Annotated in this window: 42 protein-coding genes and 5 pseudogenes (1 of these 47 running past the window's edge); 22 read left to right on the top strand and 25 right to left on the bottom strand. The window is 57.9% G+C overall.

Going from position 1 to position 57,671, the window contains the following annotated elements:
* The 3 genes from repA (at position 1) to repC (ending at position 3,667) form a co-directional block, all read left to right on the top strand.
* Entirely contained in the window at positions 1-1,197 is a 1,197-nt protein-coding gene (gene repA, locus N2601_RS33515; protein ID WP_260306191.1) for a plasmid partitioning protein RepA, read from the top strand.
* Positions 1,198-1,320: 123 nt separating this feature from the next.
* The gene (repB, locus tag N2601_RS33520) at positions 1,321-2,277 is read left to right on the top strand and encodes a plasmid partitioning protein RepB (protein WP_260306192.1); all 957 of its coding nucleotides are present in this window, start codon (positions 1,321-1,323) and stop codon (positions 2,275-2,277) included.
* Between the two features lie 172 nt (positions 2,278-2,449).
* Complete coding sequence (repC, locus tag N2601_RS33525; RefSeq protein WP_260306193.1) at positions 2,450-3,667, top strand: plasmid replication protein RepC; 1,218 nt, start codon at positions 2,450-2,452, stop codon at positions 3,665-3,667.
* A 144-nt stretch (positions 3,668-3,811) separates the two neighbouring features.
* Here repC and N2601_RS33530 read toward each other — a convergent pair whose 3' ends face one another.
* From N2601_RS33530 to N2601_RS33545, 4 genes are all read right to left on the bottom strand, one after another.
* A complete protein-coding gene (locus N2601_RS33530) occupies positions 3,812-4,846 on the bottom strand; it encodes an RES family NAD+ phosphorylase (protein WP_260306194.1) in 1,035 nt (344 codons plus the stop codon).
* Between the two features lie 216 nt (positions 4,847-5,062).
* Positions 5,063-6,601, bottom strand: a complete 1,539-nt coding sequence (locus tag N2601_RS33535) for a dsDNA nuclease domain-containing protein (protein WP_260306195.1) — start codon at positions 6,599-6,601, stop codon at positions 5,063-5,065.
* 329 nt (positions 6,602-6,930) lie between these two features.
* Positions 6,931-8,085 (bottom strand): site-specific integrase, encoded by a 1,155-nt coding sequence (locus tag N2601_RS33540; RefSeq protein WP_260306196.1) that lies wholly within the window; start codon positions 8,083-8,085, stop codon positions 6,931-6,933.
* On the bottom strand, positions 8,085-8,372 hold the full coding sequence (locus N2601_RS33545) for a DUF7673 family protein (protein WP_260306197.1): 288 nt from the start codon (positions 8,370-8,372) through the stop codon (positions 8,085-8,087). Before N2601_RS33545 ends, N2601_RS33540 begins: the two co-directional genes overlap by 1 nt.
* Positions 8,373-8,541: 169 nt before the next feature.
* On the opposite strand from N2601_RS33545, the gene N2601_RS33550 reads away from it, so the two are divergent.
* The gene (locus N2601_RS33550) at positions 8,542-9,687 is read left to right on the top strand and encodes an RHE_PE00001 family protein (protein WP_260306198.1); all 1,146 of its coding nucleotides are present in this window, start codon (positions 8,542-8,544) and stop codon (positions 9,685-9,687) included.
* 64 nt (positions 9,688-9,751) lie between these two features.
* Positions 9,752-10,246, top strand: a complete 495-nt coding sequence (locus N2601_RS33555) for a hypothetical protein (RefSeq protein WP_260306200.1) — start codon at positions 9,752-9,754, stop codon at positions 10,244-10,246.
* Between the two features lie 49 nt (positions 10,247-10,295).
* On the opposite strand, the pseudogene N2601_RS34365 reads toward N2601_RS33555, so the two are convergent.
* The 8 genes and pseudogenes from N2601_RS34365 to N2601_RS33590 all read right to left on the bottom strand — a co-directional run.
* Positions 10,296-10,388, bottom strand: a pseudogene (locus tag N2601_RS34365) (recombinase family protein); the annotation flags it as partial.
* Between the two features lie 62 nt (positions 10,389-10,450).
* Positions 10,451-14,065, bottom strand: a complete 3,615-nt coding sequence (locus N2601_RS33560) for a DEAD/DEAH box helicase (RefSeq protein ID WP_260306201.1) — start codon at positions 14,063-14,065, stop codon at positions 10,451-10,453.
* Positions 14,058-15,026, bottom strand: a complete 969-nt coding sequence (locus N2601_RS33565) for an aminotransferase (protein ID WP_260306202.1) — start codon at positions 15,024-15,026, stop codon at positions 14,058-14,060. Before N2601_RS33565 ends, N2601_RS33560 begins: the two co-directional genes overlap by 8 nt.
* 146 nt (positions 15,027-15,172) lie before the next feature.
* Positions 15,173-16,381, bottom strand: a complete 1,209-nt coding sequence (locus N2601_RS33570) for a helix-turn-helix domain-containing protein (RefSeq protein ID WP_260306203.1) — start codon at positions 16,379-16,381, stop codon at positions 15,173-15,175.
* 78 nt (positions 16,382-16,459) lie between these two features.
* Positions 16,460-17,302 (bottom strand): hypothetical protein, encoded by an 843-nt coding sequence (locus N2601_RS33575; protein WP_260306204.1) that lies wholly within the window; start codon positions 17,300-17,302, stop codon positions 16,460-16,462.
* Between the two features lie 21 nt (positions 17,303-17,323).
* The gene (locus N2601_RS33580) at positions 17,324-18,736 is read right to left on the bottom strand and encodes a hypothetical protein (RefSeq protein WP_260306205.1); all 1,413 of its coding nucleotides are present in this window, start codon (positions 18,734-18,736) and stop codon (positions 17,324-17,326) included.
* Between the two features lie 27 nt (positions 18,737-18,763).
* Positions 18,764-20,317 carry an amidohydrolase family protein gene (locus N2601_RS33585; protein WP_260306206.1) on the bottom strand — a complete coding sequence of 518 codons (1,554 nt, stop codon included), beginning with the start codon at positions 20,315-20,317 and terminating at the stop codon, positions 18,764-18,766.
* A 33-nt stretch (positions 20,318-20,350) separates the two neighbouring features.
* Entirely contained in the window at positions 20,351-21,133 is a 783-nt protein-coding gene (locus N2601_RS33590; protein WP_260306208.1) for a DUF5677 domain-containing protein, read from the bottom strand.
* Positions 21,134-21,329: 196 nt separating this feature from the next.
* Between N2601_RS33590 and N2601_RS33595 the strand changes: the two genes are divergently transcribed.
* The 6 genes and pseudogenes from N2601_RS33595 to N2601_RS33620 form a co-directional block, all read left to right on the top strand.
* Positions 21,330-21,830, top strand: coding sequence for a hypothetical protein (locus N2601_RS33595; protein WP_260306209.1), 501 nt, complete (start codon positions 21,330-21,332; stop codon positions 21,828-21,830).
* Positions 21,827-22,516: a hypothetical protein gene (locus tag N2601_RS33600; protein WP_260306210.1), complete on the top strand. Its 690-nt coding sequence runs from the start codon at positions 21,827-21,829 to the stop codon at positions 22,514-22,516. Before N2601_RS33595 ends, N2601_RS33600 begins: the two co-directional genes overlap by 4 nt.
* Positions 22,517-22,572: 56 nt before the next feature.
* Positions 22,573-23,472 (top strand): bacteriophage abortive infection AbiH family protein, encoded by a 900-nt coding sequence (locus tag N2601_RS33605; protein ID WP_260306211.1) that lies wholly within the window; start codon positions 22,573-22,575, stop codon positions 23,470-23,472.
* A complete protein-coding gene (locus N2601_RS33610) occupies positions 23,462-24,340 on the top strand; it encodes a helix-turn-helix domain-containing protein (protein ID WP_260306212.1) in 879 nt (292 codons plus the stop codon). Before N2601_RS33605 ends, N2601_RS33610 begins: the two co-directional genes overlap by 11 nt.
* 198 nt (positions 24,341-24,538) lie before the next feature.
* Positions 24,539-27,838 (top strand): DEAD/DEAH box helicase, encoded by a 3,300-nt coding sequence (locus N2601_RS33615; protein ID WP_260306213.1) that lies wholly within the window; start codon positions 24,539-24,541, stop codon positions 27,836-27,838.
* Between the two features lie 124 nt (positions 27,839-27,962).
* Positions 27,963-28,172, top strand: a pseudogene (locus N2601_RS33620) (5-dehydro-4-deoxyglucarate dehydratase); the annotation flags it as partial.
* 252 nt (positions 28,173-28,424) lie between these two features.
* Here the strand turns inward: N2601_RS33620 and N2601_RS33625 are convergent.
* From N2601_RS33625 to N2601_RS33670, 10 genes and pseudogenes are all read right to left on the bottom strand, one after another.
* Positions 28,425-29,420, bottom strand: coding sequence for an AraC family transcriptional regulator (locus tag N2601_RS33625; RefSeq protein ID WP_311319482.1), 996 nt, complete (start codon positions 29,418-29,420; stop codon positions 28,425-28,427).
* 359 nt (positions 29,421-29,779) lie between these two features.
* Positions 29,780-30,892 (bottom strand): NADH:flavin oxidoreductase/NADH oxidase, encoded by a 1,113-nt coding sequence (locus N2601_RS33630; RefSeq protein ID WP_260306214.1) that lies wholly within the window; start codon positions 30,890-30,892, stop codon positions 29,780-29,782.
* An 83-nt stretch (positions 30,893-30,975) separates the two neighbouring features.
* Positions 30,976-31,890: a formylglycine-generating enzyme family protein gene (locus N2601_RS33635; protein WP_260306216.1), complete on the bottom strand. Its 915-nt coding sequence runs from the start codon at positions 31,888-31,890 to the stop codon at positions 30,976-30,978.
* Between the two features lie 128 nt (positions 31,891-32,018).
* Positions 32,019-32,567, bottom strand: a complete 549-nt coding sequence (locus N2601_RS33640) for an ester cyclase (RefSeq protein ID WP_260306217.1) — start codon at positions 32,565-32,567, stop codon at positions 32,019-32,021.
* Between the two features lie 130 nt (positions 32,568-32,697).
* Positions 32,698-33,387, bottom strand: a complete 690-nt coding sequence (locus N2601_RS33645) for a substrate binding domain-containing protein (protein WP_260306252.1) — start codon at positions 33,385-33,387, stop codon at positions 32,698-32,700.
* A gap of 39 nt (positions 33,388-33,426) precedes the next feature.
* Positions 33,427-33,579 (bottom strand): annotated as a pseudogene (locus N2601_RS33650) (helix-turn-helix domain-containing protein); the annotation flags it as partial.
* A gap of 349 nt (positions 33,580-33,928) precedes the next feature.
* The gene (locus N2601_RS33655; RefSeq protein ID WP_260306218.1) at positions 33,929-35,248 is read right to left on the bottom strand and encodes a cytochrome b/b6 domain-containing protein; all 1,320 of its coding nucleotides are present in this window, start codon (positions 35,246-35,248) and stop codon (positions 33,929-33,931) included.
* 141 nt (positions 35,249-35,389) lie between these two features.
* Complete coding sequence (locus N2601_RS33660) at positions 35,390-36,034, bottom strand: YceI family protein (protein ID WP_260306219.1); 645 nt, start codon at positions 36,032-36,034, stop codon at positions 35,390-35,392.
* 484 nt (positions 36,035-36,518) lie between these two features.
* Positions 36,519-36,650 (bottom strand): annotated as a pseudogene (locus N2601_RS33665) (transposase domain-containing protein); the annotation flags it as partial.
* Between the two features lie 142 nt (positions 36,651-36,792).
* Positions 36,793-37,596: a helix-turn-helix domain-containing protein gene (locus tag N2601_RS33670; protein ID WP_260306220.1), complete on the bottom strand. Its 804-nt coding sequence runs from the start codon at positions 37,594-37,596 to the stop codon at positions 36,793-36,795.
* A 217-nt stretch (positions 37,597-37,813) separates the two neighbouring features.
* Here N2601_RS33670 and fhuE point away from each other — a divergent pair, with 217 nt between their 5' ends.
* The 5 genes from fhuE (at position 37,814) to N2601_RS33695 (ending at position 44,006) form a co-directional block, all read left to right on the top strand.
* Positions 37,814-39,958 (top strand): ferric-rhodotorulic acid/ferric-coprogen receptor FhuE, encoded by a 2,145-nt coding sequence (gene fhuE / locus N2601_RS33675; protein ID WP_260306221.1) that lies wholly within the window; start codon positions 37,814-37,816, stop codon positions 39,956-39,958.
* 214 nt (positions 39,959-40,172) lie between these two features.
* The gene (locus N2601_RS33680) at positions 40,173-41,156 is read left to right on the top strand and encodes an ABC transporter substrate-binding protein (protein WP_260306222.1); all 984 of its coding nucleotides are present in this window, start codon (positions 40,173-40,175) and stop codon (positions 41,154-41,156) included.
* Between the two features lie 2 nt (positions 41,157-41,158).
* Positions 41,159-42,172 (top strand): FecCD family ABC transporter permease, encoded by a 1,014-nt coding sequence (locus N2601_RS33685; RefSeq protein ID WP_260306223.1) that lies wholly within the window; start codon positions 41,159-41,161, stop codon positions 42,170-42,172.
* Complete coding sequence (locus tag N2601_RS33690) at positions 42,169-43,218, top strand: FecCD family ABC transporter permease (protein WP_445945085.1); 1,050 nt, start codon at positions 42,169-42,171, stop codon at positions 43,216-43,218. The genes N2601_RS33685 and N2601_RS33690 overlap by 4 nt, the downstream gene beginning before the upstream one ends.
* Positions 43,215-44,006, top strand: a complete 792-nt coding sequence (locus tag N2601_RS33695; RefSeq protein ID WP_260306225.1) for an ABC transporter ATP-binding protein — start codon at positions 43,215-43,217, stop codon at positions 44,004-44,006. Before N2601_RS33690 ends, N2601_RS33695 begins: the two co-directional genes overlap by 4 nt.
* Positions 44,007-44,049: 43 nt before the next feature.
* On the opposite strand, the pseudogene N2601_RS33700 reads toward N2601_RS33695, so the two are convergent.
* A pseudogene (locus N2601_RS33700) lies at positions 44,050-45,231 on the bottom strand (biotin/lipoyl-containing protein); the annotation flags it as partial.
* Between the two features lie 67 nt (positions 45,232-45,298).
* A complete protein-coding gene (locus N2601_RS33705) occupies positions 45,299-46,096 on the bottom strand; it encodes a DUF3800 domain-containing protein (RefSeq protein WP_260306226.1) in 798 nt (265 codons plus the stop codon).
* Between the two features lie 769 nt (positions 46,097-46,865).
* Here N2601_RS33705 and N2601_RS33710 point away from each other — a divergent pair.
* From N2601_RS33710 to N2601_RS33730, 5 genes are all read left to right on the top strand, one after another.
* Positions 46,866-47,048: a hypothetical protein gene (locus tag N2601_RS33710; protein WP_174067037.1), complete on the top strand. Its 183-nt coding sequence runs from the start codon at positions 46,866-46,868 to the stop codon at positions 47,046-47,048.
* A gap of 217 nt (positions 47,049-47,265) precedes the next feature.
* Positions 47,266-48,231, top strand: coding sequence for a DUF3991 and toprim domain-containing protein (locus tag N2601_RS33715; protein ID WP_260306228.1), 966 nt, complete (start codon positions 47,266-47,268; stop codon positions 48,229-48,231).
* Between the two features lie 142 nt (positions 48,232-48,373).
* Complete coding sequence (locus tag N2601_RS33720) at positions 48,374-48,973, top strand: DUF1419 domain-containing protein (RefSeq protein WP_260306230.1); 600 nt, start codon at positions 48,374-48,376, stop codon at positions 48,971-48,973.
* Positions 48,974-49,113: 140 nt separating this feature from the next.
* The gene (locus N2601_RS33725; protein ID WP_445945086.1) at positions 49,114-49,380 is read left to right on the top strand and encodes a DUF3085 domain-containing protein; all 267 of its coding nucleotides are present in this window, start codon (positions 49,114-49,116) and stop codon (positions 49,378-49,380) included.
* Between the two features lie 98 nt (positions 49,381-49,478).
* The gene (locus N2601_RS33730; RefSeq protein WP_260306232.1) at positions 49,479-54,590 is read left to right on the top strand and encodes an Eco57I restriction-modification methylase domain-containing protein; all 5,112 of its coding nucleotides are present in this window, start codon (positions 49,479-49,481) and stop codon (positions 54,588-54,590) included.
* 115 nt (positions 54,591-54,705) lie between these two features.
* Here N2601_RS33730 and N2601_RS33735 read toward each other — a convergent pair whose 3' ends face one another.
* A complete protein-coding gene (locus N2601_RS33735) occupies positions 54,706-55,566 on the bottom strand; it encodes a hypothetical protein (RefSeq protein ID WP_260306233.1) in 861 nt (286 codons plus the stop codon).
* 337 nt (positions 55,567-55,903) lie between these two features.
* Between N2601_RS33735 and N2601_RS33740 the strand changes: the two genes are divergently transcribed.
* Positions 55,904-57,671 carry the 5' portion of a ParB N-terminal domain-containing protein gene (locus N2601_RS33740; protein ID WP_260306234.1) on the top strand. Its footprint extends 35 nt past the window's final position, so 1,768 of the gene's 1,803 nt are visible here — the first part of the coding sequence; the start codon lies at positions 55,904-55,906; the stop codon falls past the right edge of the window.

Raw genomic sequence — 57,671 nt, forward strand, 5'->3', positions numbered from 1 at the left:
GTGGAAAATCCCGCCCAGCTTCAGAAGGCTATCCATAAACTGATAGCGGCACACGCGCGAGATCTCTCCGGCGCATTACACGAACATCGCGTTAAGCTCTATCCACCTGAGGCACGCAAAACGCTTCGCTCATTCTCATCGATCGAGGCTGCCAAGCTTATCGGTGTCAACGACGGTTATCTCCGCCATCTGTCACTTGAAGGGAAAGGACCGCAGCCCGAAGTGGGTGCGAATGGCCGTCGCTCGTACTCCGTGGAGACTATCCAGGCTCTTCGCGAGTATCTCGACGAAAACGGCAAAGGTGACCGCCGCTATTCGCCACGGCGCACGGGACGTGAGCACCTGCAGGTCATCACTGCGGTCAATTTCAAAGGCGGATCCGGCAAGACAACGACGGCAGCTCATCTTGCTCAGTACCTCGCGCTTAACGGTTATCGGGTGCTCGCGATTGATCTTGATCCCCAGGCCAGTATGTCGGCGCTACATGGCTTCCAGCCCGAGTTCGATGTGAAAGACAATGAGACCCTTTATGGGGCAGTCCGGTACGACAGCGAACGGCGGCCGTTGAAGGAGGTCATCAAGAACACCTACTTCACCAACCTCGACCTCGTCCCTGGAAATCTCGAGCTCATGGAGTTCGAACACGACACCGCGAAGGTGCTTGGCTCGAGTGATCGTAAGAACATCTTCTTCACGCGGATGGACGATGCGATTGCATCGGTGGCGGACGACTATGATGTAGTCGTCGTGGACTGCCCTCCTCAACTCGGATTTTTGACGATCTCGGCACTTTGTGCCGCCACCGCCGTTCTCGTGACGGTCCATCCCCAGATGCTTGACGTTATGTCCATGTGTCAGTTCCTACTGATGACTTCGGAGCTTCTGAGCGTCGTAGCCGATGCCGGCGGCAGCATGAACTACGACTGGATGCGTTATCTCGTGACTCGCTACGAGCCCGGCGATGGCCCGCAGAATCAGATGGTTTCGTTCATGCGGACCATGTTCGGGGATCATGTCCTGAACCATCCCATGCTTAAGAGCACGGCAATCTCAGACGCCGGCATCACCAAGCAGACACTCTACGAGGTCAGCCGCGACCAGTTCACAAGGGCGACCTACGATCGGGCGATGGAGTCGCTCGACAACGTGAACAACGAAATTGAGCAGCTGATTCAGTCATCGTGGGGTCGGAAATGATGTCGATGACAACCACTATGAGCTGCTGCATGGCTAAGAAGTTGCCAGCCGGAAACTTTGCGCCTAACGGCCTGGAAATGCTGGCCGGTTTCGCTCTTTCAGATACGAAAATAGGAGCAGAAAATGGCTAGAAAACACCTTCTCTCCGACCTCGCCGGCCCGAAGTCCCAGGCCGACGGCGCTGATGCCTCGGCCCAGGAAGGCATCACGCCGCAATATGCTCCACGTGGAGCGATTGGGGCTGTTTCGCGTTCCATCGAGCTGTTGAAATCCCAATCGCTGATCGACCTGGATCCAGACCTCATCGACGCGCCATCCGTTACGGATCGCCTCGATGAGGATGGAGAGCAGTTCGAGGAGTTTGCCCGAAACATTCGGGAGAACGGTCAGCAGGTTCCTATCCTTGTTCGGCCGCACCCGTCGATCGAAGGCCGCTATCAGATCGCTTATGGGCGCCGTCGTCTACGCGCGGTCAAAGCCGCAGGGCTCCAGATCAAGGCAGCCGTCCGGACGCTGAGCGATGACGAACTCGTCCTGGCCCAAGGGCAGGAAAACAGCGCGCGACAGGATCTCTCGTTCATCGAACGTGCGCTTTACGCAGCCGAGCTTGAGGCGAACGGCGTCCAGCGATCCGTCATCATGGCCGCCCTTGCCGTCGACAAGAGCAATCTGTCCCGCCTGATCCAGGCGGCGACGCAGCTACCGACGGATATCATTCGCGGGATCGGCGCGGCCCCTAAAACGGGCCGGGACCGCTGGGGCGAGTTGGCCGCACGGTTGAGCAAGGATGGTGCAATTATTAACGCGCGAGAGGTTTTGTCTGATGGCGAGGTGAAAGCTCTCCCCTCGGACGAGCGCTTTGTTCGTGTCTTCGAAGCGGCGGCGCCAAAGAAAGTGAAGAAAGAGAAGGTTCAGGCAGTGGTTTGGCAGGCCGACGACGGCGTCAAAGCCGCGAGTTTTCGCCAGGACAAGCGCACACTGACGTTGACGATCGACAAAAAGGCAGCCCCAGAGTTCGGGGATTACCTGATGTCGGTTCTCCCAGAAATCTACGCCTCGTTTAAGAAGACGAAGGAGTAGGTGAAATGAGACGAGGAAAGGATCGATAGCGCAAAGAAAAAGCCCTCCGAAACGGTGTTCCAGAAGGCCTCTCTCAGTTTGGTCGCTTAGAGAATCGCACTTCCCGGAATCACAGTCAAGAGTCAACGCCATGTCGGCGTGGCCTTTTCTTTGCCTTGTGAAAGGTGAAGACATGGAAAAGGGATATATAACGACGCCTTTCGGGCGGCGGCCGATGACCCTTGCCTTGGTAAAACGCCAGGTGAGGACCGAGCAGTCCGCAGGAGGTCGTTCGGTAGACAAGTGGAGCGTGTTTCGTGACGTTGGCGATGCTCGCACACGCCTCAGTCTGCAGGACCGCGCCTTAACTGTTTTGAACGCCCTACTGTCATTCTGCCCGGGTTCGGAGCTCAATGGAGAGATGAACCTTATCGTCTTTCCGTCAAACGCTCAGCTGTCCGCGCGTGCGAATGGCATTGCCGATACGACCTTACGCAAGTGCCTTGGCGCCCTCGTTGAGGCTGGCATTATCATCCGCAAGGATAGTCCGAACGGTAAGCGCTACGCCCGCAAGGGTGACGACGGCGGTATCGAGGATGCGTACGGCTTCAGTCTCGCACCGCTTCTTGCGCGCGCGGCGGAGTTTGCTTCTCTGGCGCAAGAGGTCGCAGCCGAAAAGCGCCGGTTCCGTGTCATGAAGGACCGGCTGACGATCGTGCGCCGAGATGTCAGGAAGCTGATTACCGTGGGCATGGAGGAGAACCTGGCCGGCGACTGGGCAGCCGCGGAAGCATATTTTGTCGAGATCGTTGGAAGGTTTGCGCGGCGACCGACTTTGCAGGACGTAATGACAAGCCTGGATGAAATGAGCCTCCTGCATGAAGAGGTCTCTAGGATGTTGGAAACACAGGAAGAAGTCGTAAAATGCGATGGCAATGCCATCGCGGACGGACGGCACATACAGAATTCAAATACCGAATCTTGCAATGAACTTGAACCTAGCTTCGAAAAGAAGCAGGGCGAAAAGTCAGAGCAAAATAGGCAGAGAGAGCGGAAAGGCGAACCGGAAGTCTTTCCATTGTCGCTGGTGTTGAGAGCTTGCCCTGAAATTGCACCGTTCGGGCCGGGCGGATCAATCGGAAGCTGGCGGGAGTTGATGTCGGCGGCGGTTACGGTCCGCTCGACGCTTGGTGTCAGCCCGTCGGCCTATGAGGATGCCTGCGAAATCCTGGGGCAAGCCGGCGCTGCAATCGCAATTGCTTGCATCTATGAGAGGGCGGGGCATATCAATTCGGCTGGTGGGTATCTGCGGGATCTGACCGCAAAGGCGCGGCGAGGGGAGTTTTCGCTCGGGCCGATGCTGTTCGCGCAGCTCAGGGCAAACGCCGTTCCGATGAAATCATCGGCTTGATGCACGGTGAAAGTCGCGAATATTATGGCTAAGGTACTGATTATAAATACGAAAAGTGAAAAGTTGCCAGCCGGAAACTTTCGTGTCTGATTGATGATTGTCCTGGCGCGGTGACACTGAAATGAAGGAGTAGGCGGAATGGCTTCAGCGCCTGTGAACGTGGATGAGAGAGAGGAGATCCTGTGGTGCTGACAGAAGCACGTAGTTCTCCCCGCCTCCGGATTTCGTCGAGGCATACCGTATTGCGTCGAACCCGGCGTTCTTTGCGCAGTCCGCCACGAAGCGTGAGAACACATACTCCGGCCGTAACCATCCGCGATCGGCGCGGGGTGCCGCGACTAATGCGCTGTTCGCCATCGCAAGGATCGGGGTTCGAGCTTCGGAGCTGTCGTTCAGCTCTATCAGGTCCAGGATCTTGAATTGCCCCTCGATGGAAAGTTCGGCTATGCAATATTCATCCTCGGTGGAGCCGATCTCAAGGAGAGCCGTCTCGACGGTTGTCGCGAGATAGACCATGGGTGAGCCGGCATGATTGAAGCGCCCTTCGCCAATCACGGACGAAGGCGCGGGACCAAACGTGGTCACGTCGGAAAGGCTTTGGCCGAGACGCAGAATATCAGCGGTCTTCCTGGCGCGGAAAAAAGCACCCTCTAGGGCGGAGGGTTGGGTTTCCAGGGACAGATCGCGCACTGCTTCCAGTATGCCTCGTGCGAACGGATGCTCCAGAAGTAGGAAGGGTGTGCGGCTTCCTATTTCTGCAAGCTCATCAATCCACTCCTCGATTTCCCTGACCCGATCAAACGGGTGTTCGAAAATATGAACTGATTTCTGCACATACGTATCGCAGCGAGGGCACTGAACGAAATGTTTGAGAGTTTTCAGTTCGGCCGGCGTGTAAAGCTGGACGAGGCGGCTCTGCTCGACACAATACTCGACGGTCATCGCATTGTTCATGAACGTGAGATCATGCATGGTGACGCCCGGCCAACGACGTGCAAATTCATCGTAACAGGCATCGCAGCAACAGATGCTTGAGGCAAAGTCTGAATCGATTTCGTCTGAAAGGATGTCATTAAAGGTGCCAATATCCCATTCCGAGACGGCCAGGTAACTCGCGTCCGCGCCATTGGGAACGATAGTCTGCCCGTCATTTCCTTCTGTAAGCTTTCGGTCGCTCAAGTCTGCTCCTGTATTCATGAGGCGGCACTGCGGGAACACGATTGTACTCTGTTTGGGATTTGCAACGTCCGTGACAGGTGAAAAGATGAAAATGTTACAAGCGGTTGCGAATACGGACGTAACGATGCCACTTCTTTTCTGCAACGTATCCTGGATGACACGCTATGCCGGAAGAGATCCTAGCGACCCCCCAAAGGGCGGTCGGCGGCTATCTATTCATCCAAATGGAAATTCTTGTCCCAGGTGTGCATCGTGTAATGGAAGGGAGCGCACATGCTCAAATCGAATGAGCCAGCCCGAAACGTCTAGATTTTGCGGTGCGCCGGCCGACCCAGATCGCCGTTCCTCGAGGTATAGAAACAATATGATGCGCGGCAATACTACCTCGGTGAGGAAAGGGCGAGGAAGATCGGATACATACAAATAGGGATTTTGATCGAGGAGAATCGCATTGATGTCGCGCTCCTCTGAACCTTGCACGAAAGGGTCTCGCATCATTTGGTCCTGATAGACGGAAACGATTGTCGCTTCGTCTACCGGAAGAGACATGAATTCGTGGGCAAATCGGTCGCTGGAAATTAGCAAGTCATACGGAGCTACGTCTCTCGACGTTGCATGAATATCAGATAGTGGGTTTAGGGATATAACAAACGCCCGCACAGCCGAGGCCAAATCCCAAACGGAATCGGTAGCAAGGATATTCCGCGTGACTTCTTCATCAAGCAGCATCCCGATGGCATAAACTACTTGTCGAGCAACTTCTCGATCACGAGCTAGGTCATCGAATTGCAGTTCCAGACCACCCTCTTGAGGCAACCGCACTATGTTACATTCTATCGATGCGGGTTCGCCATCGCGCTTCTTTTCACGCAAATGGTAGATCTTTGCACGAAGAGATTCGTCAGTTTCGTCAATTTCGAAATCCGGCGTGATCGCGATCTTCGTGACCATACCTTTCAAAGTAAGGCGATCATCATTCAGATGATTGGAGATCAGTTTTTCCAGACTGGCGCGGTCAACTCTTCTTGATAGGATCCGAGCGCTATCATGCGTTGTGTCAAAGTGTGCCTCAGGGTCTATGTCGCCTGGTAGAATGCGAAATTCGCCCAATGCCGCGCGGTTGAACATGTCGTTGATCAGGTCATCGGCAAGCGCTAACAAACCCCTCGGGTCAACCAGACCCGCGAGCGGGCTTTTCAAGAGGCCGGCGAGAACGAGCAAAACGATTGCATTGGGTTCGAAAAGCTCGGCTCGCAAGTCGACGCGCTTCATCGCCGCGCGAACTTGATCGATTGTAAACTCTCGCGCAGAGCCCTCTACGTCTCGCTTGCTCGCGATTTTCGCTATTTCCTCCGCCACAGAGCGGCAGGCATCGTTTTCATCGATCGGCCTTTTGCTCCAGCTCAGAAACTCATAGGGATTGACGGATCCCTTCCGCTTTTTTCGTTGAAAACCGATATTACTGATAAGTACGAATTGATCTATCAGATTGGGGAATTCCGAATCCTTTAGAACAAAGTTGGCAAGCGCAGTTTTGATGTCATGGTCTAGGGAGAACGCGGGGAGACCAAGCGATCGGGTTTTTACCTGAAAGAAGATATATCGATCCGTTTTGAGGCGGGCTAAGAAATCCTCGTGCAACTCCGTATAGAGTTCCTTGATCGGACTGCCATAGTTGAGCATCTTTATCGCGTACAAAGCCATCACAGCGGCTTGTGCGCGATTTCGTTGTGGGGACACAGTACCGCTGATCATTTTGTCTTCGCTAGTATGCGGTAGAGGCGAAAGTGTCACTGTGTTGGCCGATCTTATGGGTGCCTTCCTCCAAGTTCGTAACAAGTGAGTTGGTAATCCGCGGTTAATCACCGCCCAAATTCCACAGCATTAATCACGATGTTTTCAAGAATCGACACCGTACTTTCGGCGGAGCGGACCTGTCGGTGGGTGGATCACCACACAATTTTTGCTCTTCCCCGGAAGGTTTAGTTGGGCGTTGTCGAACTCTTTTCACGTCGGCCTGGAACGGCGAGTATTCCGAAACTGTCGCGCATATGCATGCCTAGCCGCTTAGCTCTCAGCTGTCTTCACAGCATGCGGGCAGCTCTGCCATTTCGTCGCGTTGCGCTATTATAGTAACTGGATGCTTGCTGGACTGAACGGTGGCGTGATTGCTCCATCGCCTCAGGAAGAGGAATTCCACGATTAGCAGCCTCAGTGAGATATCCCGATCGCAACCCATGCGCAGAAAACTCCCCAACCTCCAGCCCGGCCATCTCCGCCCGCCGCTTGACGATCGCGTTGACCGACTGCGCATCGAGCGCCCGCTTCGAAACGGACCCCCAGCGCCCGATCCCCCGAAACACGCTGCCGCTGTCGATCTTGGCGGCGGCCATCCAGGCATGCAGCGCCTCCACCGGCCGTCCGGTCAAGTAGACGACGTCGTCCTGCTCGCCGCTGCTTGTCTTGGTTCGGCCGAGATGGATGGCCAAAGAGGGGAAGGGGGCTCCGTTCTCGACCGGGATCGGCGGCTCGACCGTCAACTGCTCACAGCGTAGCCCGGCGATCTCGCTGCGTCGGCGGCCGCCCGAGGCGAAGGCGACCATCAGGATTGCGCGGTCCCGCACATCGCGCAGGCTGTCGGTCGCACAGGTCGCCAGCAGCTTTGCCAGCACGTCACCCGTGACGGCCTTGGCGCTTTTCCTTCGACGCGTCCGCGGGACGGCGCGCACGGCGAGGCGGATGGCCGACTTCAGGGCAGGGGAGGCGAAGGCGCCGTCGAGGCCGCGCCATTTGGTCAGCGTCGACCAGTTAGCGAGCCGCCGGCGCACGGTCGCCGGCGCGTGCGGGCCGACAGTTTTCAGAAAACCTTGGCCGCGAAGATTGTCGTCGACATCGGCCGGCATGCCGTGATCGGGATCGGCGACCCGCTTCTGCGGATCCCATAGGTGCTGCGCGACGAATTTCAACAGCAGCGCCTCAGGTGCCGGCCAGGGCAGCGATCGTTTTGTGACGGCCAATGCCCAGGCTTCAATATAGGCCAGGTCGGATGTGATAGCCCGCAGCGTGTTGGCGCCCATCCCCTCGTTGACGAGATGGCGCAGCGTTTCGATATCGCTGTCGGTCAGCAGCTCGGCGAGTTCGTCGCGTCGATCGATCGGCAGCACCGAGGCGATCGTATCAAGTTCAACGGCGCGCCGTTCCACGCCGGACAGGCCGGCCGATTTCCGCGGGGCCGCCATTAGTCGATCTCGACATGCGGCCGCCAGCGGCGGATGATCTGAATAATCTCCGGCTTGTAGGCATCGGGATAGGACAGCGTCTCCTCGCGGGCGATGAAGGTGAAGACGGTGATCATGTCCTCGCAGATTTCGGGATCGAGATCGGCCAGGTCGGTCAGATCGAAACCGCCATGCACCTCGGCGTTCCACCAGGCGAGCAAAAAATTGGCGACGCGACGGCTCTGGCCGGTGTCGCCGTGGGCGACGTTGAGCAGCTTTTCGAGGGCGAAGCGGACGCGATCTTGCATGGATGCTGGCCTTTCCGGCGGTTGATGGCGCGACGATAGGGTGATTTGCGGGCCTTGTCGATCTACCATCGATAAGCGATAGTTATCGATGGTAGAAAACCCGACCCGCAATCATGCGAAGTGAGGAACCCAAACTTTCGGATAGAGTTCGTTTAGCAAATCGTTTACCATGATTTCAATGGCTTACGATATCACGAAAATCAGCACGACAGCCCTGATGCAGCCGGCCTTTCGCGCCGGCATCGACCTGGCACGCCTCGACGAGCGCATCGCCCGCTCGCCGGTCGGCGGAGGCTGGCTTGAACGCATGCATTATGCCGATGCCTGCGCCTCGCTGTGGATCGACGGCGAACTCGTGCATCTCGAAGATCTCGTCCTCCACGACGCCACGCGCGACATCCGCACGCCAACCCACGAACTCACCATTGCCCGTGACGTTTTACGAACCCGCCGGCGCATTGCTGCGCAGTCGCGGAATTGGGCGTTATCGACAGAGGGTATCCGAACTTTGCGACAGACGTCGGACATCACTCCAGACGGCGCTGAGGCGGCGGAGCCTGCCCGCGTTATTCGGCCCGCGGTTGTGATCGATCCGGAAGGGGAAGGGGAGGGGGATGACGCGGACCAGAACGAAAATATTCCGGGCGTTGACTATGCCGCCATCGATGCGGTGCTTGCCCGATCGGAGGCCGCGATCGAGAGCGCGACGCGGCCCGGCCGTGCTGGCACGGCAGAAAAAGACCCGATGGTCTATGATCTCGACTGGGACGAAGACGAGCGGCTAGACGAGTGGCGGGCCGTACTGCGGCAGGCTGAAAACCTGCCGGCGGTGCTGCAGGCGATCGTCGCCCTCGATGCCTGGAACGAACTTTCCGTCCTTCAGCATGCGCCCTGGCTCGGCCAGTTGTTGGCGGCATCGATCCTACGTCAGGCCGGCGTTACCACCGCGGCGCATCTCGCGGCGATCAATCTCGGCCTGAAAACCATCCCCGTCGATCGGCGCCGGCATCGCGATCGCGGAACCCGGCTGCTGGCGATCGCGCAGGGTTTCCTGGCGGCCGCCGAGATCGGGCTGAAGGAACATGACCGGCTAGCGCTGGCACGCACCATGATGGAGCGGAAACTGGATGGGCGGCGGACCTCTTCAAAACTGCCGGAATTGATCGAACTGGTGATGGCAAAACCGCTAGTGTCGGCCACTATGGTGGCCGAGAGGCTCGAGGTCACGCCGCAGGCTGCGCGGCGGATCGTCGGCGAGCTGGGATTACGCGAGATGACGGGCAGGGGGAGGTTTCGGGCGTGGGGTGTGCTGTAGTGGTCCCTGCGCCATGGCCATGCGGCATCATAAGAGATCAAAACACATCGGAGGAAACAAGACCGTGCTCAAACGCGCTGAAGATCTGACAAAGGCTGACCCGTTTTTCGCAGGTACCGTGGGATTTGTCGGCAGCAGGCTCGACGAACTCCACTTGGATATGCTCGCCTGCGACATCCCGGAGACCGCGCCCGAAAGTGTGCGGCGAGCCCACGACGCGGTGCGGCACGCATATTCCTACTTCTCCTACGATCTACTGACAGTGGCAGCAGCACAAACGTTTCCTTGTTTGGAGCTCGCGTTGCGAGAAAGGATAGGCGCCCAGTTTGTGGGACGTGTTGATAAGCGTGGCAAGCCGCGGCCGGCGATGCTCGATGAGCTTCTCAGGACGGCAAAAGCACAAAGTCTGATTCAGTCAGAGATCGATTACCTTAGCCACATGCGCAACACGTTCATGCACGGCAGCGATATCGTGCTAAACCCACCCATGTTCCTGACGACGTTTCAGATCGTAACAGCAATTATACGGGAGCTATTTGCTCCTCTCCCGAGAGGGTAATTTGAACAGTTTGCAAGCTAACGCGCTTGACGCCGAGTTTATCCTATCAAGAACGTTCACGGACAAGATCACGGTATAACCCGGTTAACGTCGCGAAGACTCCAAAGACCATGCGGCCTGATGCAGTCTGCTGTCTAATTCTAAGCACGAGCACAAACGCCCGGTATGACCTTTACTATCGAAGCCGACTTTGGTCGTGGCATCTCATTGTCGTACGACAGAGACATTGCGGTCCTCGATAACGAGGTCGTAGTCGTCCGATTGACGGGTGGCTCGCGAAAAATCCCCCGGCGGCGGATCAGATACGGCAAGACGAAAACCGGACGCGTCAAGCCAGCGGATCCGTTCTCCGGATCGCACAGGAATTACCGCGTACCGTCCCGCTCTCCCGTCGGTTCCCGACAGAACGGCTGCAATAGGTGCGCGCCTAGGGACATCGGCCTGTTGCGGTATCAGCGTTTTAGACCAGGCGAGAAGGTTGCTAGGATCAATCTGATCCTCGCCGTCCCAGATGATCAACTCTTCGTCGAGCCACGCGATATACTGGGCGCGCATCGCATCAGCTTCCGGACGGGATTTTGCAACGCCGAGCGAAAGGGTAAACGCCACAAAAGGATCAAGCGTCCCCCAGCGCAGTAGTTCCTTTGCCCAGAAAGCAAACCAGGGCAGTCCGGTCGTCGCCTTCCAGGTCTCGATCGTTGGCGTGGCGAGCACGTCGCCGGCACCTTGTGACCATGCTCTGGCAACTACGGCCCCGATCGCAACGCCAAGTCGGAACTCAAAATTGTCCGTCGTGAATATCTGCCAGGCGCGAAGGTCGCGCGGTTCAGGCCCCACAGCTCCCGGAACGCCCATCCACCAGCGCAGAACTTCATGCCAGTTGCCATAGAGGGTTCGGCCCATTTCGGTATCGCGGACGGAAAAGCCGTAACCGCCGTCTTCGGCAACCATTTCTCCGAGGGCGACGAACACTCCGAGCCGGTTCTCTGGCTGCATCGTGCCATAGTCCACCGCCTCCTGAAGGATAAGAAGGATGCCCGCGGCGACATCTTCAAAACGTCGGCCGACATGCGGTGAATAGCCATAATCGTAAAGGCGCTTGCGCTCCTCAGGCTCGGGGTAAATTACTTCAACCATCCCCCGGCCGCGTTTCACGAAGGCCTGTTCCATCCAGTCTTCGGTTGCTCGCGCGACAGCTGTGAAGGTTCGCCGCCAGAGTTCCGCGAGCATCGCTTCGGCACCTGCGGGTGTGGTCTCTTTCCCTGCGATCGCTGCGGTTTCCTCGATCGCCGCCAGGATTAATGCGTCGAGTTCATCGAGGCGGTCGGCGAGACGCGCAGGTGCCGACGCGTCCGCTTGCCCGGCGACATCGGAGACATCCCCAGGGGCGGTTGCGGCAATCCAGTCCAGGAAATCGTCATCATCGTCGATCCCGGGCAGGCGCATGACCTGTTCCTTTATCGCATTCAACAGTACGGATAGGGCGCTTGTCGTCTCGCCATCACCGACTGCGCCTGCGCGCAGCCTGGCGATGAGATCATCATAGTCCTGACGGCGGTCTCGTACCTGTCCCTGCTGCGTTGCGATCTGCTTAGGAGCGGTCGTCGAATGCGTTACCGGCAGCGCGATCAGTGTCAGACCCTCCATCCCCTTCGCCGCGCCCGGTCGGCCGGCTCGGCCGGACAGATTTCGAAACTCCGCGGCTGAGATCGGGTATTCTTCCTGCCTCTGCGTTGCGAGGTTGAAAATCGTCCGCTTCAGGAGTGGAAGGAAAATCATGTCGAACGGAAGGTTGACCCCTTCAGTCAAAGTCGCTGTCGCGACTGTGATGGGGCAGATCGTTCGATCGATCAACGCGACCATCAGACGGCGAAGTCGCTGCGGCATCTGGCCATGGTTCGTTGCAATCCCGCGATCGAGAAGCCTGCGCTCATGGGAATTCTCGCCGCAATAGTCGATGCAGACCGATCTGGCTTCTGCAAACAATGCGGCATCCTCGCCATCGGCGGGCACTTCAAAGGCTGGCACATCGTCCCATCCCGGAAGCTCGAACGCATCAGCAAACCAGCCCATGGTTTGCTCAGGGCGTTGCGAGATCGAGATGAGAATACGGCGATCGTCGCCCACCAGATGCAGAGCCGTCCATAGTAGGCTGTTCTGTGTATAGTGATTGAGACTGTTGCGGATGGCCGACGACGGCGCGGGCATCGGGCTGATCCTCAGCGGAATATAAACGTCACCCCGTCCACGAACGCCGAGCGAGTGCTCGTTGACGCGATGCAGCTCGATCCTCGGAGCCCCGTTACTGATCTCCAGCACGCCGACGGCCTGGCGCGTACTGCGATAGTTCGACCCGACCGGTACTGCGTCAGGATTGGATTCTATCCAGCGAGCGACGGGCGGCGCCGCGCCGCCTGCTACTGCTGTCAAGGCAACGCGAACAATTTCGGGCTTGCGGAGCAAAAGACGCGAAATGAAACTTTCGAGTCGAATCGCCCGGTTCATGTGATCGGCAAGCGCGTTGCGCTCGCGTTCGTTGTTCTCGGTGACGACCTGATGTGCCTCGTCCACGATCAAGAGCTTCAGGCGTGCGAGCAGCATCGGCCCCAGATAACGCATCAATGCATCCGCTTTCTCGACCGTCGCAATGAGCACGGTTGGAGAATCGGAGGTCAGCCAAGCATCCGTGATACCCCAGTCGGAACCGCCATAAAGCCCCGTCACCACGAAGTCGCGGCCGAGTTCGCCCGTAAGCTTCGCTTCGACTTCACCCGCCAGTGCGCGCGAGGGAACGATGTAGAGCGCTAAGGGTGCAAGCAACGCATTCCCATCTTGCAGGATCAAAAGTTCCTTCAAGATCGCGAGATTGGCGACAAGTGTCTTGCCCGAACCCGTCGGTGTGCAGAGCGCAAACGATGAATTGTCGAGAAGCCGCTCGATTCCTTGTTGCTGGGACTGCCAAAGGATGCCGCGGCCTCTCGAATATTGGCGCCGGGCAAACTGGTTCACATGGGTGAGTCGAGCGGGGTTAATAGCTACGAGCCGCCTCAGGGGGTCGTAAATCGTTGATTTGCCAAACCGCTCGCACGCTGAGCGTAGGAAGAACGAAAGTAGGGCCACATCATCAGCCGACGTTCGCACGAGGAGTCTCTCAACGTCGCGTAGACGCTCAAGCGCAACAGAGAACCGAGCCGTGTCTCCTCGCCGCAAGGTCTGTGCAGCGAGGCCGATGCATCTCACCAGTTCGACCGTGCCAAACCACGTTACGGCGTCCTCGGTATCCTCGCCGAAGAACTGTTCTTCGACACCCCGTCGGGTCAGATCGCTATTGTCGCGCCAGAAGGAAGCTGCGCGACGAAGCACGGCATCGAAGTCAGCTTTGAGGAATTCCGCGAAAAGTCTCGATCCTCTATCATCCTGCGAGACTTGGCGAAGGAGGCCAGAGGCCATCGCCGGAAGTCCCCCGAGCTGATAGCAGCCGGCTGCTATCAGTGCTGTCGAAATCTCCGCGCCGACCTTGTCACGTGCTCTCGCAAGCCATTCAAGTAGCTCGCCGGCCCTACGAAAAGCAAGGGAGGCTTCCTGAGGATCTCCTCCGGCCACTGTCGACAAGATCCGACCGGCGCGGATCAGATGTCTGGCCTGCTGCAGGATCGCATCGGAGTCACGGTCGGCCCACTGGATTGTCTCGACATTCCAGTCTGTCTGCAGGCAACGCACAAATGAACGTGCCTGGATGGCGCTCAGCGTCTGTTCCTGAGCGAGATCGCGCTGTATAGCGCGCGCGAGATCGAGGCGTTGCTGGTCAAACTCAGGCAAGAGCGTCCTCCTTCGCCCAAAGGCGGGAGTAGATCTCGCCGATTAGATCGTCCCCATTGGAGAAAAGAAGCTCCACGATCTGCAGATCGCGACCAGCGGTGTATTCTTCCGGTAAGACGTCCCACGGTATAAGTGAATGTTTCGCCTTTCGCGTCGGAGGCGAACCTCCTGCCAGAAGGATCAAGTCCGTGCGTTCGACCGGATCGGGATTGCGGCGGGCGAGAATCCGATCGAGCGAAGCGATCACGCTTGAGTACTTGTCCGGCTCACATTCGTCCAGGATCGCATGCAGTTGCTCGAGACCGAGGGGAACCGAAAGGCCCCGATTAACCTCAAACCAGATACCCTTGCCGTTATGGATACGCTTTGTCTTGTCCTCCGGATCTTCGATCTTGGCGCCAAGCATCACGGTCGCCAGGGCAGACGGTGTCCACGATCCCCGCCATTTCGCCTCCCCGGCGATGAAGCGGGTGACCTTTCCTTCGTTATCAACCACGATTGCAATGAAATCATCGCCTTTCCGTCCAAGCACCTCGCGAGTTCGCGTGGGGTCTCGGCTGAGCGTGTAAATGTACTGCCCAGCGTCTTCGTGGTTGCGGAATAGAAAGACTGGGATTAGGTACTCATGTTTCCCGACGAACTCGAAATTCTCCGCCATCATGCCGCACATGACCTCGCCGAAAAGACCTTTCAACGCTGTCAATGGGAGTGAGTTTGGATATTGCGCATCGCACGCCTCATCGCCCGCGTCAGGATGGAGGCTGATCCGCGCCAGTTTGTGGAAGCACTTGCGCGCGTCGAGATGGGCGGACTCGAAATAATCGATAAGATCGTCTGCAAGGGCCGGGTCAGTTTCCGCCTTCTCCTCTAGAAGTAGGTGTCCGTAGCCCTCGACCTCCTCCGACGGATAATCGTTTAGCCATTTTGCAAGGGCATCTTTTGGCGGCGGGGCGGTATGCATTTCGTCCGTTTCACATGATCATCATACAACTCTAGCGAAAGCGCTGCCGTGATGCCAGTGCACTATCGCATCCATCGCTGTTGCCCGTAAGCTCACGCAAATCATGAACAAACCGTTCGTAGGGGGGCAAGCCGGAAAGCCGGGCCTTAGCGTTTTCCAAAAGGAAATGGTACGACTTCGCCGGTCCCGATTGAGGTTCGCGATGGATGATCACCGCCAGCCTTCAACGTGACCACCTCAGCCGCCTCTCTGTCGAACCAACCTCGAGGTAAACCGCAAAGCGCCTCGACGTCTGCCGATGAGACCGTAAACTCGGTGGCCAAGAGATCGGCTTTGCCTCGGATACCGTTGTCAACGATCAAGCTTAGACTGTCGCGCAATGCCTTTGGAGCTGTGATTGGCCAGTGCTGATCGAGGGGCTCGCCTTTTGCCCAACCCTTTGCGGAATAGAGCTTATACAATTGGCGAGAATAGTCCTCAGGTATGATTTCAAGATCGGAGAGCCTCTTGATCTGAGCCTTGATCGAGACTCTCCAACGTTCCTTGAGCGTCGTTAACATTGCAAGTGAAGGATGCTTCACTTCATGGGGGTAGGTCGTGGAGGGCAAGAGTAGAGCGCTTGCTAGCCGGAAAGCCTGTTTCTCGATGATGCGAATGTTCTCTTCGAACTCGGGTTCGGAAACATTCTTATGCAGTACGGCATGGGCCAATTCATGCGCAGCATCCATCTGTCGACGAGGGAACGACATCTTGTCTGTCGCGAGCAAAACATGCGGACGCTCGTCAACCGGCGACCAACTGCACAGGCCATCGAGCTTCGTTGTATTCATGGGTATGGTCGCAACGACGATGCCCACGCGTTCCATCAGAGCGACGACATCACCACAGGGACCTTCCCCCAGGTTCCAATGTCGCCGGAGTTGCAATGCGATACTCTCGATGTCGTCATCGCGTAATTCACTGTAACGGCTACCCGAGAGCACATCAGGAATATCGACCTCGGGTAGATCGACGTAATGGCTCAGGACAAAACTGATTTCCTGAAGCCAGTGCATCTGTGCTTTTTGGTAATTCAGGTCTCGAATGAGGGTACTTGCGAGCGAACGAAGGAAAGTCGGCCTCTCGCTGGCGAAACGTGGACGCAAGAAAAACTCAGGTCGAACCTGAAGCTCGTCTGCAAGGCGAATCAGCGTCGAGTAGTCTGGACTCTGATCTGCATTGTCGTCTTCCCAGCGCGATACAGAGGTAGGGCTTACGCCCAGACGCCTTGCTAGAGCCGACTTGGTTGTTATACGTCGCGCGTCGCGAGCTTCGGTCAAACGGGCGGGAATGAACCCTGGGGTGCCAATTCTCATTGCCTTGAATCCAACAAGCTCCGTACTTGATGGTACGGAGCATCAAACGTTTTGCAGGCTTTAACCTAACAGGCGACCTTATTCACCTGTGCCGTCTTCGGATTCTTTGTCTCTGCGTGTTTCTGGCGGTACAAACAGCTTGCGGGCTTCGCGAAGCTTGACCACGCTACCTCCGCCTTGCGGATCCTGCGGCTTGGCAGGAGGCGTCTGCGTTTCCGAGCCATATCCGCCCAGGAAGTTCTCAAGCGATTCATAAAAGACAAAATCTTTGTAATCGGAGCCAATCACACCGATCGCAATTTCCTCAATCATTCCACCCCGCTCACGATCTCGCGCGGTTAGAAACAACACGAAAATATCCGTGGGCTTCGGACTGCGTTCATCCGAGAAAAGACTCGACTGAAGACTAACGTTCAGCGTTACGCCGGCCGCGCGCGACATGTTTTTCGGAGGGATCTTTTTGCGTTCCGGCATGGAAGCGAAGCCGAGGATGACGCCGGTTTGAGGACCAACAAACCGCGCGAAAGGCTGAAAAACCTTGAGATTTGTTCCGACCACTACCCCGTCAGTAAGCAGATGCCCACCGTGAAGCTGCACAACCTCTTCATAACCCTGCTCTTGCAGACGAAACCGGATCTGCCCTTCGGCTTCTCGGCTTCGTTTCGGGTTCAATGCGAGTTCACGCTGCACGACGGAGTTCGCCTTCAGTGCTTCGGCACGAAGCCGATCCTCAAGATCCAACAGAAGATCTTTCGGCAAGGCATCAAGGATGGTTTGGCGAACGTCGAGCATACGAATCCCTTTCGTGATACGGGAAACGATATAGAAAATTTTGCGTTTTGCAATACTGCCCGGGTATTTCTTGCGGAAACCGGACCCTGTTTTTCCGGAGGCGGCGTGCGCGTGATGAGATGCTTTCAATAATGGCGGACGCTTGCCGCCTCATCCGGATGTAGAAGGGTCGGTGCTACGCTTCGCTTCAAGAACCTGCTGCAGTGTGGGTGCGGGCTTGTCAGCATCGGTGATCCATGTCTGCGACCACAAAATCGACGTTTCGTAAACGGAACTGCATTGCCACTCACCATCCGCCTCGAACCAATGTTGAGCTTCCGGGAGTAGTTCGAATGGCAAAGGATGGCGGGCAAAGGGGTTGTGAATGACTTCGATTTCGGCGGTCCAGGGTTCGTACCGATGCGGCCAAAGGTTACGATACTCGTCGCTCGTTATGTCGAGGCAAAAGGGGATGCCTTTCAGCGCACCGGGTTCCCGATCGAAGAACTCTCCCATCCTGGTGTAGCGGTAGCCCGTTGGCGCACCCGCAGCGGAGATCGGAACTCGGTTGAGTTTGGCGATTGAGCAGGTGTTGGAAAAGATGACAGCTGAAAGCTCTGCATGGCGGTCATTTGCGAACAGACCGGCCGGGAATTGGGCAGGGCCAAGAAGCGTTTCAGCTGGCATCGGCACTGCTTGCAGGCGGCCGTCGACCTCGGCTACGGTCGCGCCGGATCCTTGGAGATAGCCGATCAAGCCGTCACGGCTCCACATCATCGATCCAGACGCGTGGAAATCGGCGACCGCCAGTATGAAGGGTTTTCCAACGACCTGGGGGAGCTGATCGTACCGCCTCGCGAGCTTGTTGCCGATCGTCTTTGCAAAGCGTAGTGCGGCGCTGCCGAAGAAAATCTCCTCCTTGTCGGTCGGTATCTCCGCGAACGGCGCATTGACATGATTGTAGGGCAACGGCGCATTTGCCGTGACTGCCTCGACCCAAGCTTCGCCGCCAAGGCGGTTCGCGATGCGAAAATCGGGAGACTCGAACGGCTGCTCGACGAGCAGCCCTTGTTCTCGAAATGAGGCGAGGAGCTGAGCCTCCCAAATGCGGGTGTGAAAATTGGTGGTCTGACAGTCGCTGACCCAATTGCGGTCGGGCCTCGGCAGGGCGAGATAGAGTTGGTTCAGCGCCCATGCGGCGGGCTGGCGCGCAGCAGTTGCCAGCAGTCGAAATGAATCGCTCGGCTCACGATCCTTCAGATCAAAGAGTGGCGAGTGCGCGACGACGCCGGACGGGACAGGTTCCGGCGGTATCCCCTCTGCCAGGGAGGGCTCTAAAGCTTCGATTGCCGCATCCATTGAGCCGAAACCGCTCGCTCGCCCGGTGATCGTCCAGACGGAGTCCACGCGCCGGCGCATCACAATCGTGCCAAACGTCTTGGTGGCGGCGTTCCGGGTGATAACCCCGCAGGCGAGACCGTCCGACCCACCCCACGCTCCGACGGGAGGCTCGTCGCCGAAACCATGGCCGCGGGGGAGCGACAAGGCGTAGAAATCGAACTCCCACTGCGGGATTTTTCGCATCACGTCGCCTTCGGCTGTTCGGGCCGGCTAGAGGGCTTGCTTGACATAGGTCGGGAGATTGATGTTGGCTTTCAAAGCGGGGATGAAACCGGGATCGTCGACGGCCGTGATCGGCGACATGGGCAATGGTTTCAACACTGGCGCCGCTGCCTTCATGATGTCCTGCAATGTTGAAAATCGTTGATCATCTTCCAATTCGAAATCGATTGTGATGGCATCTCGCTCGATCGCCTGAAATCCCATAATCGTCGGCGCTGGAGCGCTTGCTGCAAGTTCCGGCAGGTGCGCCAGACCGAACGTCAATTTGGCGATTGCCGTACCAAGTGAAAGTCCAGCCAGCGGATCGTCACCGGCTTCGGTCAAATCAAGGACGTAGTCCTTTCCGCCGATGAGGATACGTTCCTGTTCCTTGGCGTCGAAATCGAGGAAGCCAAGGCGGCCGTGCCGGGGTCTTCCATTGATCAGCACAGCCAGTACGTCATTCTCTCGCGCGCGAATGAGCTGCGCGTAGGCATCACCTGTGTCACCATCGAGGATTAGGAGGTCCGCTTTCAGTCCGCGTTCAATGCTACCGACCTGGCCCTGCCAGCCGAGCATTTTCGCGGGCGTCGATGTCACCATCCGTGACAGTTCCTCTGGAGAGAACAGGCCTCCCAGATGGTCGCTGACGATGCGCGCAATCTTGAGCTCGCCCAGGAGGTTTTTGCTCCCGCTTGGCGACCAGTCGGATCCGAGTGCGATCGGGACGCCCGCGGCTTTTGCGGATGCGACGTCGGCGGTCTTTCCGTAGAGGAGAAGGTTGGAAAGCGGTGACCATACCATCCCGGCAGCACCGGCGATGCGTTGAAAGTCGGCCGCCTGCAGTCCGGTGCAGTGGATCGGGATCAGATCCGGATCGATGGCCCAAGTGTTGGGGGTGTATTGAAGATCGAGGAAGCGCTGGCGCGCGTCCTGATCGGTTCCTTCGCTGAGGTGATAGAAGAAGGGGCGATCCTTCTGAAGCGCCGGGACGAGGTCCGTTGCGATTTGGGCAGCCGCATAGTCCAGTGTTTGGCCTCCGGCGGCAGGAAAGGCAGAGTCGCGCGGTGCTTCGACGTTGCGGGTCAGACCCTGGTACCATTTCGAACCACCGCCCCGGCTAAGGCCTTGCGTTGTCGTCGTCCCGCCAAGGAGCGACCGGCATTCAACGAAGCGCGCGATACTGCGCGGGTAATCGACATCAACGTTGCCGCCGATGACATTGGAGGGGAGGGAGATCGAAATCTTGTAGTCGGGTTCGTGCTCGCGCCATTGATTTCGGTTGGTGTAGGTCTTCGGGACGTTCCAGAGCGGCAGGAAATTGTAGCTGAGATGGTTATGGAGTTCGATTAGGCCTGGGTAGATCGTCCCGTGGGTGTCGATCGGCGTGATGCCTGCGAATTCATTGGGAACATGACCAGGGTCGGCGACGACGGCGGCAATGCGGTCGGCTTCGATGCAGATCGCGCCATGGGGGTAGATCGTACCGTTCCCATCCATCGTGACGATGCGGCCGACGAGAACCTGTCGAACGCCGTGAACTGCTGCAATGAAATTTCCCATCTAAACTCCCCCTAGAGACTGAATTTGAAATTTTTAGGCGTTCTCATCCTGCGTTGACGGTTGGTCGGCATGGTGCCGTTCACTTGCCAAGGCCCGGTAGCGTCGGAGTAGCGTCTGAAATTCGTCCCAAACGTCAGTTTTTGCTTTGATCTTCATGATGAGCAGAGTTCCAATTGTCATTGAAATGCCGAGCTCTGTCATCGTACGCTGAAAATCGTCGTCATCGAGCTCCGGATGAAGGATCAGTGTTGCCGCACCGGTTTCGGGATGCTCGATATAGTGCCGGTTGAGGGCGGTGACACTCACGTGAGCCGCGTCTCCGGAAATATCGCGATAGCTGCGATAAAGCCGATCGAAGTCGCTGCCCTCCAGGAGCGTACCGAGTTGGATTGCCTTCGCGCCCTGGAGCCCTTGAGCGACAAATTCCTCAAGCTGTTGCCTGACGTCGTCGGTGCCGCTGAACGTCTTCGCGTCTAGATGAAGAGCAGCACGCGAATGCCGGCTCTTGAAGTCGTCGTCCTTCATTCGCGCGAGGAAAGCGGGATTTCGGTCCAGCGCGATGAGGTACATCGTAGCCTCAAGGACGCCGCGGGAATGGATGCGAAAATCAAGCTGTCGGTCGTTTTCGAGCAGGAGCAGGGCACCCTCAAACAGCGTCAGTGCTCGGGCGTACAGCGCCATTTTAAGCGCTATCAGCTCACGTTCCTCGTCTGAGGCAACGTCGATCGGGTCTTCTGAAATGAAGCGTCTGGCAGCGTCGACGTAGCCGTTCATCCAGGCAAGCCATTGCGATGAGCGCGATTGCTGTTCGGTCACGGAAAGCAGCTCCGGAAAATTTGGTATGGCTGGGGTTTCCCGGTGCAATCTCGCGGGAGCGCGATGCCATCGGTAGCCATATAGGAAAGGCAAAGAGTGTTGGGTTTCGTCTTCTTGCGGGCGAATTCGGTTTTCACTTCGCGGCCCCGATTTTCATTGAGGTATTTCATGGTAAATGAATGTCATGAGGGGTGATTTGCAAGAAATACTTTCAGTATTCGCTGCTGCGGTGCGTGCACTTCTGCAGGATAAGGATCTTGCCTATGCGGATCCTGCCGAGCGCGCGCTTGTCGCTCGGATTCGGGATCTCCTGCACGGGGAATTTGCCGGCTGGTCGATCGATTTGGAATGGAATCGCCGCGAAGATGTGATCAAGCGCCTTCGCTATGACCTGAGCGATGATGAGTTGATTGGGAAGGATGCGATCGTCCCTGACCTGATCGTACATCGGGTCGGGAAGCGTGAAAATTTGCTGGTCGTCGAGGTCAAGAAGTCGACCAACAAGGACTTCGATGGGGACATCTGGAAGCTCAAGGGGATGACGGAACAGGCCGGGGCTTACGGCTATTTGGTTGGGCTTCATCTGGTAGTCGACGTGAAGGCGGGGATCGCGCCCCGTTGCGACGTCTATGTCGACGCTGCGTTGGACGAAGAACTGACGGAGTGGATGCGCGCTGAGCTGGGGAAAGCAGGGTGACTGGAGATCCCGTCGAGATCGTCAAACTGCTCGGACGCTTTACCGGGCCGGATTTGACGCAGACGTTATCGCGCATCGAAGGCGCGGTGCGAGGCGTGTCGGCCGGCGATTGCACGGGCTTCCTCGCAAATGCTGGGGCTGGCCGTGAGGTGCTTGCGGCCGCCGCCGGCATGAAGGGGCTTGCCGGGCAGATCAATGTCACGATCCATGCGCTCGGCATCCTCATTTGCCTGCCACATATTCTCGAGCCGGACGAGCGCGTCGAATCTGTGTCTCTCGGCGCGGGAAATACGGGCCGCGATTTTGACCTGGAGACGAATGTCCGGGTTGCCGAGTTCAAATTAATTCAGTGGAGAGGCGGGGCCGAGACGATCCGTCAGAATTCGGTTTTCAAGGATGACCTGCTGCTTGCGGAGCATCCAACGGCGAAGCGTAAGCACCTCTATTTGCTCGGAACGGAGCATGCGATCAGATTCTTGCGAGGTGGTCGCGCCATGTCGAGCGTCTTGAGCAGAAACGACAAGCTGCAGGGGATGTTTACGGAGCGGTTCGGGGAGCGCTTCCGGACGGTCGGCGATTATTACGCGGCTCACGCCAGCGCGGTTCAGATCGAGAATGTTTCGCCCTGGCTTTCGGAATTGGCGGAGGAGTTGATCGCGGAGCCGGATATGGATGTGAACGATTGAAGAGCAGCGTAGATGAGCGAATGTGTTGGCGAACGGGAAAACACTGAGGGGCTGGGATGGGGAAAACGCTTTACATCATCGGAAACGGCTTCGATCTCCACCACGGAATTCCGTCTTCCTATAAATCGTTCGGAAAGTATCTCCGGCGTTCGGATGCCAAGACCTATGATGTCGTCGAGAAATACTTCTCGATGGATGCGCAGTTCTGGGCCGAATTCGAGGATCGGTTGGCCTCTTTCGACAGCGACTCGCTGATCGAGGACGCGTCCAACTTTCTGGTCGGATATGGTGCCGAGGATTGGAGCGACGCATACCACCACGATTACCAGTACGAGATTCAGCAGGCGGTCGAGGCGATCTCGACGACGTTGCGGTTGCGCTTCGCCGAATGGATACGCCAGCTTCGTGTCCCATCGGCTGCTGAGTACAGCGGGCAGCGCGTTCCGGTGAATCCCTTGGCGGTCTTCTTGAACTTCAATTACACGCCGTCGCTGCAACGCTTGTATGGGGTTCCCGACATCAACGTGTTGCACATCCATGGAGCGGCGGCGAACCCAACGGAGACGTTGGTTCTGGGCCATGGATGGGAGCCGGATCCAAACCCGGATCCCTACCGTTTCGAGCTGGATCCGGAGGGTGCGGACATGCGTGTCGTCGAAGGGCAGGGGATTGTAGACGACTACTTCAGGGACACGTTCAAACCCACCGCCAAAGTCATCGAGAAAAACGCAGCCTTCTTTGCCGAGCTGTCGGATGTCGATCGAATTTTTGTGATGGGTCATTCAGTGTCGGAGGTCGATCACCCGTATTTTGAGGAGGTCATCGCGAATATCGACGTCAACCAGGTGCGCTGGAAGGTCAGCTACTATGAGGATCTTGATGGGCTGCGTCAGCGCATGGAGTCGCTGGGTGTGCCGGCCCATCTGACGGAATATGCCATCCTGGATGCGTTTTGAAGTATCAGTTGGCGTAACGCCGCTTGCCGGAAAATATGAAGCTGAAGGATTTTTGGACCTCTTTTGCTTTCTAATTTTGAGGCACTCTACGGTTATCGAAAGGAACCGAACGATGTCTTTGAATGAGCTTTTGAATAGCGTAGCCAACCTCCCTGAGCGCTCCCGGGAAGTGCCGTCGTCACCGCCGCTCGAAACAGTAGCTTTCTTCGTACGATGGTCGCGCGGACTGAAAAACTGGAAGGTCTCGACACTCGCCGACTTCGCAGGCGTTTCGGTATCGACCGTGGAGCGGGTCGAGCGCGGTGAAAAGGTGAGCGTGGAAAATCTCGACAGGATTGCTGTCGCGCTGGGGTACGAGACGGGCAAGCTTCACGCTCCGCGCATACCGCTTGGTGCAGACAAGGCGGCGGAAGATCTGATCGAGACTTACGGCTACCTCGAACAGGTGTCTGTCGTGCCACTGAAAACCCAGAAGGCCATTCGAGATGCGGCGAAGTGCGCTGGCATCCTGGTTCACAAGCACGCCGTACCGGAGGGGCATGACGACTATATCGCAAACCTGGCCGAATGGATTGACCTGGCCGGGTTCATATTGAGCGAGGAAATCGAAAGGGATGGTCAGGAACCCAAAAGACGTCGCCTCTATAGGGACATTCAGGAACATGTGACCGAAATGGAGCGGCAAGGGCTGACGGTGCTCGTTGGTGTTATGGACGCTCCCCAGCCACGATTTCCCGATGTGAAAGTCGCCATACTCGCCATCACGACGAAAGCCGCTGATCCGGGTGCGGTAAAACGGGAGCACGTCTGGGTCGATCGTCGCAACGTTAGCAATCTCAGCTTTGACGTTCCCGACAAGGACCCGTAGGCGCTGCCGGGTCGCAGATACCATCGAGGCAGCCCGGTAGCATTCGGCCGTGTAGTGCAGTCGTTCCGTTCGAACTCTCTTGTGGAACAGGCGGCTTGCAAGAGGTCGCCCGACCTTCCCGGCGTTGCGGCGGCCGAGGAGCGGGACTACCTTTGAGGGTATAGTCAAGGGTCCGCATTTCATTTGCCTGGAGGCGACGTGGATACTCTTTTCAAAGAAGATTTGGAAATTTCGCTTCCGCCGCAATTCGCGATAGCTGGTAAAATCCACGGTGCCTCTGTCAGGAAACTCGGCCATCCCGGCCGCAAGCTGATCGCCTCTGCGAACGAGTTTACCGAAAAGCGAGTTCGGGGACTGTTTCTCCGCAGTCCCGATGGACGGCGCGAGGTGGCAGTGATCCCCCGAAAGACCGACGTGGATCTGCCCAGCGACGAGATACTGCGCCATCCGGCGGCGGTGAGCCTTGCGGAATTCCGGAAAGATTCGACTCCTGGCGTCTGGATCAAGCCCGCCGCAGCCGATGCCACCGGCATCTCGATCGAGGAACTCGAAGGCAGGTGCGACGAAATCCGCCGATCTTGGCGAGGGGCGTTCACCTTTACCGAAGAGCGCATCGTCGGCGACATCGTTGTCCAGCCCGGACTCAGGAAGCCGCAAATAGGTGCTATACATGCCGCCCTCGGCCATTGGACCGCTTCTTCTGCCCCCGCGACGATTGTCATGCCAACGGGAACAGGCAAGACCGAGACGATGCTGGCGCTTATGGTCGTCGCCGAGGTCGGGCGGCTTCTTGTCGTCGTGCCCAGCGACGCCTTGCGGACGCAAATCTCGGAGAAGTTCCTTAGCCTCGGGGTGCTCAAAGACAGCGGTTGTCTTGGCGCTGACGCGAAGTTGCCAGTCGTTGCGACACTCGAAGGAATCCCCAAGTCGGTTGAAGAGGTCGACGGGATCTTCAGGCGGGTCAACGTTGTCGTCACGACGATGGACGCGGTCGCCAAGGCAAGCGCGGAAGTTCAGTTGAGGATGGCGGAGCTTATCAGCCACCTTTTCGTCGATGAAGCCCACCATATCGCCGCCAAGACGTGGCGGGAATTCAAGGCGCAGTTCGCTAACCGCATCGTCCTGCAATTCACCGCGACGCCGTATCGGACCGATGGGCGACGCGTCGATGGAAAGTTCATCTACAACTACCCACTCGCCAAGGCCTATGCCGAGAGGTATTTCAAGAAGATTCACTTCAAGCCGATTTACGGGCTCGACCGGGACGACGCCGACTGGCGGATAATCCAGGCCGTCAAGACGGCCTTGATCCAAGACGAGGCAGACGGCCACGTTCATCTCGCGATGGCGCGCTGTCGGATAATCGAAACCGCCGTCAAGCTGCACCGCCTCTATTGCCAGCTTCTACCGGAGTACAACCCCGTCATCGTCTACAGCAGCCTTTCCTCGAAGGTGAAGTTGGAGGCTCTCCGGAAGCTGAGGTCCGGAGAGAGCAGGATCGTGGTGTGCGTTGACATGTTGGGCGAAGGCTTCGACCTTCCTGAACTGAAGATCGCGGCGCTGCACGACAAGCATCAGAGTGAGGCCATCACCGTACAGTTCGTCGGGCGGTTCACCAGGACGCGGAAAGACCTCGGCGACGCGACGGTTATCGCCAACGTTGTCGCCGCCGGCATGCGGGACAGCCTTCAGGCGCTTTACAATGAAGACGCCGACTGGAACCACCTGCTCGAAGGCCTTGGAACCCGTAACACCGCCCGCGAAGAGCGGCGGCAGGAAGTCTTCGAGGGTTTCGACCAGCCGCCGACGGATTTTCCGCTGGATCAGGTGACACCTCGTCTAAGCGCGGTTGTGTACGAGACCGCTTGCGAAAGATGGGATCCGAACAAGATCGTCGATGCTTATGGCCCCGGCTCCATTATCGAAGGTCCGTCGATCAACTACGCCGAGCGGCTTGCGGTCTGGGTTTTGAAAACCGAAGAGAAGCTCAAGTGGACGTCGATGCGGCAGCCCGTAAATTCGGCGTATCATCTGTACGCATGCCATTGGGACGACGAGCGGCAACTTCTCTACGTCAGCAGTTCGAATCTGAGCGATCTCCACGCCAGGCTGGCCGAAAAGATTGCCGGGGCCGATGCGAAGCGAATTCGCGGAGACGATATCTTCAGGGTGCTGGACGGCTACAAGCGCTTGATCCTAAGCCATCTTGGCCTTTCGGAGGCGGTCCGGAAGCCAATCAGGTATTCCCAGTTCATGGGCAGCGACATAGCTCCCCAGCTTACCGACGACCCCGCCAATCGCGGCCGGATGAAGACGAACATCTTTGGTCAGGGTTACACGGTGAGTGGCAAGTCGACGATCGGGTGTTCCACGAAGGGTAAGATCTGGTCATACGAGTCCGTCCATGGTTTCGCAGGCTGGATGGAGTGGTGCAGGGTCATCGGTGCGAAGCTGCAGGACTCGTCAATTCAGCCAGACGGTATTCTGCGACGGCTGGTTCAGCCCACCAAGCTCACTTCGATGCCCGACAAGCACGCTGTAGCCATCAATTGGCCCGAGGCGGTCCTGCATGTCGATGATGACCGGGTCGATTTGGTTTTCGGCGACGTCTCGGTTCCATTCTACGATTGCGAGATCCGCATCCTATCCCAGATTCCCGGCACCGAGATCGTAATGAGGGTCGGAGGAGATGACGGGTTCGTCGATGTTGCGATGACCATAGACGGTTCCGGTGCGCACTATAGGCCGACGGCCGTGAGCGGCGTCCGCATCGGTAAGAAAACAACGGATTTGGTCACATGGTTCAAGGACGATCCGCCGCATATCTACTTCGCGGATGGCAATATGCTTTTGGCGTCCGAGTTGCTTAAGCTGCCCGACGACCACGCTCCGCCGTTCGATCCCGATCGCTTGGTTGCCCGGGACTGGAGCGGCGTCAACATCAAGAAGGAATCGCAGGGCAGAAACAAGGACGCGACCAGCATCCAGCGCCGCGTCATCGATGAACTGCTGCAGAACGGTGGGTTCGATGTCGTTTTCGACGATGACGGCTCTGGCGAATCCGCAGACGTCGTAGCCATCAAGAAAGAGGGTGACGTCATCACGGTGGCGATGTTCCATTGCAAGTACTCGAGCGATCTTACCCCGTCCGCCAGGGTCGATGACCTCTACGAGGTATGTGGCCAGACGCAAAAGGCGATCCGATGGAGGGAACGGCCGGATCTCCTGTTCGCCCGGCTGAGAAAACGCGAGACGGCAATACAGAAGAAGTTTGGGCTTTCAAGGTTGGAGAAGGGCAGCGTTATCGACCTAATCCAATGGCACAACCGCTGGAGCGAGTTCGACTATCGTTTTGAGATGACCGCGGTCCAGCCCGGGTACTCGAAATCGGAGGCGATCCGACAGCAGGATAAAGGGCAGCTGGAAATTCTCGCCGCAACACAATCGCTCCTCATGGACACGTGGGCCATACCATTCACGTTCCAATGCAGTCCTTGAATTGAAGATTTTGAACCTGCGGGTAATTGGAAAGCGTCAGTCCTCGAGAGTTTTGGATATGGGCGGTCCAGCTTCCGCGTCGATAGGAAATTTGAATGGCCGGTAATGAAGAAGACGAGACAAGGCGATGTGCGAACGTCTCCTGACGGAATTCTTCTATCCGTTCATGGCGATCCGCAATCGCTCCAAGGGATATGCCGTCTCCGCAATCAAGGCGGGTGTCCGTCTCCAGGGCTTCAATGCTGGCGGCGTGCGTTCTCCGCTGACAGACCTTACGAATGCCGAGGTCGAGATGCTCGACGCTCTCATCGCTCCCTGGAAGCGCACTTCTTAGCTGTTGCGAGAACTGGCGGGAGGGTATCCCTGGTCCCGCCAGTCAAGCCGTCATCATAGAGGATCCGAATGATGACGCGGTCGAACCAACCCGTGGGTCTGTTCGGCCATGGACCATGGGGAGCGCTCGGGTACCTGCTCGGCATCCAGCTCCTCCAACGTTCATTTGGCCGGAGTGGTTTGCCCTATCCTGCCTTCGCGAGGGTTACTCGGAGAGGCTAAGTCGATCCTTTTGGCAGGAGGACACACCGTTTCACGGTACATGCGTGTGCAATTGGCGAAGTGTTGTTGATGGTGACTGACCGAAGCGTCGCTTATAATCTGCTGAAAATCGGCCAACATGGGTGAACCCCCATTTCGCTGCGAGAGACGCAACGGTATCGCCTGTTTGCGATTTCTGAAGGTCATTGTGGACCGCTTCGAAACGCAAGTGTTGGAGAAACCCCATCGGGGTCGTCATGTGAAAGTCCTGAAAGCCCTTTTGAAGGGAACGCATACTGACATTGCAGCTATCAGCGATCTCATGAATTGAGATTGAACGTGCAAGGTTCGCTCTCATGAATTCGATGGCCCGCTTGATATGGCGTGGCGATATCGACGCCACGCTACTACCCAGTTCAGCTGAATAACGGTGGGGAATGGACTCGAGAACAAAGTCCGCTAAGGCATCCGTCAGGCTGCGGACGTAAATCGGGGAGCGATGCGAGGTGTTGTCCGAATACAAGGCCATGTAGGCCGTCCGCACGAGGCTCAGCAGCAGACTTCCCGGCCCCGTATCAATGTCAAAAATCGGTTCGAAATCCAGGCGAGTGCTGGTTGGCTTGTCCCGCATTCTGCTCAGTCTCCTTGCGAGGTGATCTCGGCTTAGCAGCAGCGAAAAATGTTGCCGCTCGTCTTTCACACTCCCAAGGTCACCTTCCCTTCCCTGCAAAACGGATGCCCGCCCAGGGAAAGATTCATGACTTTTGCCCTGCGATTCAAACCGTGCTTGTCCTCTGATTGGTAGAATGATCAAGAAATGCCCGCAATCTGCTTCACGAAGAGACTGAAATGCACCATCGTAGGAACAGAGACCAATCGAAATACTATCTGCCGATCTGAATTCGCACTCGAAACAAACCGCAGAATCTCGCCGTGTAGAAATTCCTATTTTTGAATCTTGGGTCGACAGCGCTGCCGATAGTTCGTGAATTCCTCGCCCGTGAGACCGAAAAGTCTCTCGAACAAGCATCGGTTCTTTGTCAGACATGGTTCTTCCGTCTCCGTTCAAACGTCAGGACAATCGAAAGCTCGCATCTGGGGCAATTGTGGGTGCCTGTAGCGTACCGTTTCTCTTTAGAGCCATACCGTCAAAGCAGGTCTTTGTCCGGGGCAGAGGCGATGGATTGTTCGACCGGCTTGACCGCAAGACATAGCTGGTCTTTCGGAACGGGCTAGACTTACGACGGTTGCATCCCCCAACGTGCCGTTGCCATTGATGGCCATGGGTCGATGCCGACGCCTTTTGACTCACCAAGGCTCGCTGTTGGCCGGTTCGGCTTGCTTGAAAGCCAGCTTTTTCAAAAGCACAATCTTTCCACCATGGATCACGGGCAGCGAGCCTCTGGCTTACGTTGCAGAGGCGGTTGGTTGGTACCGGTCCAGCCAATAGGCGTATTGGGTCGGCAGCAATGACCCCGGCTCGGGTATCCCGAGCGTCTTGGCGGCCCAATAGGTCCAGTGTGGGTTCGCGAGATGCGACCGTCCGACAAGCGCCAGATCAAGTTGTCCTTGGGCGACAGCCTCTTCGGCGATTTGAGGCTGTTCGAAACCCCAGGCGGAAGACACCGGGATCTGAACTTCCCGGCGAATACGCTCCGCAACAGGCGCCAGGAAGGCGGGCTTTCCCCACGGGATATCGGCATTCGGAGTGGAAAAGCCGAGGCTTACGCTCAACAGATCCAACCCCTCGGCTTTCATGGCGCGCGCCACCTCTATCGACTCGCCAAGGGTCTGTTCATCGCGCCCGTCAAATTCCACAGCGCCCAGCCGTGCGGTCAACGGCAAACTCTCCGGCCAGACCTTGCGTACGCCGCGCAGCGTGTCGAGCAGGAAACGGCTACGGTTGTCCAGGCTGCCGCCCCACGCGTCATCACGCTGGTTCGCATGAAACGAGAGGAAGCTTTGTCCCAGATAGCCATGGCCAAAATGCAGCTCAAGCCACTCAAATCCGGCATCCCTGGCACGCGTTGCAGCGTCCGCAAAGGCTTGCTGCACACGTAGGATATCGCTGCCATCCATCTCCGCAGGGGTCCGCCCAAGATGGGCCCCGAACGGAATGGCGGACGGAGAGATCGGGGTCCATCCCGCCGGATCGCCTTCGGGAATATGATCGTCTCCATCCCACGGCTTCCTCGCGCTTGCCTTTCTGCCGGCATGCGCCAGCTGGATGCCGGGAACGGCACCCGCGCTACGAATAGCCTTGGCGACGGATGCCAGAGCTGCGGTCTGGCTATCTTTCCACAAACCCAGGCATCCGTCGGTAATACGGCCCTCCGGCGACACGGCGGTCGCCTCGACGGTGACCAGACCTGCTCCGCCGAGCGCCAGCGACCCATAGTGGGTACGGTGCCGATCGCGAGCCATTCCATCCTCGGCCATATACATGCACATGGGTGGAACTCCGATACGATTGCGGAGACGGACGTCTTTGAGACGGAGAGGCTGAAACAGATGAGACATTGCAGAGGGGTGTTCCTGGATATGATCTCGAGGTGAGGAGGCATCAGCGCCATTGGCAATTGTCAGGCTTGCTGCGTTCCCTTTCATGAAGCGCAGCGAAAGCCGATATGACCATGGCCGTTGTAGGGAGCAGTGGACCAGCTATCCCGGAAGCTGACCCGGAAATTGGAGGCTTTGTCGTCGTATGCATAGTCCCCGCCACGGGTTGTCCGCTCGCCGGCCGCATCGACCTTTTCCCGCCCATCCTCGGCCCGATAGGGGTAAGGTTTCTTGAGGCTCTTTGTCCATTCGGCCAAGCTTCCGGCCATGTCGAGAACACCAAAGGGCGAAGCGCCGGATGTCTGCCGGCCAACAGGATCGGTCTGGCCACGGCGTCCGCTTGCGGAGACGCGCTTTGCATCAGGCCTTGCGTTGCCCCAGGGATACGTCCGGTCGTCCATGCCTCGGGCGGCCGCTTCCCACTGGGCCTCGGTCGGCAAGTCCGCGCCGCGCCAAACGCAATATGCGCGGGCGCCTGCCCAGGTGGTTTCGGTCACGGCATGATCCGCGTAACCGGAGGCCGCCTTGAACCGCCCATCGACCAGTATTATTCGGGCGTCATTGTCTTCGAGTTCGATAATTGGATAGGGGCTGGCGCCGCGTGCCGCGGTGCGGAGAAGGCGGATTGTCGCGGCATTTCCATTCGCTAGCGCAATCCCGCCGATATTGAAGCTACCACGGATCGGCAGGTTGAGCGCGTTCAAAAACTCGGCGAACTGTGCGTTCGTCACCTCAGTCCGGTCGATCTGAAACGCATTGAGGGCAACCGTGTGCCTGGGCTGCTCGCTGGCAGGACCATCATTCCGGCCCATAGGATAGCGGCCGCCCGGTATCGCGATCATCTGCGCCGACGCGGCGACGGAGAGAGGGGAAATGAGCTTTGAAGGGGCGCGGCCAGCACGGTTCCAATGATCCGGTGGCTCCTGTGCCTGTGCATTGACGGCAGAGAGAGCCAGCACGGCGCCTCCAAGCAACGCGGTCCAACTGATACGGTCATTCCCAAAAAAAATCATTTTCTCTACCATCCGGCGGGAAAAGACACCCGGATGCAAACCGGGTGTCGATGGATACTTCGTTTTTACCTGAATTATTGGCCCAGGCCGATCTGATCCATGTAGGCCTTGTTGTCGAAGAACAGGTATTCTTCATCCATCGTGCCTTCCTCGGTCCAGTGGCCCACCGTCGCCATCTTGATCTTGAAGGCTTTGCCGGTCGGAGCGATTTCTTTCCCGTCTGCCAGCTTCATGGGCTTGGTAAAGGTGCCCTCGAAGACGCCAATGACACTGGTCCACTCGCCGTCAGCCATCTTCACCGGATGTTCCGAAATACGAGTGTCGGGCGCGAATGAAAACAGGTACTTCATGTCGTTGATGTGGGTCTCGATGCCCTCAGTAACGCGACCGTCGGGCCAGTAGACCTTTACATCCGCGCTGTGGCTCTCCTTGATCCGATCCCACTGCTGCTCGTTGAATACGTCGAAGTCGAGCGTGTCGAAGTTGGCGAGGTGCTCCTTGGCGATAGCTTCGGCTTTCCGGTAGGCGGCAAGATCGCTCGCATCGTCGGCCATCGCCGGCACGCTGAGTGTTGCAAGCGCAATCGTCACGCCAAGCATTCTTTTCCAGTTGAAATTCAGCACTACAAAGTTCCTCTTCAAGAATACGGCACGGAACGTGACGTTTCGAAGCAGAACCTAGTTATGCCGGTGCTGGATGAAAATATACTGTTCGGGCGGGATGTTCATTCCGAATTGGAATCAATGCGCCGCATCAAGGCCATCTCGATGAATCCGAAAAATGTGCGACCAGAAAATCCACGAAAACCCGCAGCTTTATCGCCTGATGACGGCCCGGCGGATAGACGGCATAAACAGGGTAGGGTGCTTCCTCGAAGTCGGCGAGCAGATGCCGGAGGCTACCATCTTGAATCTTGCGAACCGCCATGAAGCTGGGCACGCGGGAAACGCCAAAGCCCTTCTCCGCTGCGGCAAGGCATGCTTCCGCGCCCGAGAAACTAAGTCTGCCCGAAACCGGAACGGTAATCGGTTCGTGCGTCTTCGGCTCTTTGAAGCGCCAGTGATAGGGATCTCCGAAATTCGTATCCAACACACAATCCAGTTCCTTGAGATCGTTTGGATGGGTTGGTATCTTGGCCGTTTCCAAATACTGCGGTGCGGCAACCAACACGACCCTTGCCTCCCACAGCCGGCGACTGATCATACTCGCACTGCCTGGCGTACCGACCCGCACTGCCGCATCGAAACCTTCGTCAACCAGATTGACGATACGATCCGATACGCTCAAATCAATTTCGATGTTTGGGTATGATTTCGCGAACTGAAGTAGAGCGGGCACCACGACCTCGGAGCCCAGAGACATCGGCGCGGTAATACGGAGGCGGCCCCACGCCGAACCAGCCATTGCCTTGACGGATTCATCGAGTTCGTCAATGTCTTCCAATAGCTGTCTAACGCGCTCATAGTAGCAGCGTCCGACTTCGGTCGGGAATATTGTGCGAGTCGACCTGGTCAGAAGCCGAACCCCCAGCTCCTTTTCGAGCCATGTCAGCATCTTTGATGCTTGGCCAGGACTTGTCCTCCGCCGTTCGGCGGCCCTCGCAAAACTGCCCGATTCCATAATCGCCACAAACATGCGGTCACAAGACAGGCGATCCAAGCCATAGCCTCCAGGCAGTCCAGGTAGGGGATCACTACAGGCGGGCGAAAGGCTGATGTCAACCGGCTGTCGTTTTCACGATCAAAAGCCTGAGGCGAAAAGCTACCAACAAAATATACGCCTTCCAGCCGTCCCGGTGGGAAGTGGCTATTGGCGCTGCAGAGCGCTTGACGACCACCATCGTGCATGTCCGTGCCGGTCACCCTGCAAAGTCTGCCGGACCGCCGCCGCACCATCGATGGCCAACCTGCCGGGAGATGCGCGACGATCCTGTTATTGAAGCATTATCCGATGCCGAAGAGATCTTGCTTCGGCTGCAAATGCCCTAGTCCTTTCTGGCCACAACCGAAACCCTGATTCTGATGAGCTTGGAGACCCAATCCCCCGAAGGATCCGAGAACATGCCAAGATCCAGCGTGGAGCGATCGACCTCGATCTCGCCTTCGACAAGGGCCTCGTCACCCTCCAACTGATACGTAAAGGGAAAGACAATCGGGATCGACTTGTTCTTGATGGTCAGCGTGGCGTCTGCCGAATAGCGGTCGCCACCCAGCGACCGAAAGGCGATTGTTTCGAACTCCGCCTCGGGAAAACGGCCCGTATTGAACCACTCGCCGGCTTTGAGGGAGCCCTCCTGAGTGGGATCGCCAGTCCTTGCGGACCCGGTGCTGATCACGACGATGGCTCTCGAGCCGGCAAGATTGTCGGGGTCGAAGCGGATGTCGCCACTCCAATCGCCAAAGTATCCCTCAAATGGCCTATCTGCGTGGCTGCCAGAGAATCGAATGCTGGAATTCGCATTGTCGACAGTCCAGAGGCTGGCATTTGCCTCTGTAGAAGCACCAGCGGAGGAAGAGACGGTCGGAGATGTGTCCACTGTTTCGGAGGCGACCACCGGTTCTGCCGCAGGCCCGTTCGGGAGATGCGACCAATACCCAAGAGCCCCGATGAGCAGCACGGCGAAGACACCTGACGATTTCGGCAAGATAGCGCTGCCTGCCGGACGGTAATGATCAAAGATGTCCTTGCTGCCACGCAGGAACGGCACCATTTGAGCCAGAACGCCGTCCTTGTCCATGAACTGGTGTTTAAGCGCGGCAGCGACATGAAGGGCGATAAGGAGCGTACCGCCATAGGCCAGATAAGCATGTGTGCCCATGGCACCGAATGCAACGCTGCGCGCACCTTCAATTGCGGGCAGGTGCGGGATCGGAAACAGGCCAAACCACGATGTCGCCACCAAGAGCGGTCTGTCGATGCTGACGGCCCAACCAACGGAAACATAGACCCAGCCGGTTAGGGGAATGGCCAAAAGAAGCGCATAGAAGGCAACATGTGTTGCTCGGGCCAGGAAGCGCTCCCATCCTTTCATGCCGGACGGCAGCGCCGGGACGGGGTGCGTGAGGCGCCAGAAAATTCGAACCAGCGTCAGGGCAAGAATCACGAAGCCGATCGATTTGTGGATTTGAAACAGCTGATAGGCAAGCTGCCGCGTGTCGGGATTCTCGATCGCCCTGACCATCCACCATCCCATCGGGATCATGGAAGTGACAAGCACGGCTGTTGCCCAGTGCAAGCCGATGGCAACCACGTCATATTGGGAATGCACGGCACGGTTGGAACGGGGATGCCTAGCAAAGTTCATGTTCGTTGACGTCCTGTCAGATCCGAGCCGCCAATCTCAAGCCAAGCGGCGAACGATTTTCCTCGATATGCCTGATCACAGAACTGGCTGCGGTTCGGGTACGAAGCGCAGCCAGCAACAATCCGCTAGATCATCGGCAGCTTATTCGGTTGCCGTCTCTTGGATGAATTCACCGTCAAACCGGATCGTTACATCGGTACCGACAAAACCGACGGGCTGACCGAATTCGGTTCGATCAAATGTACCTTCGGCCGCGAAACCGACGGCGGGCACGCCTGCGAAGGGATGGCTGTCAATTTCGCCGTTTAAGGTGGCCTTGAGTGTCACGGGCTTCGTGACGCCAAGGAAAGTCAAATCGCCGGTGACATCTGCGGTCGCCGCACCTGTCGGGGTCACGTTTGTCGACTTGAAGGTGATCTTCGGAAATTCGTCGCTGTTCAGCATTTTCGGATCACGGCTGATTTCCTCGTCCCAGGTCTGATAGGGAGAGGAAGCGTGCGACGCCTTGTAGTCGGCCGGATAAGCCGTGACGAGCGACGTTGCATCAATGCTCGCCTCGATAGAGGAGTTCTCGATTGCGGCCGGGTCAAGCTTGAGCGTTGCTTCAAGCTTGTTAAAGCGGACCATGTAGTTGGAAATGTTGTTATGCCCCACGGACCAGACGAGCGAAGCATGCGTCTGATCCAGTTTGTAGGTGCCTGCCAGTACCTTAGCTTCCATTGCGCCTTCAGTGGTCTGCGCAAATGAGACGGCTGCGGTCGAGGATAGTGCCGCCAAACCCACCACCGCGAGACAAATCCAACCTCTGCTTTTCCTCATATTTGTCAAAGCTCCTCTTTGAGTTCGACACGCACTATGAAGGCTGATCGCAGGATACGGGAAATGAACAACTATTGACTTTGGACGTCTTGAAACCTCGTGCCTAACTGCAGGGCAACTGAATCAGGGTAAAAATTATCTAGAAAACCTAGAAAAGTGGGATATATCCTCTTTAGGGCATTAAATGTCGCGGCGGATTTTCCAATCGAGCTCTGGCGCGTGGAAATGAACGGAAGCCGACGTCTATCCGAAAGCCGCCGCCAATATCCGGAAAGCGTTAGAACTGTCGGCAATGCCATCCCTTCGAATTGAACCAGTAAACCTTCCGTGATTGCCGACATACTGCGTTTAACGACGCCTGTCAGACTCTGCGTGTACGGATACCCCTGGGCTCCGGGCTAGCCACAGGAGTCGGAATCTTCTTACGTCTCGGCATTTGCAAAGTAAGCGGTTAGCTGACGGCGTCTGACCTGAAGTTCCAGGGCATGAGGGCTTCGATTTCGGATGCGGGCCAGCCTTGAGCGATGCGGGTCAAGGTCTGCGAGAGCCAGTCGAGCGGATCGATGCCATTCATTTTGCAGGTTTATGCCGACCGGCGAACTATGCCGATTAATCAAGTTTTTTCCAACGTTTCTGGCAGCATAGCGGTCGCCCAGTCGGCATAGCTCGATGTCGATGTTGCCGTCACTTTGAACCTTGGGACCGATTAGTCCCTTTCGTCTATGTCATTCGTTGAATGGATGCGCTTCTGCCAAATAACGTGCGGGTGGCTTTCCCGTAATTTTGCGGAACATGGTGATGAACCCGCTCGCGTTATCGTAGCCGAGGTCGAGTGCGACGTCTTGGACGAGATCACCAGCGATCAGTCTTCTAAGCGCATAAACCATGTGCAGTTGCCGACGCCATCTTCCCAAGCTCATACCGGTATCCGCGATAAGAAGGCGGTTGAGATTGCGCCCGCTCATACCTATCCGTGCGCTCCACTCCTCCAGCGTTGCCTTATCGCCAGGATTTTCCATAAAGCGTTCGGCCATTCTACGAAGACGCGTGTCAGATGGCATCGGTAAATGCAGATTCTCCGATGGGGCCGCCGCCAACTGATCCAGCAGGGTGGCCATCAGGCGACCGGCTGGTCCGTCTTCATCATATGCCTCCGGCTGCTTGGAGGCTTCGATTATGAGTTCCCTCAGCAGGGGTGACACGAAAAGCGTGCGGTATTCCTTCATACGTTGGGGAATACACCTTGGATCGATGTACAGAAAGTAGCATTCCGCAGCACCCCATCCACGGAGCGAGTGACTCACGCCGCCTGGAATCCAAACCGCGCAATTCGCCGGGATGACCCCCATGAAGTTTTCCACTTCGCAATTCACGATGCCCCGGGCGGTGTAAACGAGCTGCGATCTGATGTGGGTATGATGTGGATATTCCCAATATCTTGCCGCAATGAGGTCACGACCCGCTTTGACACTGCCGAGACTGGTATCGGGATCCCCTAACGGCGGGACGTTGTCGACAATGCGAGACATTATATTCTCAACGATTTCGGGAGGGTTTGCCCTCCTTATGACATTAGCCCCGAGTTGCAAAGTGGCCGACGAAAGAAATCTGGACTGTAAAAGTCCGGAATAGACAACATATTGGCCAACCTGAGCTAATCGGCTGGAGACCTCGTGCATATTGTGCAACCAAGCGCGGCGACTTGTGAGGAGCCGTTCGGGATTTTCACAATAGTCGGTGTCTAAAATGTACTATGCAAACGTTCCTGGCCCCCGAAAGGGGCTGGCCTACATCCTTGCCCTGAGCACAGCTTTGTACAGTTCGCTGGGGGCGCATTCGGCGCTCGCGCAGCAGCTTTCGAATGACGAAACGGTGCTCGCTCCTATTGTAGTCGAAGGTGCAACCGAGAACGCTGGCTATACGGTAAAGTCGACAAGCGCTGCAACGAAGCTCACGCTTTCACCAAAAGAAACGCCCCAATCGATGACGGTCGTCACGCAGGAGCGTATTCAGGACCAAAGCCTCCAGACTGTCGGAGAAGTCCTTTTGAACACAACTGGAATTTCGCAGCGGAGCTTCGACAGCGAACGCTTCAGCTACTATTCGCGAGGCTATCGCATCAACAACTACATGTTCGATGGTCTTCCCACGACGCTTGGAACAACCGGCTCATATCTGGAAGGTACGCTCGATACCGCGATGTACGAACGGGTAGAGGTTATTCGCGGTGCTACCGGACTTTTGACGGGTGTTGGAGATCCGTCGGCTTCTGTGAACCTAGTGCGTAAGCGTGCGACGAGCGATGTCTTTACAGCTACGGTTACGGGTGGCGGCGGAACTTGGGACGACTGGAGAGGCGTTGCTGATGTGAGTATGCCGTTAGTGGAGGATGGCTCGATCCGAGGACGCTTTGTCGTCTCTCTCCAGGATATGGAATCGCAGCTCGATCGATATGAAAACAACAAGCAGCTCTTCTATGGAACCATCGACGCAGACCTCGGCGACGGTACCACGTTGAGTATCGGCTTTAACTATCAGAAGTCCGATCCCACAAATGTGACGTGGGGTGGTCTGCCGATTTGGAATTCGGCGGGACAGAAAATCGATTGGTCGCGTTCGTCCAACGTCGCTCCGGATTGGACATACTGGGAGACGGTGAACAAGGGAATAACCGCCGACTTGAACCACGAGTTCGACAATGGATGGGAGGCGCGACTTGTTGCTACCCACGGCGTCACGGAAGCGGATGAGAAACTCGCCGGCGTAAGCGGTTATCCGGATGCGTTAACGGGACGCCTTCGATACCAAGGCGGCCGCTTTATCGAGCACAGAACAGTCGACTCCTTAGACGCGTACGCCAACGGCCCCTTCGAACTTCTTGGTAGGGAACATGAACTGGTGATCGGCGCGAGCGCGAGTCAACAGCGCACACATAGTTGGGGAGCCACACGCCCTTACTTCTTCGTGGATGACGTGTTTACGTTCAACGGATCAGTTGCCGAGCCGAACTGGGGCGCCCTGACAGATTCAGGTGTGAACCGGACTAATCAGAAAGACGTGTACGCAGCGACTAGGCTGAATGTGACAAACGATCTGAAATTCATCTTGGGAGGACGGCTTACCGACTGGCGAACACAGGGAAGCTCGGAGACCAGCGAAGACAAGTTCGTCCCCTATGCTGGGGTGGTTTATGATCTCACAGACAACTACGCTGTGTATGCAAGCTATACCGGCATATTCAATCCTCAGACGAATCGAGATACGACCGGCGCTTACCTTGCTCCCCTAGAGGGTGTGAATTACGAAGCAGGGGTAAAGGGAGCATTCTTTGACGACCGCCTGAATGCCTCCTTATCTGTTTTCCGAACGGAGCAGGACAATCTCGCGACCGCTGATGGCAGCAATACAGTACCTGGATCGGGGTCGCAAGCATATCGCACAACCAATGGAACTGTCAGCAAAGGCTTCGAGATCGAGCTCAATGGGGCGCTGACAGATCGCTGGAATGTAAGTGCCGGCCTGGCGCACTATTCGCTTGAAGGGCCGGACGGGATAGCGGTGAACACGTATATTCCCCGCACCACCATTCATCTCTTCACGTCTTATACGCCCGAGGTTCTGGATGACAATCTGACTGTCGGTGGCGGTTTAAGATGGCAGAACAAAATTTATGCCGACGTCACGAGTCCAACTGGAGCGCAACGCATTACCCAAGATCCCTACGCGGTGTTCGATCTGTTTGCCAAGTACAAGGTGTCAGAGGCGGTTACGGCACAGATCAACGTCAATAACTTGTTCGACAAGATCTACTACAGCCAGCTTGGTTTTGGGAATAATGTCGGCTTCGGTCCGGGTCGAAGCGTCTTTGCGTCCCTGACCTACAAATACTAGAGTTCCGAAGTCCTTGGACAATAGACGCCCGCCTGCCTCAGCGACCGGGCGTCGCCCTGGATTGTCCTGATTGAGCAATCGTCTGCCCGTTCCGCGCTATCCACATCAGATAAACATCCCTTAAAGACAGCTCAAGATGAGCGATACGCTCAAGTTTTTCGTGCCCCCCATCTGGGCTTGGTGCCGTAGGCGATCACGTAGTCAGAGGTATGTCATGCCGGGAATTCGAAGAACATTCATCATCGGTCTGGCGGCTTCCCTGACATCGCTGGTCGCACCACTGGCATCAGCCGACGAAGAGCGGACGCCTGCGGCTTACCCCAAGGCGATTGAGCACAGCCTCGGCGAGGCCATCATCTCCAAGGAGCCGGATCGCATCGCGGTCCTGGGATCGACCGACGCGGATATTGTATTGGCGTTGGGCAAGGTTCCAGTGCTGGTGAACCGCTGGGTTCCAGAGTGGACCTACGGCGTCGGCCCTTGGGCCGAGTCGTATCTTCATGGGCAGAGACCTTTGATGATCACTTCGCGAGAGATTAGTCTTGAACTCGTGGCGGCCTCAAATCCCGATCTCATCGTCGGATCGAGTACGTCGCTCGACGCTACGATGTATTCGAAACTGGGCCTGCTTGCGCCGACAACAGCTGCTCCCAAGGAGTATCCCGACCCCTACACAACCCCGTGGGATGTCGAGACGCTATTTGTCGGCAAGGCCCTCAACCGGGAGGCTCAGGCGCAGGAGCTTGTCGAGCGAACTAGATTAATGTTCGAAAAAGTCCGAGCTGATCACCCATCGTGGCAGGGGAAAAGCGCCGCCACCCTGATCAACTGGAACGGCCAAGTCCTAATGTATGCCTTCAGCGACAATCGCGGACGATTCCTCAAAGACATGGGATTTGACATGCCCGCCGATCTCAAGGCGCTGACAGGTGGAAAATTCTTTGCTCCGATCAGCGAGGAACGCTTTGATCTCTTCGCTAAGCTCGATTTAATCGTCGTCCTGACAAGCAGCAAACAAGCCCGCGAGTTTTTCGAGAGATCGCAGCTGTTCCAACAACTTGATATCGTCAAAAAGGGACACGTTGTATACACGGACGACCTCGGGCTGACGATGGCCATGTCAGCTTCCACCGTACTCTCCATCCCCTACGTCCTCGACACGCTTGATAAAAGGATCGAGCAAGCGATCGGAAAGTGAGCATGTCGATCCGTCTCGGTAGTAGCAGTGGTCGGACTTACTTGATTTACTTGGCAGCTCTTGCGCTGCTGGCGGGTACCGCGGTGCTGAGCATCGTTTTTGGTACGAAATCACTTCAGTTGGCCGATGTGCTTGGTGCATTAACAGAGCGCTCGCAATCCCATGACAGCAATGTCGTTTGGACCGTGCGCGTACCGCGAACACTCGTTGGTATTGCAGTGGGGATGGCGCTGGGACTTGCTGGATCACTGATGCAATCTGTGACCCGCAATCCATTGGCCGACCCAGGCCTTTTGGGAATTAACGCCGGAGCGGCGGCCGGCGTAGTGATTGCAATCCAGTTGGACCTTGGAGGCAGTTCTGCCTACGTCTGGGCAGCCTTGATTGGCGCAGCGCTGACGACCGTGGCTGTCTACGGGATCGGAAGCACGGGCCGGCCCTCAGTCCGTACAATCCGAATGACCTTGGCTGGAGTTGCGGTGAATGCCGTTATGATCTCGGTTGTATCGGGGGTGCTACTCATGCATCAACCAACAATGGAGAGTTACCGTTTCTGGGCGGTCGGAGCGATTGCTGGCCGATCCTTGGAAGTCCTGTCTCAGACGGGACCCTTCATTCTCACTGGCGTGGTGATCGCCTTGATGCTCGGCTCTTCGTTGAACGTAACTACGCTAGGCGAGGACCTTGGCGCTTCGTTGGGAACCAATGTCGAGGGCGTGCGGGCTTCCGCGATCCTAGCGACCGTTCTCCTTGCTGGGGCGGCAACAGCAACAGCTGGGCCGATCGGTTTCGTTGGATTGGTCGTGCCGCACATGATCAGAATGCTCGGCGCTACCGATCAGCGAAAGCTGCTAGCGTGCTCAATGTTGATCGCCCCGGTGGTACTCCTATGGGCCGATATCATCGGGCGGCTGATTGCGAGACCCGGTGAAGTGGAGGTGGGCATCGTTATCGCATTCGTGGGAGCGCCGTTCTTCGTATATCTGGTCCGCCGACGGAAAGTCATCGAACTATGATCCCGGGCTCAACCTTGGCCGTCGTATCTTCGTATCCACCGAGCAGATTTCGGACAGCGCGCCGCAGGGTCTTGCTGGTTAACATGGCAGTTATCGTCGCAATAATCGCGATTGCCTTTTTAGCGCTGACGACAGGACAGCCGCCCCTATCGCTTGAAAGGGTGCTTGCATCACTTTGTGGCACTGGCACGGGTATGGAAAACTTCGTGCTTCTGACGGTACGAATTCCACGATTTCTGACTTCGCTCCTAGTGGGGGCGGCTCTCGCGGTCGGTGGGGCCATCTTCCAGAGCATCTCGCGTAATCCATTGGGCAGTCCGGACATCATGGGTTTCAACGCGGGAGCCGCAACAGGCGGCCTCATCGCGATGTTCATTTTCAACATGATCGGCTTCGGCCTCGTAGTCGGGGCGATCATCGGCGGGTTATCGACGGCCGCATGTATCTATTTCCTTTCAATGAAGAAAGGCGTTCGCGGATATCGGCTGATTCTCATCGGTATCGGGATCAGTCCCCTCCTCTCCGCCTTCAATACATTCATCCTCACGCGGGCAAATGTGAACAAGGCTCAGGACGCAGCCTTTTGGCTGACGGGCAGCCTGAACGGGGCGGGTTGGGAAGATGTCTGGCCAGTCGCGATCGCGCTGGGAGCGCTTCTCGTCTTCACGCAGCCCCTTCGACATGACTTGGACATCCTTGAGATGGGGGATGAGCTTGCGGCCTCGCTGGGTGTCCGTGTTGAAGGAGTCCGCCGAGGAGCCATCGCGGCCGGAGTCGGCCTTGCAGCGACAGCCACCGCCTGCGCAGGCCCTGTATCTTTCGTAGCGCTTTCGGCACCACACATCACGCGCGGCCTTACTCCGGGCTCCGTATTGCGTCTGTCTACGTGTTGCCTAGTCGGAGCACTTTTGCTTTCCGCCAGCGATCTCCTCGCACAGCGTGCTATCCCCGCCACGTCATTTCCAGTCGGGATCGTGACCGGCGCGCTCGGCGGTATTTATCTGGCCGGCTGGCTCATCATGGCTTGGCGACGGAGTTCAAGGTGACCATATTAAAGGGAACCAACATCACCCTTGGCTATGGCTCTGGCCCCATCGTTCGTGAAGTCGATATCGAAATTCCGGAACAATCCATCACCATCATTGTCGGTCCTAATGGCTGCGGCAAGTCTACTTTGTTGAGAGGACTGGCCGGGCTGTTGAGCCCGTCAGCCGGGCAGATTTCACTCGCAGGAATGCGATTGGACTCGATGAGTGTTAGAGCGCGTGCTAGACGACTGGCATTTCTTCCGCAAAGCCCGATTGTACCTGATGGAATTACGGTCGAGGAGCTCGTCTCTCGCGGGCGCAATCCCCATCGGAAATTTCTGCGCGGTTGGACAGCTCAGGATGAGCGCGCTGTGAAAGGCGCGATGTCCGAAACCGGTGTCGATGGATTGGGGTCGCGAGTTCTGAACGAGCTTTCCGGCGGACAGCGGCAGCGCGCCTGGCTCGCATTGGTTCTTGCCCAGCAGACGGAGCTTGTCCTACTCGACGAGCCAACAACCTATCTCGATATAGCCCATCAAATTCACGTGCTCGATATCTGCCGGTCGCTACATGAAACTCACCGGAGGACAGTTGTCGCGGTTCTTCACGACCTGAACTTAGCATGCCGCTATGCGACAAACATTATTGTGATGAATGAGGGGAGGGTGCTTGCGGAAGGTAAGCCATCGGAGGTGATTTCGTCTAGATTGCTCGAGGATGTCTTCGGCATTGAATGCAGCATTACCTCTGAACCAATCTCCGGAAAGCTACACATTATCCCTCACCGTCGCGTGGGCCCTATATAAAAGGGTGCCCGGTGATCGCGAGATCTATTCACCCGATGAGGCACTATCCCGTAACAATAGCCAGCAAGTCCTTTGCGTCGATCTGGTCACCCGCCTTGACGAGGACTTCGGCGATCGTACCGTCCTTCTCGGCATGGATCGCCGTTTCCATCTTCATCGCTTCGATGGACACCAGCACGTCGCCGGCGCTGACCGTCTGGCCGGCCGAGACGAAGGCTCGCGAGATGACACCCGGCATCGGCGCGCCGACATGGGGGGCATTGCCCGGCTCCGCCTTGCGGCGGGCGGCGGCACCAGTGGCGCCATGCGCCCGATCCGGCACCTTGATGCGGCGCGGCTGGCCATTGAGTTCGAAGAAGACGGTGACCATGCCCTGGCTATCGGTGCCGCTCATCGCCTGATTGACGATGACGAGCGTCTTGCCCTTCTCGATATCGGCAAACAGCTCCTCGCCATCGGCAAGACCGTAGAAGTAGGCAGGCGTCGGCAGCACGGAAACCGGACCGTAGGTGTCCGAAGCCAGCGCGAAATCGGTGAAGACCTTCGGATACATGAGGTAGGAGGCGAATTCGAAGTCGCTGACCTCACGCTCGAGCTTGGTCTCGATCGCCTTGCGCTCCGCATCGAGGTCGGCATCATCAAGGAGCGAGCCGGGGCGCACCGTATAGGGCTGCTCGCCTTTCAGAGCCTTCTTCTGCAACGCTTCCGGCCATCCCGACGGAGGTTGGCCGAGATCGCCCTTCAGCATTGAGACGACCGATTCCGGGAAGGAAACTTCCCTCTCGGCACTGACCACATCGGCGACCGTCAGGTCCTGGCTCACCATCATCAGCGCCATGTCGCCAACGACCTTGGAGGATGGCGTCACCTTGACGATATCGCCGAACATCTGGTTGGCATCGGCATAAGCCTGGGCGACCTGGTGCCAGCGGGTTTCGAGGCCGAGCGAGCGAGCCTGCTCCTTGAGATTGGTGAACTGGCCACCCGGCATTTCGTGCAGGTAGACTTCCGAAGCCGGTCCCTTGAGATCACTCTCGAATGCCGCATACTGATTGCGCACCGCTTCCCAATAAAAGGAGATGCGGCGGATCCATTCCGGATCGAGGCCAAGATCGCGCTCGGAGCCGGCGAGCGCCTCGACGATGGAGCCGAGACAGGGCTGCGAGGTATTGCCGGAGAGCGCATCCATCGCCGCATCGACGGCGTCGACGCCCGCCTCGACCGCGTCGCCCTTGAAGATAAAGGCACGGAAGTCTGATCGGTTTGAGTTGCGCCACCGCAAGCCTCATTCGTCAAAGGTGGCTTGACCCTCCTATTGTGACAAGTTTCGGTGTGGGAGCAGGAAACGGGTGGCTGGGCGCTGGTAGTGAGGCGAGACGAGCGTCTGTTTCAGGCGTGACGTGACGACAAAGTCCAGAAACCGGCCCGACGCCATAGCGTGCGAAATATGGTCTTATGAGGTTGTACCCACGTTGATCGCCTGTCTGATAATGACGGAAGATCCAGTAGGCGATCAAGTCCGCCATCTGAATCAGACGCGATGCTTTGGAATCCAGAAAAAGTGGGACTTCAGCAAAGTTCCGAAGTTGTCCGGTGGCATGCCCAATGTGCTTGAAAACATGAGACAACGTTTGGATTTTCTCCTCGTAGTTGCTTTTGTCGAGGATGACCAAGCCGCGTTGCGGGTTCTTTTTCTTGTAGAGTGTCTTCAGATATCCGTCGAAACACGAAGCCACTTCCTCGAAACTACGAGCCAGGATATCGTTAGGACTGAAGAGCTTCTTCTCAATGACGCAGGCGTAGACTTTCAACTGCAGCTGCTTGTCGGCCAGCAGCGACAAGATATCAACGACGGCCTGAACTCTGTCATTTGGAGCCACGCCTTTCCAAGTCCCGCTGCCCGACCGCATCGGGTTTCCATGGAACTCAATGTCACGAGGATTGGCTGAGCTGAAGCGCGCTGCAACTGGATCTATCTGGCTTTCCAGCCAATGGGTCTGGCGCTCGAATATGCTGAATCCGGCGAGGACAAAGAATTCAGAGCTTGGATCATGTGAGTGACCCGACTCGTCGAGATACAGTAGATGCAACGAATCCCCCTGAAACGAAAAAGCGGACCGCATGCGGTCCGCTCGAATTCGATAAGCCGAGTGAAACAATCGTTCAACGCACCGACGGATCAGCGCTCTCGACTATGACCAACATATATCTGTTGGGTGTTCGTTTTTCAAGAGGGCGGCTCCGCACACGTGCGAGCCTCACAATGGACCACTCATAGCGTCCAGTTATCCATCGCCTCGACACATCAAAAAAATAGGGCCATCGGAATACCGAGGCCCTTTAATTGTGAAGGTCAAAAACCTCCAGAGGGGAACAGCTGATACGATGGACCTGGGAGGAAGCCATCGCGTGCATCAGCTATAGGCATACTGCCTAGATATTGTGCGATGCGCAAACAAGAATTGTGCAACGCACCTATGCAAAATGCGATGGTCTACCTAACACCCTCGAATTTGCGGTTGCTTACTGCGTTCAGCTTCTTCTCCACCGTAAGCCTGCAATGACGGCGAGCTACTCCCAGACCGGTGTGGACGGACCACCAGAGTTTGGTGTGCGGCGATGTATTCCGGATCAGCAAGATCTTTGAAGCTCGAGGCTGGGCTCATGGAGGCGTTCCATTCCCGCTCTTGATGGATGGCTTCCTGGTCCAGCCCCGGATCTCCGTCGATCAACCCGCTGCGGGGTCCGCTACGCAAGCGTGCGGCCACTCGGCTTTGCCTTCGCGGTGATCGCGACCGGTTCCGGACACTGACGGGAGCCATCGAGCGGGAACGGCCCGCTCCAAGATGGAGCCCTCCGATGAACACAGATCTCAACCTCGCACAGAACCACGCGTTCCAGCTCTCCCGCACCCTTATGGTCCCGGTCACGCTTTTCCGGTCCGGCGACGAGTTCGGCGTCCTTCCGAGCGACGAACTCGATGACGGCGAGGTCGAGACCATCGCGGAGTTCGATCCCTTCGCGTACGGGCCGGCTCATTGAGCCGGCATTTCCCTTCAGGTGCCGCTTGCGAGCTGCAGGCGGCAAGGGAAGCTTCGCCGCAGCTGGCACGGGCCCTTGGTTGCCACGGTGCAGATCTGCAGGTTGCCAGCCGCGCCCTTGCCCCCTTTGCTCTTCGCGGACCGTCGGAAACGGTCCCGCAAATTGCGGGAGAAATGAATCTGGAAAGAAGGGCGGCGCCAAGAGCGCCGGCAGAAGGATGGAGAAACAGAAACTGGAAGACCTACGGGATCGTGTCCCGTGCGCCGTCGTGCTGGAGCAGGCGGGGTTCGCGCTCGATCTGAAAGAAAGCACACGGCGGGCAATCAAATACCGGCGCGGCGGGGAGATTGTCATCGTCATACACGGCGGCACGGGATGGTTCGACCCGCTTTCCGAGGCCAAGGGCGATGTCTTCAGCCTCGTTCAGCATGTGGAGGGCTTCTCTTTTGTTGATGCTCTGAATCGTGTCGCGTCGCTGCTTGGGGTCGACTTGCAGGAGCCAGAGTGGCGACGCTCAGTGCGCGATACCGCTCCTGCAGCTTCCATCTGGGAGCGATGGGACGGTCGGCGAAGGCCATGGCGCGGGTCTATGACGTGGCGCTATCTTGCAACCGATCGCTACGTACCGCACAGGATCATCCGCGCGGCTATTGAGACCAATGTCCTGCGGGAAGGCCCATACGGCAGCATGTGGGCGGCCCATGTCGATGACGCTGGTGCCGTGACCGGCTGGGAAGAGCGCGGCCCGGACTGGCGGGGATTTTCGAAGGGCGGATCGAAGGTGCTGTTCCGTCTCGGCGCCAGATACGCCCTGCGCCTGTGCGTCACCGAAGCAGCGATCGACGCCATGAGCCTTGCCGCTTTCGAAGGGCTGCGCGATGGAAGCCTCTATCTCAGCACCGGCGGAGGCTGGTCGCCGACGACGGAGGTCGCACTCCGCAAGCTGGTCTCGTGTACTGGTGCGTTGCTCGTCGCGGCTACCGATGCCAACAGCCAGGGCGAGAATTTTGCCGGCCGCCTTCGCGACATTGCCGATGAAGCGGGCTGCGACTGGTTACGGCTGAAGCCGCCGGCCGACGACTGGAATGATGCGCTACGCGCTCGCGAGCAAGAGAGGAAAGAAAGAAGAATGGAAAGAGAGAGGGGAGGCGTGCCGCATGCCCGCCGGCCTCGTCAAGGGTAAAGCTTCGCCCGGCTATGCCGGCCCTTGACCCGCCCGGACGGAGAGGCGGCCTGGAAGGAGGTGTCAGGAAGGACTGAAGAAAAGATGGCGACCATGAGGATCCGCCGCGTCTCAGTCCGGACGAGGCTGAAGGAGCCCGATCATGACCCTCTCTCCCATCCGCAAAATCTATCAAGGCATCGCCGACCGCCATCAGATGTTCCACATGTTCGACCGTCACGCGCAACGCCCGAACCGATGGGACGGCGACGACAGTGCGCTTTACGCTGGCGAGTGGTTCGAGATTGATGAGGCGTCCAGCGACTATATGCTCGACGTTCTGCCGCCACTGTGGATCCGTGGCGAGATGTTCGCGATGCGCGAATTTCTGACGGGCTCGATCACATCTGTCTTCTTCACCCTGTCGATCGATGGCCATGCCCGCCATTTCCACGGTTACTGCGACCTTGCCGATACCGGTTCGACCGAGCGCATGCGGGCCGCCATCATCGAGCGGGAGACCCGCCCGGTGCGGGCGATGACACGCGAGGAGCGCCTCGAGCATATTTGGTCTAGCACGGCCGACGGGTATCGCGGTTACTCCCACTTCCAGTTTCCAGCTCCTAAGCGCGGCAGGCGGTACATCCGGATGTTCGGGAGTGGCGCGATCAACGTCAAGCTGCTCGAGGATCTGACCGACGCGGAGATCGCGTCCAAGCTGCCGGTGCATCTGCGCTATCTGCCTGACGCGATTGCAGCGTGACGGAGACGTGACATGTTCACTTTCTCTGTGACCAATATTGCCGCCGTGCTGGCGCGTGGCCGCGCTGACGCGGACGCAAATGGGGGATATCGCGTACCTTATCAGGGGATATCCCCCGATAGCGATGCTCGCGCCGGCCTATGGGTGGTTGGAGACGAGGGCGTATACGTGATGTCAAACGGCAAGCTGGCCGAAAACCAACGTGCGCTCGTCGTCTATGCCGACGAGTGCAATCCGAACAACAATCCCGACTACTGGCATTACAAGCGACAGTATTTCGGGGTGATGATGGTGTCGAGTTTCTCGACGCCACCGAACTCGACCGGCTGATCACAGCTGCGCCCGATGCAACGCATATCCGCATCGTCATGGACGACAGTTCCATGTCCATCGAACTGATCCGCTGACACGACCCGTCGCGGTCGCTCTTCCAACATTCTGGCGAACCTCTCTCGTCCACCCGGGGTCGGGCGATGGCGCCTGCTCGTTTCCAAGGAGGCACTTGATGAGCAACGATCCCTTCACCCTTGATATGTTCGGCAATACCGCTTTTTCGCCAGGGCTTGGACTTGGCATCACCGCTTTCGGAAGCTTCGCGCCAGAGGCGGCCAACGACGATGACCCTGAACCGACACCACCCGCGCCCGCCCCAGCCATGCGGTCCACTTCCTCCTCCTCCCCTGTGACCCGCAAACAGGGCAACGTCGCGAACTTCTATTTCGAGGACGGTGAGGATCGCGGTCTGGCCGCCTCGTGGAAGGAGCGCGCCCGGATCAACGTCGCTGCTATCCTTTCCGCCAACGAGCTCGAAAAGCTCGCCATTTCCGCGACACGCGAGCAACAGAAACGTTTGATCCGCTTCACCGGCTTCGGCGCCGGCGAGCTTGCCAACGGCATGTTCCGTCGGCCCGGCGACGTTGACTTCCGCGACGGCTGGGACGATCTCGGCGCGTCGTTGGAAACCGCCGTGTCGGATGGCGATTACGGCAGCCTGGCTCGCTGCACCCAATATGCCCATTTTACCCCGGAGTTCATCATCCGGGCGATCTGGGCGGGCTTGCAGCGCATGGGCTGGTGCGGCGGCCGGGTGCTGGAGCCGGGCATCGGCACGGGGCTGTTTCCGGCATTGATGCCGGAGGTCTTCCGGGATGCGGCTTACTTGACCGGGATCGAGCTCGATCCAGTCACAGCGCGTATCGTCCGGCTTCTTCAGCCAAAGGCGAGGATCATCACCGGTGACTTCGCCCGCACCGACCTCACGCCGATTTACGATCTTGCGATCGGCAATCCTCCCTTTTCCGATCGCAATGTCCGCTCAGACCGGCACTACCGATCGCTCGGCTTGCGCCTTCACGACTACTTCATCGCTCGGTCGATCGACCTTTTGAAACCCGGCGGTCTCGCCGCCTTCGTCACCAGCTCCGGGACAATGGATAAGGCTGACACGACCGCGCGCGAGCACATCGCCAGGTCCTCAGATCTGATCGCGGCGATCCGCCTGCCCGAAGGCAGCTTCCGTCGCGACGCCGGCACGGATGTCGTGGTCGATATCCTGTTCTTCCGCAAGCGCAAGGTCGGCGAGTCCGAGGGCGATCAGACCTGGCTCGACGTCGACGAAGTCCGTCCTTCCACCGAGGATGAAGGCGCAATTCGCGTCAATCGCTGGTTCGCGCGGCATCCCGACTTCGTCCTTGGCAACCATGCCCTGACCTCCGGCCCCTTTGGCGAAACCTACACCTGCCGCCCGCGCACCGGCGTCGATCTCGAAACCGCGATAAATGCCGCCGTCTCCCTTCTTCCGGAAGATTTCTATGACGGTGAGCCGACAAAGATCGACATCGATCTGGAAGACGAGCTCGGCCACATCATCGATCTTCGCCCCGACGGTTCGAAAGTCCGCGAGGGCAGCTTCTTCGTCGATACCAGGCACGGCTTGATGCAGATGGTCGACGGCTCTCCGGTTCCGATCAAGGTCCGCAAAAGCCGTTCTGCAGACGGTGTGCCGGAAAAACATATCCGGATCATCACCAAACTTATCCCGATCCGGGACGCGGTACGCGAAGTGCTGAAAGCCCAGGAGCAGGACCGGCCTTGGAAGGATCATCAGGTGCGGCTGCGCATCGCCTGGTCCTCCTTCGTGCGCGACTTCGGCCCGATCAATCATACCACCGTCTCGATCACGGAAGACGTGGAGACCGGAGAGGTCCGCGAGATCCATCGGCGGCCGAACCTGCAGCCATTCCTCGACGATCCCGATTGCTGGCTGGTGGCCTCCATCGAAGACTATGATCTCGAAACGGACACGGCAAAACCCGGCCCGATCTTTTCCGAACGCGTGATCTCGCCTCCAGCGCCTCCCGTCATCGCCAGCTCCGCTGATGCGCTCGCCGTGGTTCTGAACGAACGCGGTCGCGTCGATATTGACCATATCGCCGAGCTCCTGCATCGAGACGTGCAAGGTGTGATTGCCGATCTGGGCGATGCGATCTTTATCGATCCTGTCGACGGCTCATGGCAAACTTCCGATGCCTATCTGTCCGGTCCGGTCCGCACCAGGCTCGTTGAGGCGCAGGCAGCAGCGGAACTCGATCCGGCGTTCCAGCGTAACGTCCGCGCGCTTCAGGAAGTTCAACCGGCGGATCTGCGACCATCCGACATCACTGCCCGCCTCGGCGCGCCGTGGATCCCGGCCTCCGACGTCGTTGCCTTCGTCAAGGACATGATGGGGGCGGAAATCCGCATCCATCACATGCCGGAACTCGGCTCGTGGACGGTGGAAGCGCGGCAACTCGGTTACACCGGGGCCGGAACGTCGGAATGGGGCACCAGCCGACGTCATGCCGGCGAGTTGCTGGCTGACGCCCTGAACTCTCGCGTGCCGCAGATCTTCGACACGTTCAAGGATGAGGGCGGCGAGCGCCGGGTATTGAATGTCGTCGACACCGAAGCCGCCCGCGACAAGCTGCAGAAGATCAAGCAGTCTTTCCAGACATGGGTGTGGACCGACCCTGACAGAACCGACCGGTTGGCGCGCGACTATAATGACCGGTTCAACAACATCGCGCCTCGCAAGTTTGACGGGTCGCATCTCCAGCTACCGGGCGCCTCTGGCGCCTTTGTTCTTTACGGTCACCAGAAGCGCGGCATATGGCGGATCATCTCGTCCGGTTCCACCTATCTCGCCCATGCCGTTGGCGCCGGCAAGACGATGACGATGGCGGCTGCGATCATGGAGCAGCGCCGGCTAGGCCTGATCGCCAAGGCGATGCTGGTCGTTCCCGGCCACTGCCTTGCGCAGGCGGCCCGTGAATTCCTGGCGCTCTATCCCTCGGCCAACATCCTGGTCGCCGACGAGACGAATTTTACCAGGGAAAAGCGCGCCCGCTTCCTTAGTCGCGCGGCGACGGCGGTGTGGGATGCGATCATTATCACCCATTCCGCCTTCAAATTCATCGGCGTGCCCTCGGCCTTCGAGCAGCAGATGATCCAGGACGAGTTGCAACTCTATGAGGATCTGCTGACGCGGGTCGAGAGCGACGACCGTGTCTCACGCAAGCGCCTCGAGCGGTTGAAAGAGGGGTTGGAAGAACGTCTTCAGGCGCTCTCGACCCGCAAGGACGATCTCCTGACCATCTCCGAAGTCGGCGTCGACCAGATTGTCGTTGACGAGGCGCAGGAATTCCGCAAGCTCTCCTTCGCGACCAACATGTCGACGCTGAAGGGGATCGATCCCAACGGCTCGCAAAAGGCCTGGGACCTCTATGTGAAGAGCCGTTACATCGAGAGGAAGAACCCCGGGCGGGCGCTGGTGCTCGCCTCCGGAACGCCAATCACCAATACGCTCGGAGAGATGTTCTCGATCCAGCGCCTGCTCGGCTACCACGCCCTGCACGAGCGCGGTTTGCATGAGTTCGACGCCTGGGCCTCGAACTTCGGCGACGAGAAGACCGAGCTGGAGCTTCAGCCCTCGGGCAAATACAAGCCTGTCAGCCGGTTCGCCTCCTTCGTGAACATCCCCGAGTTGATTGCCATGTTCCGCGCCTTCGCTGACGTGGTGATGCCGGAGGATTTGCGGCAATACGTCAAGGTGCCGGACATCGCCACCGGCAAGCGGCAGATCCTCACCGCCGCACCGACGCCGGCATTCAAGACCTATCAGCGGATCCTCGAAACCCGCATCAAGGCGATCGAACAGCGTGAGGGACCGGCACAGCCCGGTGATGACATCCTGCTTTCCGTCATCACCGACGGCCGGCATGCGGCGATCGACCTGCGTCTCGTCATGCCGGCAATGGACGACGAGCCGGATAACAAGCTCAACCTGCTGGTCCGCAATGCTCACCGGATCTGGAAAGAGACGGAAGAGAACACGTATGTCCGTCCGGATGGCAAGCCGTTCGAGCTTTCCGGCGCCGCGCAGATGATCTTCTCCGATCTCGGCACGATCAATGTTGAGAAGACGCGCGGCTTCTCCGCCTATCGCTGGATCCGCGATGAGCTGATCCGAATGGGCGTGCCGGGTCCGGAAATCGCCTTCATGCAGGATTTCAAGAAGACCGAGGCCAAGCAACGCCTGTTCGGGGATGTCAGGGCCGGAAAGGTCCGCTTCCTGATCGGAAGTTCCGAGACGATGGGCACCGGCGTCAACGCCCAGCTTCGCCTGAAGGCACTCCATCACCTCGACGTGCCGTGGCTGCCGTCACAGATCGAGCAGCGCGAGGGGCGCATCGTCCGCCAGGGCAACCAGCATGATGAGGTCGATATTTTCGCCTATGCGACACAGGGCTCTCTCGACGCAACGATGTGGCAGAATAACGAGCGCAAGGCACGTTTCATCGCAGCAGCCCTCAGCGGCGACACCTCGATCCGCAGGCTGGAAGATCTCAATGAAGGCCAGGCCAACCAGTTCGCCATGGCAAAGGCGATCGCCAGTGGTGACGAGCGCCTGATGCAGAAGGCCGGTTTGGAGGCGGACATTGCCCGGTTGGAATGGTTGCGTGCCGCTCATGATGACGATCTCTTCGCGGTTCGACGTCAGATCCGCGACGCCGAGCGCGAGATCGAAACGGCGACCCGCCGCATCGCTGACATCGGCCAGGATATCGAGCGGCTTATTCCGACATCAGGCGATGCGTTCTCCATGATCGTGACCGGCAAAGCTTGCACCGAACGCAAGGATGCCGGCCGGGCGCTGATGAAGGAAATCCTCACCCTCGTCCAGCTGCAGCGGGAGGGCGAGATGCACATCGCCAGCATTGGCGGCTTCGATCTCGTCTACGTTGGCGAAAAGTTCGGTCGTGGTGACATTTACCATTACCAGACGTTGCTGCAGCGCACCGGCGCCGAATATGAGATCGAGCTTCCGGTAACCGTAACGCCGCTCGGGGCGATCTCCCGCCTTGAGCGCGCGCTCGATGGGTTCGAGGAGGAGAGGAGCCGGTATCATCAGCGACTGGGAGACTACCGCTGCAGGCTGGCGTCTTACCAATCGCGGCAGGGTGGTGAGTTCGCCTTCGCCGGTGAGTTGGCGGACAAGCGAAAGGCGCTGCGGGAGGTTGAGGAGGCATTGGCGCAGTCCGCCAGTGGTGACGCTGAGGCAGAAAAGGAGGCGGCTTGAGCGTCATTGTAATTGAGTCGCGAAAATGGCCATCCGCCGCGAAGGAGATGGCCATTTTCTTTGTTCTTCCCGCGTTTTGGCAACCATTCGCCGCGGTCTTGTCGAAGAGCGAAAGCTATTTATCCACCTGATATAGAGTTGGATCCACGAGATTGATCTTCTCGCCTGGTTTGAAGCCAAAGACCTTCTCGAACTTTTCAGGCCCGAGCAGCAGCGCTGCTTCTTCCAGCAAGTGCTGGTTTCGAGAATTCAAGTATTCGGGTGGCGGTGGCAATGACGCGGGCATCCTCTGCGCCGCGAACATTTGCACCTCGCTTCTCAACGATAGCAACCGGTTCAATAGCTCAGGCTCGTCAGCCAAAACCTTGCTCGCATGTTTGGTGAAATCGTCAGGTTCTTGCATCGGTGCACCTCCGCTCGGGCTTTGACCCCCTCCGACTGGCCTCGGCCCGGTCCATGTCCCAGACACCGAGAGCGCTTTTGAAGAGGCGCCGCAGCTTGCGATTTTCGCCGCCCATGCCGCGTGCTGAAGGCCATATGTCCCGTAGATGAAAGTGCTCGCTGCGTAGCCTCGAGCGCCAGACACCGTCAAGGGCGCGACCTTTCCAAGTCCTGTAGCGTACAAGACCTGATTGGCGAGTTGATGGCAAACCCCGTCAACGCCATAGGTGAATATTGTACCACGGGCTCCTGGTACAGTTCGCGAGTCCGCGTTGGGCGTGACAAGGCAACTGGCGAAAGCGAGGCTTCCGCGCTGGGAGCCGAGCGCACCCGTCGGATTACCCGGTATCTTTCCTGCCGGGTGATAACTTCCCCAGCAAAACCAATAGAATTTCTTAGCCGCTATCACATCGGCGATTTTTGGATAGCTGTTTTTCTGATTGTCGAAGTTGGTGACCCAGGTGTGGTCGACGGGCGATCCGTTCACGAACGCCGGCACGGCCCACGCATATAAGGTTGTGCTCGCGGCTGCCATTTCCCACCCTCCCCAGAAAAGTCCCCCGACATGCTGGATGATCCTGCCATGTTCGGTTGAAATCAAGATGGGCGAATAGAAAAGGGAAAGAAAACCTAAAATAGAAATTTGATCGCAGATCGTTCATGCCGGTGTCGCTTCGCTCAACCGCCCCCTCCGCAACCCGGCCCGTCGTTCTCGCAAGGCCTTGCCTCGCTCGCCCTGACGGCCAGGGCCGCTCGGGCACAGTTGCACCGGCCCGTCCGCTCCGCGCTCCGGGAAGTGTCTTCGGAAAGAACTGAAGACGGATAAGAGCTGGCATAGGGCCGGCTCGGCAATCCCGGAAGGAGCCAATCTCATGCAGATCCTCAAACTCGATCCCCGCGCCCTCAAGGACAATCCTGACGATACCCGTCGCTCGAAATCGTCTCCGCAGTCCGATGCGCTGCTGCTTGCGACGGTGAAGGCGGTCGGCATCATCCAACCGCCGGTCATCTCCCCAGAAGTTGATGGCGGTAACGGTTATATCATCCAGGCTGGCCACCGCCGCGTGAAGCAGGCAATTGCCGCAAGGCTGGAAGAAATCACCGTTCTTGTCGTCGAGGCGGCCAACGACAATGGTGCCATGCGCTCCATGGTGGAGAACATCGCGCGTGAACCGCTCAATCCCGTCGACCAATGGCGCGGCATCGAACGCCTCGTCGCTCTCGGCTGGAGCGAGGAAGCCATCGGCGTGGCGCTTGCGCTTCCGGTCCGCCAGATCAGGAAGCTTCGGCTTCTGGCGAACGTCCTGCCTTCCATGCTCGACCACATGGCGCTCGGCGACATGCCGAACGAGCAGCAGCTTCGAACGATCGCGGCCGCCTCGCTCGACGAGCAGAAAGAGGTGTGGAAGGCGCACAAGCCGAAGAAGACCGAGCGGGCCGACTGGTACAATATTTCGCGGGCGCTCTCGAAGACCCGCATGTTCGCCAAGGATGCGAGCTTCGGTGACGATCTCGCGAGTGCCTATGGCGTCGAATGGGTCGAGGATCTGTTTGCTCCGGCCGACCAGGACAGCCGCTACACGACCAATGTTGAGGCCTTCCTTGGTGCGCAGCAGGAATGGATGACGAACAACCTTCCCAAGAAGGGCGCCATCATCGAGGTCAACAATTGGGGCCAGCCTGAACTGCCGAAGAAGGCGGAGCGGGTTTACGGCAAGCCGTCGAAGTCCGACCACGTCGGCATGTATCTCGACCGTGACGGCAAGGTGCAGTCGGTCGCATACCGCTTGCCCGAGGAAAAGAAGAGGGCGAAGGGCAATTCGTCTACGACGGACGGCACCGACGGCCTCGACAATGGCGCGATCGTCGATGCACCGAAGTCCCGGCCGGACGTGACCCAGAAGGGCCAGGACATGATTGGCGACTTCCGCACCGATGCCCTGCACGAAGCGCTTGGCCGCGCGCCGATCGAGGACGACACGCTGATGGCGTTGCTCGTGCTCGCCTTCGCCGGCCTGAACGTCCGCGTCGACTCCGGCGCCATCGACACCGTGTTCGGATCGAAGCGGTTCAAGCGCCATGCCGCCCGGCTGATCGGCGAAGACGGCAAACTTGCCTTCGACGGGGAGACGCTGCGTGTGGCCGCGCGCTCCATGCTGATCGACGTGCTGTCGTGCAGGCGCGGCATGTCGAACAGCGGGGTCGCTTCTCGCATCGCGGGTGACGCTATCGGCGCCGACAGCTTCCTGCCGAACATGGGTTCGGAGGACTTCCTGTTGTGCCTGTCTCGCCAGGCGATGGAGGCTGCTGCGAAAGAAGCCAACGTCCTCCCGCGTCAGAAGGTGCGGGAAACGCGCGCGGCTCTCATCGATCACTTCAAGGAAGAACGGTTCGTCCATGCGTCGGCGCTCTTCGCACCCGACCCGCAGGACATCGCAGATCTGATCAAGGCTGGAGTGGTCATCGATGAGGACAACGCAGACGCTCACATCGGTGACGACCACGCCGAGAGCGACGCCGCGGAAGATGCAGCCGTCGATGAGCCGACGGTTGATGAGGATGATGGCCTGGCTGCACCCGAAGGCGACCTTCCGGCCGGCGACACGTCTGACGACGCGCCCGAGGCCGTCGATTCTGACG

The organism is Rhizobium sp. CB3060, from assembly GCF_025200735.1.
Lineage (GTDB): Bacteria > Pseudomonadota > Alphaproteobacteria > Rhizobiales > Rhizobiaceae > Rhizobium.

Bases quoted from the DNA above. Each gene is read 5' to 3' on its own strand.
- N2601_RS33625 (WP_311319482.1), bottom strand. From the start codon at position 29,420: ATGTCTGACAAAGAACCGATGCTTGTTCGAGAGACTTTTCGGTCTCAC.
- fhuE (WP_260306221.1), top strand. From the start codon at position 37,814: ATGTACTATGCAAACGTTCCTGGCCCCCGAAAGGGGCTGGCCTACATC.
- N2601_RS33730 (WP_260306232.1), top strand. From the start codon at position 49,479: ATGAGCAACGATCCCTTCACCCTTGATATGTTCGGCAATACCGCTTTT.
- repB (WP_260306192.1), top strand. From the start codon at position 1,321: ATGGCTAGAAAACACCTTCTCTCCGACCTCGCCGGCCCGAAGTCCCAG.
- N2601_RS33545 (WP_260306197.1), bottom strand. From the start codon at position 8,372: ATGCAAGATCGCGTCCGCTTCGCCCTCGAAAAGCTGCTCAACGTCGCC.
- N2601_RS33715 (WP_260306228.1), top strand. From the start codon at position 47,266: ATGGAGAAACAGAAACTGGAAGACCTACGGGATCGTGTCCCGTGCGCC.
- N2601_RS33580 (WP_260306205.1), bottom strand. From the start codon at position 18,736: ATGCGAAAAATCCCGCAGTGGGAGTTCGATTTCTACGCCTTGTCGCTC.
- N2601_RS33550 (WP_260306198.1), top strand. From the start codon at position 8,542: ATGATTTCAATGGCTTACGATATCACGAAAATCAGCACGACAGCCCTG.
- N2601_RS33725 (WP_445945086.1), top strand. From the start codon at position 49,114: ATGGGTGGTTGGAGACGAGGGCGTATACGTGATGTCAAACGGCAAGCT.
- N2601_RS33685 (WP_260306223.1), top strand. From the start codon at position 41,159: ATGTCGATCCGTCTCGGTAGTAGCAGTGGTCGGACTTACTTGATTTAC.
- N2601_RS33670 (WP_260306220.1), bottom strand. From the start codon at position 37,596: ATGTCTCGCATTGTCGACAACGTCCCGCCGTTAGGGGATCCCGATACC.
- N2601_RS33680 (WP_260306222.1), top strand. From the start codon at position 40,173: ATGCCGGGAATTCGAAGAACATTCATCATCGGTCTGGCGGCTTCCCTG.
- N2601_RS33735 (WP_260306233.1), bottom strand. From the start codon at position 55,566: ATGGCAGCCGCGAGCACAACCTTATATGCGTGGGCCGTGCCGGCGTTC.
- N2601_RS33690 (WP_445945085.1), top strand. From the start codon at position 42,169: ATGATCCCGGGCTCAACCTTGGCCGTCGTATCTTCGTATCCACCGAGC.
- N2601_RS33710 (WP_174067037.1), top strand. From the start codon at position 46,866: ATGAACACAGATCTCAACCTCGCACAGAACCACGCGTTCCAGCTCTCC.
- N2601_RS33565 (WP_260306202.1), bottom strand. From the start codon at position 15,026: ATGCATACCGCCCCGCCGCCAAAAGATGCCCTTGCAAAATGGCTAAAC.
- N2601_RS33585 (WP_260306206.1), bottom strand. From the start codon at position 20,317: ATGGGAAATTTCATTGCAGCAGTTCACGGCGTTCGACAGGTTCTCGTC.
- N2601_RS33655 (WP_260306218.1), bottom strand. From the start codon at position 35,248: ATGAACTTTGCTAGGCATCCCCGTTCCAACCGTGCCGTGCATTCCCAA.
- N2601_RS33720 (WP_260306230.1), top strand. From the start codon at position 48,374: ATGACCCTCTCTCCCATCCGCAAAATCTATCAAGGCATCGCCGACCGC.
- N2601_RS33535 (WP_260306195.1), bottom strand. From the start codon at position 6,601: ATGATCAGCGGTACTGTGTCCCCACAACGAAATCGCGCACAAGCCGCT.
- repC (WP_260306193.1), top strand. From the start codon at position 2,450: ATGGAAAAGGGATATATAACGACGCCTTTCGGGCGGCGGCCGATGACC.
- N2601_RS33540 (WP_260306196.1), bottom strand. From the start codon at position 8,085: ATGGCGGCCCCGCGGAAATCGGCCGGCCTGTCCGGCGTGGAACGGCGC.
- N2601_RS33630 (WP_260306214.1), bottom strand. From the start codon at position 30,892: ATGTCTCATCTGTTTCAGCCTCTCCGTCTCAAAGACGTCCGTCTCCGC.
- N2601_RS33605 (WP_260306211.1), top strand. From the start codon at position 22,573: ATGGGGAAAACGCTTTACATCATCGGAAACGGCTTCGATCTCCACCAC.
- N2601_RS33610 (WP_260306212.1), top strand. From the start codon at position 23,462: ATGCGTTTTGAAGTATCAGTTGGCGTAACGCCGCTTGCCGGAAAATAT.
- N2601_RS33570 (WP_260306203.1), bottom strand. From the start codon at position 16,381: ATGAGAATTGGCACCCCAGGGTTCATTCCCGCCCGTTTGACCGAAGCT.